Here is a 57,671-nt window from a genome sequence, read left to right on the forward strand (position 1 = left end):
GCCATCCGCCCCCTGCACGTCGTTGGTGATGACGTTGCCATTGAGGACCAGGTTGTTCTCGCTCGCCACCGTCGGGTTGACGTCGTTCACCGCCGTCGGCACGTCATCCAGCACCACGACATCCAGCCCTGCACTGGTCGTGTCGCCATCGAAGTCCGTCAACACAACGTTGAAGCTCTCCGTCAGAGCCCCATCATTTGCAGGTTTGTTATGTGTTTCGTTATCGTTCAGGGTGTAGCTGTAGGTCACGCTGCCAACCCCTGTCACCGGGTTGTAGCTGACGCCGGTCACCAGCAGTTGATTTCCCAAAGGACTGGGGATCCCCTGGGGGAAGGTGGTCAAGACCTGGCCATTGCTGATCAGCGTCACACCTCCCAGCGTCAGGCTTTGTACTCCATCTGCCGCATTGAATGTAAAGGTACTGCTCTTGGTCAAGGCGGCGCCATCGGGGGCTGAGCCATCCGGCAATGCGGCTTCATCAAGGACAAGCTCACCACCCTCGACCTGCAATCCATTCAGCGAGACAGGCTCATCTACAGGGGTGATGGTGATGGTCAGAGTGGAGTCGTTGGTATCATCCCCATCCGTTACGGTGTAATTGACCGCAGGTACAGGGCCTGTGTAGTTCAGCGCGGGGGTAAAGGTATAGGAGCCGTCGGCATTGATGATCAGCGTACCAATCCCATCCAGCGTGCTCTCAACGCCGGCAGCAATTCCCTGATTGCTGCCCCAGCTATAGGAAATGACAGACGTATCAAGGGGACCATCCGGATTGTTGCTGTTGTCGAGCACATTGCCACTGATGGCCTGATCTTCCTGGGTAACAGCAGACTCATCCTGATCATCGAGCTGATTCTCGGACAGAAGATCGTCTTCCTGCAGCACATTCTGATCGATCAACGTGTCATAGCCGGTATCGAATCCGGCCTCGGCTATGGTCGCATCTCCGATGCGGTCTATGACAACAAAACCACCATTGCCACTGGCCCCAGCGACCCCGCCGATACCGCCACCACCACCGGCGGCAGGTGCCCCACCGGCAGCAGAGGCTTCGAAGTTCTTGGTCGGGTCAATCCCTTGCAGGATGGATTGTTGCAACGCCGCAATTTCTGGCGACACTTCAGGCGAGCCTTGCTGATGATTGGCAACCGATGAGGAAGATTGCCCCTCTGGAGGCATCTCTGTCCCTGCCGGGACACCATTGCCCTCTGCAGGTTTGTCATCGTAGGGCGCCAGCATCAATTTGGCATCATCAGCGATATTGAGTCTGGCGCCAGGCTGCAGTATCTCGCCAGGCTGGAGAGGGCGACTGCTGCCATCGGCAAGCAGGATCTGAACGTTGCCTTCTACGGAAGAGACGACCACGGTTTTGTCGATGATTTGGGTGCGCATATCCATTGCTCCAGGGTGACAGATCTTGATGCCTACACTCTAGATACGCCCCCGTCCTGCTTCCGTTGCAAAAATGTACAGGGTTGAGTCTCTTTGACTTCATCCGATGCAGCGAATCGAACGAATATTTTTTACATATAAAAATCAATTAAGTAACAGCGCGAGTTTTAGTGATATTACCTATATGTCGCGTAAAAATGATGTACATATTCTAAACAGATATAAAAAAGGGCCCTTAATGGGCCCCTTTCTATCGAGTTGTACCGCTTATGCCAGTGGAAATGCTGGGTGAACGAACCCCTGATAACCATCGATATGCAAACTGGACAACAATTCAACCTGCCGTTTATCTTCCACCCGGGTGGCGATGGTCGTGACACCCGCGTTGTGGGCAGCCCGACAGACAGCCGCCAGGAAGGAGGTATCGGCGCCTGGTTCCATGACCTGGCTGGTATACCCGTGGTCCACCTTGACATAAGCGGGGGCCAGCTCTTCCAGATAGCCGAGGGACTGGAAGTGCCGGCCATAGTGATCGACCCCCCACAAGAAGCCGTGCTCTCGCAACAGCTCAACCAGATGAGTCACATACTCTTTGTGTTTCATGATGGCCGCTTCCGGGATCTCGAACAGCAGTCGCTCCTTCAGCTCCACGTTCAGCGACAGATAGCCTCTGAGCCATGTCAGGAACTCATCCGAACAGAGAGAACCCGCCGTGATATTGACTGCCAACACCAATTCCGGTTGCTGCTTGAACAAGGTGACGCAGGCTTCTAGCACCGCCTTGTCAAACTCGGCCCCCATCTTGAACTGCTCGATCGCAGGCAAGAACTGCCCTGCGAAGTAATCCGTTCCATCTCGCGAGATGGCCGCGAACAACTCGGCATGCAGGCGGGTACCATCATCGAAGCGGCACGCAGGCTGTGCCTTGAAGCGCCAGAGATGTCTGGCAATGGCATCCTGCACCAGGTCTCGCCAGGCAAGGCGTCCCATCAGTCCCTGCTCATTGCCGCCTTCCATCACGACGGCACCGCGCCGCTCATTGCGCGCTTTGCCAAGGGCGTTATCCGCCTTCGTCAGCAGGGCCGAGAGATCGTCATTGCCATCACGGCCGGCGATGCCGACGACGGACAGCGCACCGCTTTCCCCCATGGGATTGACAACCAGATCGGCGACACGGCTGTTGATGAGCTCCGCCAGCTCCTTGAGCTGAGAGAGATCATCGGTGGGGCAGAGCAAGGCATACTCCGTCGCCGAGATCCGGGCCAGTGCCGCGCCATCCCAGCCATCCAGCAGTTCCCTGAGCACCTGTGCAATGGACTTGACCATGTTGTCCCTTGCAGCAAAGCCCTCTTCCCGATAGAGATCGTCCAGCATGTCGACGGCCACCAGCATGACCCCGCCCTGCCCGGCCTCCGCAATCCAGGCATTGACCTGCCCGACGAAGTAAGAGCGGTTGCCAAGCCCGGAGACGGCATCCACATAGACGCGGGCTCGCAGGTTCTCGGCCTCGTCGGCCTGCTCTTTGAACTGCACGGCAAGCTTGCTGGAAAGGGTATTGATGGCCTGTACCACTTGCCGCAGCTCGCGGGTCTTGGGCTCGGGAATGGCGTGGCCGAAATGGTGCAGCTCGATTTCAACCGCCTGATCGCAAATCAGCTTGAGCGGTTTGAGCAGATAATTGAGCGCCCGCATCAGCAAGAGAGTGGTGACGAGAAAGCCGACCAGGAACCAGGTGGCCAGTTCGCTCATTCCTTTCCAAAGCTCGTAGTAGGCTTGTCCAGGGTGGCCGACGACCTTCAGCTTGCCCAGTTGCAGCCAACCCGACGTCAAAATCGATTCATTGGCCACTTCAGGGAACAGATCCAGCCCAATGAACCACTGTGGGACCCCTTCGATATGGCTGCTGTTCTCCAGCTCGATGACATCCTTGGAGGCCAGCAGATCGAGACGGACCAGCTTGTAGTAACCCCCGTCGAACACCGCCTTGATCACGGATTCGGCACTGACCTTGTCGCCGTTCTCCAGATAGGGGGTCAGCGCCAGACCCAGTGCGGTGGACGTATTGATGACGGTGGTCTCCTGCTGCTGCGCCAGGTAGTTGCGGGTCGAATTGAATTGCACCCAATAGGTGGCGGCAAACAGCAATCCGAACAGCAGCAGCATGGTTGCCAATAGTTGTCTGTAGAGCGTCATAGGTTAATCATCCAAATTGACCGCAGGCCGAGCCAATCGCCCCGATGTCATGCGATTGCGTAAGTCTGTCCATAATCCCAAGCGGGATGATTGCCCGGCCAGTTCCCCTTGACCACGCGCCTTCATCAGCCACAAGTGACTACCGTTAAAACTGTAAATTGGCAACAAATCCGCCCGTTGGGTCGCCGGGCGAATTGAGCCGACAAGATTGTCCAGAATCAGGGGTACTGCCGCAGGCGTCTCATAGTAGGCAACGACCATATGAAACTGGTTATAATCCAATGCCTTGACATATACCATTCGCATTTTTTCATCAGGGATGCCAAGTTCCAGCAAGGTAAAATACTTGGAAATGCTGAAGTCTTCACAATCTCCCCCCGCTGCGCCCAGAAATTCCAGCGGTGTCGCCCAATAATCCTTCTTGTGCCACAACTTGATGTCATCGATGAAACGCATCTGGTTGAAGAACTGGTTCACCTTCTCCAGCTTCTGCCGATCCGTCAGCCCCGCCGCCTTGTTCTGCATTGCCAAAGTGCGCCAGCTGGTGACCCGTTTGCCGGCCCTGGGGCCATAGGTCTCCTCCGCGCGCTTGACCAGTTTCATATCCTCCGGTGAGAGAGGCTGGCTGGCGCTGAGCAGCAGGGGGATCGCCAGCAGGGCCAGCCACAGCAGGCGAACCCGCCAGGGCGCACGTGCACCTGCGACAGCTCGATACCCATCACGTCGGCTGCAGCCTGTCGATGCCACCTCTTTCTGTGTCATGACGCCGCCATCATCCCCTGACCACCGGACGCATAAAAGAATGACTGCAGCACGCTGCAGCCATTCCCCTTGCCTGATATGACATCAGTGGCAGGGCCATCAGTTGTTGTTGGCCTGCCATTCAGCCGGTTGCTGCACATTCAGGGCATTGAGCAGACCACCGGTGGCATTGAGGATACGATAATCTGCCAACAGGGAGTCGTACTCGGCCGTGATGTAGCTGCGGCGAGCCTCGAACAGTTCGTTCTCCGTGTTCAGCACGTCCAGCAAGGTCCGTTGGCCCAGGCCGAATTGCTTCTTGTAGGCCTGTACGGTGTCATAGCTGGCGTCCACGTGCTCTTTGAGGAAGACTTTTTGCTTGGCCAGCGACTCTTTGGCGTTCCAGGCGAGGCGGGTCCCCTCTTCCACCTGACGGAAGGCATTCATGTGAATGTCTTTGGCCTGGGAATAGAGGGCTGAGGTTGCCTTGCTTTCTGCCAGATCGGACCCACCGCGGAACAGGTTGTAACGCATCCGGACCATGGCGGTGAGATCGTCGTTACGGCCTTTGACCGCATCGATGTCCTCGTTCCAGTTCTGATCCACTTCAAAGGCTACGTTCGGGTAGAACCCGGACTTGGAGCCTTCATGCTGATACTTCGCCTCTTCGATGTCCTGCAGGGATGACAGCAGGGTCGGGTGAACCTCTGTTGCCGTCTTCAGCGCATCTTCCAGCGTTGCGGGCAGGAGTTGGGTGTTCGGTACTGGCTGAACGAGATCCTTGGGCACTTCATTGACGACACGGATGAACTCGCTCTCGGCATCCCGATAGTTGTTCTCCGCCGCCGCCTGGTTGGAGTACGCCCGAGCCACACGACCGTCGATCTGGGTCTGGTCAGCGGTCGACCCCAGACCGGAGTCGGTCCGTTTCTGGATGTCACTGCGGATCTGTTCGTGGGTTTCAAGGTTCTGCTTGGACAGCTCCAGGATCTCCTGCTGACGCAGCATGTTGAGGTAGACCTCGGCCACGCGCAGGGCCGTGTTCTCCGCCTCGGAGATCATCGCCAGGCGCTGGGCCTGGGCGGCGGCATCGGTCCGTGCCACGTTGCTGCTGACATCAAAGCCGTCAAACAGCATCTGGCGAAGGCTGATCCCGGCCTCCTTGCGCGTCATGGAGTCATCGATCGTCTGTGAATTGGGACCTGCGGCACGAGTCGAGGGACTGTCAGTCTTCTCGTAACCGACGCCACCACGCAGATCAATGGTGGGGTAATAGCCGCCCTTGGCTCCATCATGCTGATACAGTCGTGCCTGATAGAGATCAAAAGCTTCCTTGATTTTCGGATGGGTAGCCAGTGACTGCGCCACTGACTGTTCCAGCGTCTGTGCCTGGCTCAGGCCCGGGAACAGTATGGTGCCACTAACCAGCATGGCAACAATCGTCTTCTTCATGGTATCTCCAGTCATGTTGTTTTTAGATTGTTGGCTTATCGTTCTCTCAGTGCCGACTGCTTAGCCCTCAAGATGGGTTTCAGCAAGTAGTCTAGGACACTTTTTTTACCAGTAATAATATCTGCACTGGCTAACATACCGGGGATGATGGGAAGTGCGTTAAGCTCATCGCCCAGATAACTCTTCTCAGTTCGTACTCGCACCAGATAGAAGGAATTACCCTCCTCATCCTGGATTGAGTCGGCACTTATCTGTTCAACCTTGCCATGTAAACCTCCATAAATAGTGAAATCATAGGCAGTTATCTTGACCACGGCCTCCAGTCCGGGTCTGAGGAACGCGATGTCCTTTGGCGACACCTTGGCTTCAACCAGCAGGGTATCTTCCAGCGGCACTATCTCCATCAGGTCCATGCCCGGCTGAACGACCCCACCCAGCGTATTAATCTTGAGCTTCTTGATGGTCCCCTTGAGAGGCGCGATCACACTGGTACGATCGACTCTGTCCCTCAGGCCGACCTGGCCCTCTGACAACTGGCTCAACTTGCCTTGACGTTCGTTCAGCTCGGTCTGGGAGTCCGCCCGGAATTTCAGGGCGATATCATTTCGCTTCGAGATGGTCTCCCGCAGTACCGAGTTGAGCTTGGGCACCAGCAGGCGGTTCGCCTCCAGCTCCCCTTGCATTTCGTTGACCTGCCGCTCCAGTTTAATTAGCTCCACTTGAGGAACTATACCCTCTTTTGCGAGAGGACGGCTGATGTTCAGTTCCTGACGAGCCAGATCAACGCTGCGACCGACGGTCCGGATCTTGGCATTGAGCTCTATGGTCTCCTGCTCTTTCTGCTCGATCTGCTGTCCCAGAATGTAAAGCTGGTTCTTGAGGTTGTTTAACCGCGCCTCCTGCACCGACCTTTCACGGGCGGCATATTCGGCAAACACATTCTCGTACCCTTCGGGGAACTCGATGGCCTGTTTGTCGATGGCTACCTGTTCACGCCACCCCAGATTGGGCTCGTTCTTGACCACCACGCTGCGAATTTCGGCGCGCAGGCGGGCGATATCCCCCTTGAGGGTGACCAGCTCCTGTTCCCGTTCGCGAAAATCCGACTTGAAGCGGGTATCGTCGATGCGCAGCAGTGGCTGTCCCTTCTCGACGATGTCCCCCTCCTTGACGAAAATCTCCTTGACGATCCCCCCTTCCAGGTTCTGGATCACCTGCAACTGGCGCGACGGTATCACCTTGCCCTGGCCGACGGTCACTTCATCCAGCTCGGCCCAGGCCGCCCAGACGATGGCGCTGACAAAAAACAGGAAACAGGCCCAGAGCAGGACTCTGGCACGGGTGGGTGTCGTCAGCAGCACGGCGGCGGCGCCGTCATCCACGTACTCGAGATGTTCGGGAGCCGGCAAGACCGTATCTGAGGGCGTTTTCTTGAACCAGTGGTCAGCCATTCGCCGTCTCCTGCACCCGCACCTTGCCTTCCTTCAATTGCTGCAACACCACCTCTTTGGGACCATCCGCCACTATCTTCCCCTGCTCCACGACGATGACCCGGGAAGCGACATCCAGCATGGAGGTCTTGTGGGTGATGAGGATAAGGGTGGTTTCGGGGCCGAGCCGCGCCAGCTCCTGCTTCACGTGCATCTCTGACTGGTTGTCCATGTTGGAGGTCGGCTCGTCCATCACCAGAATGGGGGGATCGTTGAGCAGGGCGCGAGCCAGCAGGATGGACTGGCGCTGGCCACCGGAGAGCTGACGTCCCCCTTCGCCTATCTGTCTGTCGAGACCGTTGGGATCCCGGTTGGTAAAGTTGGTGACCCCGGCCCGCTTGGCGGCGCGCAAGACACGGGCATCGTCCACCAGGGGATTGCCCAGCATGATGTTGTCCCGCACTGAACCAAAGAAGAGGGTCACATCTTGCGGCACACAGCCGATGTTGCGGCGAATGATGGTCGGCGGCAGTTGGTCCAGCTCAAAGCCATCCAGACGCACCAGGCCGTCAGTCGGGCGATAGAGGCCCATCAGCAATTTCTCCAGCGTGGTTTTACCCGCACCGATCCGCCCGATGATGGCCACCTTCTCACCCGGCTCGATGCGCAGGTTGATGTTGTGCAGGGTACTGCTCTCCATGCCCGGATACTTGAAGGAGACATTTTCAAACTCGATGCGCCCCTGGATGACCGGATGGTGGATGTACTGCCTGCCCTCCTCCTGCTCACCCGGCGTCATCATGATCTTCTCCAGGATCTCGAGCGCCGACTTGGCCTGGTTGTAGCGGGTGGAGAGTACCGAGAGCTGCACCATGGGGGCGATGGCCCGGCTCGACAGCATCACGGCCGCTATCATGCCCCCCATGGTCACCAACCCTTCCGAGATCTGGTAAACACCGACGATCACCAGTCCCACTGTCACCACCTGCTGGATGTAGCTCGCCAGAGAAGACATGGAGTTGGTGATGCGCCGGGTCTGCACGCCCCAGGTCGAGATGTGGGACACCGCCTGCTCCCAGCGGTGCTGGAACATGCTCTCGGCCCCGAAAATCTTCACGGTCTCAAGGCCCGAGATGCTTTCGATCAGATTGGCGTTCTTCTGGGAGGCGAGCCGGGAGCCCTCCTCGATGGATTGCTTCAGCGGTGCCTGAATGTAGAAGCTGTAGGCCACCAGGATCAGGATGGCGATGATGGGCACCACCACCATGACACCGGCGAAAATCCAGATGATGAAGAGGAAGAAGATGGCAAACGGCAGATCGATCAGGGTGGAGACGGTGGCCGACGTGAAAAACTCGCGCACCGATTCAAACTCCTGCAAGTGCTTGGCAAAGGCACCGGTCGACGCAGGCCTGGACTCCATCTTCATGCCCATCACCTTGGCAAAGATTTTGGCCGACAACAGCACGTCGGATTTCTTGCCTGCAATATCGATGAAGTAGCTGCGCAGCTGGCGCATCACGAAGTCGAAGGTGAACACCACCATGGCTCCAACCGCCAGCACCCAGAGGGAGTCGAATGCCAGGTTGGGCACAATCTTGTCATAGACGTTCATGGTGAACAGGGGGCTGGCGATAGCAAACAGGTTGATGAGGATCGAGGCCACCAGCACATCCCGATAGATACCGCGGGACTCGAACAAGGTGCTCCAGAACCAGTGACCATCACGGGTCTCCAGCACTTTGGGCGAGCGCTCATCAAACTTGAACTGCCGCTTGACGTAGAACAGACGACCATTGTACTCGTCACCCAGCTGGGCAAGACTGACCCATTGGGCCGCGTCTCCGGCCTGGGGAAAGATGACCCTCGCCTGGGTCCGTTCTTCATTCCATTCAAGCAAGATGCAGGCGCCGCCATTGCGCGTCTGCAAGACGCAGGGCAGCAGCAGGGAGGAGATCTGTTCAAGGGGCTGGATCACTTCGCGGGCAGAGAGACCGCCCCGCTCGGCGGCACGACTGAAGAGCGCCGTGCTGAGACGCCCGGAGACCAGTGGCAAGCCGGTGGTGAGAGCATCCTGACTGTTGGGCACCCCGTAAAAGCGGGTCAAAAAGACCAGGCACTCCAACAGTTCATCTATATGGCTGGTTTCTGCTTGCATAGCATCCCATCAAACATGATTCAGAAGGTTGTCTCGGGGCCGAATATCCAAAAGCCCGGCGGCGATCCGGAAAAACAGAACAGACCTCGCCACCCAGACCCACAACCCGATTAGCGCACAGAGCCGGGACACTGCATGTCTCGCCTCCCTTACAGATTTTCATGCCGGAAACGGAGGGGACATACCAAGCACCTGATGTTGCCAAGAAATATGCCACCCGGTTCGAAGAGACACCGCCCGGTATACAAACTGCAAAGAGTTATTGATAACTATATCTTTTTTCAAGCCGACCATCTTATCAAGGTGACTTGAACGAAACTATACTCCAAAGACTGAATTTCATCTAATAACCCACTGTTTTTTTGACGAAATTAGAGTTAGTACTCGCCCGTGGAAGGGAGAGAAAAAGGGCGTCCCAGGCAGTGCCCCTGAGGGCCTGAGCGTGCCAGCTCCGCGGCAATGGCGGTCATGGCGCTCCAGCGATTCTCGCACCAGGCGGGGGCCAGCAGTGTCGGGCGGCGCGCCGACGCCGAGACCCTGTGATAGACCACCTCGGGAGGCGTGTACTGGATCATGGCGACCGCCGCCGCCACATACTGCTCCATCGTCAACACATCCAGCCGTCCCGCCTGCCACGCCTTGCCAAGAGTGCTCCCCTCCACCACATGCAGTGGGTGAAGCTTTATCCCCTCGACGCCGGTCTCCACGACACGGTGGAGGGTTTCCAGGCTGTCCATCGGCACCTCGCCGGGCAGGCCCACGATGAGGTGGGCACACACCTTGATGCCCCGCAGATGGGCTCTGGTTACAGCGTCAACATAGGCGGCATAGCCGTGGCCCCGATTGATGCGTTGCAACGTCTTGTCGTTGGCGCTCTGCAGCCCGAGCTCCAGCCACACCTCGTAGCCGCGGGCCTGATAACCTGCCAGCAGATCCAGCACCGCATCGGGTACACAATCAGGGCGAGTTCCGACGCAGAGCCCCACCATGTCGCTCACCGACAAGGCTTCTTCATACATGCGCTGAAGGTACTCCACTTCGGCATAGGTGCTGGTATAGGCCTGAAAGTAGGCCAGATAGCGCCTGGCTCGGGTCACCTCGTCCCGGCGTGCCAGCAGTTGCTGCACCACGGAGAGTTGCTGGGCCGACTCGTCGGCAAAGGAGGAGACATTGCAGAAAGTGCAGCCACCCCGCCCCAGGGTGCCGTCCCGGTTGGGGCAGGTAAAGGCCCCGTGGATGGAGAGCTTGTGGATCTTCTGGCCGTGGCGCTGCTTGAGATCCTGGCCAAATGTATTGATGAGTTCGTGTAACTGCATGACACCTCCGAAATGAGGTGTCATTCTAGCGACGCAGCCCGGCGGGCAGGCTGCGCTGGATCAATCCCGCTCTCTACCCAAAAATCATATAAATATTCACGTTAGATGCGATAAATACCCAACAGTCAGCATTCACGGTCACTTTTGACAACCTTTCACTCCTGCCACCTGGAGAAAAGTGTCATAACCTCTCGCCCATAACCAGCTGTAACTACTGAAAAAATCCTGTTTAGTCTGCTTATGGACAAATGCAAGACGCAGGATCCTGAAATGTGATCCCCGCCAAGCACACCAGAGATGACTTTGTAAAATTACTACAGTTTCCCGCCACCATGCAGTCAACCACTAAATCGTCCATAACCAGAATATAAATCCAACAAATAAATAAAAATCAGTCATATATACACAAAAATGCTGATTGAGTCTCAAAAACCCACATTTTGTTATGGTGATGTAACATTGCAAACAAGCGGGATGTCCAATTGACCTTGCCCGAAAATCCCATTAGTTTGGAGATTCGCCACCTCAGGCGGACGGAACCACAAGAGCCAATCGCAATTTATGCAGTCTGTTGATGACAGTGCGATGGAAGGCCGAGCAAGGGAGAAATGCAATGTCACTATATGATCCAAAGCTGGAGAGGGATAACTGTGGCTTCGGCCTGTTGGCCCACATGGAAGGGGAAGCCAGCCACAAGCTTGTCCGTCTCGCGATGTCAGCCTTGGCTCGCATGCAGCACCGCGGCGGTATCTCCGCTGATGGCAAGACCGGCGACGGCTGCGGCCTGTTGCTGCAAAAACCCGACAGCTTCTTTAGAGCTGTCGCCGAAGAGAAGGGATGGCACCTGGGCCGCAACTACGCGGTCGGCATGCTGTTCCTCAACCCCGATCCCGTCTTGGCGCAAGCCACTCGCGACATCATCGACGAAGAGCTGGAAAAGGAGACCCTGAGTCTGGTCGGTTGGCGCAAGGTGCCTATCGATACCAACGTACTCGGCTCCATCGCCAAGGCCTCCCTGCCCAGCATTGAACAGGTCTTTGTCAACGCGCCCCCGGGCTGGGTCGACAAGGATCTCGAGCGCCGCCTCTATATCGTGCGCCGCCGCATCGAGAAGCGCATCAGCGACGACTACTTCTATGTGGTCAGCCTTTCCAACCTGGTCACCGTCTATAAAGGACTGTGCATGCCGGTGGATTTACCGCGCTTCTATCTGGATCTGGCCGACATCCGCATGCAGGCCGCCATCTGCGTGTTCCACCAGCGTTTCTCCACCAACACCAGCCCGCGCTGGCCGCTGGCGCAGCCGTTCCGCTACCTCGCCCACAACGGCGAGATCAACACCATTGCCGGCAACCGCCAGTGGGCCAAGGCGCGCAGCTACAAGTTCGCCACCCCGCTGATCCCGGATCTGCAAGAGGCCGCCCCCTTCGTCAACACCACGGGGTCGGACTCCTCCAGCCTCGACAACATGCTGGATCTCTTCCTGGCCGGCGGCATGGACCTGTTCCGTGCCATGCGTCTCTTGATCCCGCCTGCGTGGCAGAAGCACCCGAACATGGATGACGACCTGCGCGCCTTCTACGACTTCAACTCCATGCACATGGAGCCCTGGGACGGCCCGGCCGGCATCGTCATGACCGACGGTCGCTACGCCACCTGCGCGCTCGATAGAAACGGCCTGCGTCCGGCACGTTACGTCATCACCAAGGACAAGTTCATCACGCTGGCCTCCGAAGTGGGCACCTGGGACTACACCCCGGACGAAGTGCTGGAGAAGGGCCGTGTCGGCCCGGGGGAGCTGTTCGTGGTCGATACCAGCAACGGCAAGATCTGGACCAGCTTCGAAATTGATGACGATCTCAAGAGCCGTCACACCTACAAGCAGTGGATGGACAAGCACTGCAAGCGCCTGGTGCCCTTCGAGCAGATGGACGATGCCAGCACGGGGTCGCGCGAATTCCCGGATGACCGGCTCAAGACTTACCAGAAGCTGTTCGGCTACTCCTTTGAAGAGCTGGATCAGGTGATCCGCGTGCTCGGCGAGAATGGCCAGGAGGCAGTGGGCTCCATGGGGGATGACACCCCGATGGCGGTGCTCTCCTCCAGCCAGCGTACCCTGTACGACTACTTCCGCCAGATGTTCGCCCAGGTGACCAACCCGCCCATCGATCCCCTGCGGGAAAATCACGTCATGTCCCTGGCCACCTGTATCGGCCGCGAACAGAACGTGTTCAACGAGACCTTCGGTCACGCCCACCGGGTGCTGTTCCAGTCGCCGATCCTGCTCTACTCCGACTTCCATCAGTTGCTGGTCCTGGAAGGGGAGCACTACCGCCATGCGGTGCTGAGCCTCAACTACCTGCCCGAAGAGGGGCTGCAAGCCGCCCTCGAGCGCCTCTGCCACGAGGCAGCTGAAGCGGCCCGCAGCGGCGCGGTGCTGCTGGTATTGTCAGACCGGGACATCAGCCCGGATACCCTGCCCATCCCGGCCGCCATGGCGGTGGGTGCGGTGCAGCGTACCCTGGTGGACAACAACCTGCGCTGCGACGCCAATATCCTGGTGGAGACCGCGAGCGTGCGCGACCCGCACCACTTCGCCGTGCTACTGGGCTTTGGCGCCACCGCCATCTACCCCTATCTCGCCTACGAGACCCTCGCCAAGCAGGTAGAAGAGGGCGTGCTCAAGATGAGCCTGCGCCAGGCCATGCTCAACTACCGCAACGGCATCAACAAGGGCCTCTACAAGGTGATGTCCAAGATGGGCATCAGCACGGTGGCAAGCTACCGCTGCTCCCAGCTGTTTGAGGCGGTGGGCCTCTCCAAGGCTGTTGTCGAACTCTGCTTCCGCGGCGTATCGAGCCGCATCCAGGGTGCCGACTTTGCCGACATCCAGCAGGATCAGATCAATCTGTCCCGTCTGGCCTGGCTCGGCCGCAAGCCGCTGACCCAGGGCGGCCTCTTGAAATTCGTCCACGGTGGCGAGTACCACACCTACAACCCGGACGTGGTGCAGACCCTGCAAGTGGCGGTGCGCTCCGGCAACTACGCCGATTACAAGGAGTATGCCCGTCTGGTGAACGAGCGCCCGGTCGCCACCCTGCGCGATCTGCTGTCGCTCAAACAGGGCACCACCCCGGTTGCGCTGGATCAGGTGGAGCCAGCCGCCAGGCTGTTCCCCCGCTTCGACTCCGCGGCCATGTCCATCGGCGCCCTCGGCCCGGAAGCCCACGAGGCCCTGGCCATCGCCATGAACCGCCTCGGCGGTCAGAGCAACTCCGGCGAAGGCGGCGAGGATCCCAAGCGTTTTGGTACCGAGAAGAACTCTCGCATCAAGCAGGTGGCTTCCGGTCGCTTTGGCGTCACCCCGCACTACCTGATGAACGCGGACGTGGTGCAGATAAAAGTCGCCCAGGGTGCCAAGCCCGGTGAAGGTGGCCAGCTGCCCGGAGACAAGGTCACCGCGCAAATCGCCCAGCTGCGCTACTCCGTGCCCGGCGTGACCCTGATCTCCCCGCCGCCCCACCACGACATCTACTCCATCGAGGATCTGGCCCAGCTCATCTTCGACATCAAGCAGATCAACCCGAACTGCCTGGTGTCGGTGAAACTGGTGTCCGAACCTGGCGTCGGCACCATCGCCTGTGGCGTGGCCAAGGCCTATGCGGACTTCATTACCGTCTCCGGCTACGACGGCGGCACCGGCGCGAGCCCGCTCACCTCGGTCAAATACGCCGGCTCCCCCTGGGAGCTGGGCCTGGCCGAAACCCAACAGGCGCTGGTGGCCAACGGCCTGCGCCACAAGGTGCGCCTGCAGGTGGATGGCGGTCTCAAGACCGGTCTCGACATCATCAAGGCGGCCATCCTCGGCGCCGAGAGCTTTGGCTTCGGTACCGGCCCCATGGTGGCACTCGGTTGCAAATACCTGCGTATCTGCCACCTGAACAACTGCGCCACCGGCGTCGCCACCCAGGATGAGAAGCTGCGCCGCGAACACTTCACTGGCCTGCCGGAAATGGTGATGAACTACTTCAAGTTCATCGCCGAGGAGACGCGCGAGCTGATGGCCGAGCTGGGCGTCACCCAGCTCACCGACCTCATCGGTCGTACCGACCTGCTGGAAGCCCTGCCCGGCCTCACCGCCCGTCAGGCCAAGCTGGACTTGTCCGGCATCCTGGCGGCCCCGGTTGCACCGGCAGGCTCCAGTCTGTTCAGCCAGCAGCACAACCCCACCTTCGACAAGGGGCCCTTGAACCTCAAGATGGTGGAAGACCTGCTGGACGCGGTGGAAAACATGAGTGGCGGCGAGTTCCGCTACGACATCCGCAACACCGACCGCTCCGTGGGTGCGCGTCTGTCCGGCGAAATCGTCAAGCGCCACGGCAACCAGGGCATGGCGGCCGATCCGGTCAAGGTGCACTTCAACGGCACCGCCGGCCAGAGCTTCGGCGTCTGGAACGCCGGTGGCCTTGAGATGATCCTCACCGGGGATGCCAACGACTACGTGGGCAAGGGGATGACCGGCGGCAAGCTGGTGATCAAACCCCACGTCGGCGTGGCGTTCAAATCCCACGAGGCGGCCATCATCGGCAACACCTGCCTCTATGGCGCCACCGGCGGCAAGCTCTATGCCGCAGGGACCGCCGGCGAGCGGTTCGCGGTGCGCAACTCAGGGGCCTTGGCGGTGGTCGAGGGGATTGGCGACAACGGCTGTGAATACATGACAGGCGGCATCGTCACCGTGCTCGGCAAGACCGGTGTCAACTTCGCGGCGGGCATGACAGGCGGTTTCGCCTACGTGCTCGACGAGTGCGGCAACTTTGCCAAGCGCACCAACCCCGAGCTGGTCGAACTGCTGGAGGTGGCGGATCTGGCCATCCACCAGGAGCACCTGCGCGGTATCATCACGGCGCACCTCAACGAGACAGGCAGCTCGCGTGCCGAGGAGATCCTGGCCAACTTCGACTCCTATGTGCCCAAGTTCAGGCTGATCAAACCCAAGTCCAGTGACGTCAAATCGCTGCTTGGCCACACCAGCCGTTCCAGTGCAGAACTCAGAATCCAGGCGCAATAAGGAGGGAACCCTATGAGCCAGAACGTATTCCAGTTTATCGATGTCCAGCGGGTCGACCCGCCCAAGAAGCCGCTCAAGATCCGCAAGATCCAGTTCGTGGAGATCTACGAGCCCTTCAACCAGGCCCAGGTCGGCATGCAGGCGGATCGCTGCCTCGACTGCGGCAACCCCTATTGCGAGTGGAAGTGCCCGGTACACAACTACATCCCCAACTGGCTGAAGCTGGCCAACGAGGGACGCATTCTGGAGGCGGTGGAACTCTCCCACCAGACCAACAGCCTGCCGGAGGTATGTGGCCGCGTTTGCCCGCAAGACAGACTGTGTGAGGGTGCTTGCACCCTCAACGACAGATTCGGCGCCGTGACCATCGGCAACATCGAAAAATACATCACCGACAAGGCGTTCGAGATGGGCTGGCGCCCGGACCTCTCCAAGGTGGTCAAGACAGGCAAGCGGGTCGCCGTCATTGGCGCGGGCCCCGCGGGCCTTGCCTGTGCCGACGTGCTGGCACGCAATGGCGTCACCCCTGTGGTGTTCGACAAGTACCCGGAGATCGGCGGCCTGCTCACTTTCGGTATCCCCTCCTTCAAGCTGGAGAAAGAGGTGATGCAACGCCGCCGCGAGATCTTCGAGGGGATGGGGGTGGAGTTTCGCCTCGAGACCGAAGTGGGCCGTGACGTCACCTTCGCCGACCTGCTCGGCGAGTTCGATGCGGTCTTCCTCGGGGTCGGCACCTACAAGTACATGAAGGGCGGCTTTGCCAACGAAGAGGCGCCGGGGGTCTATGACGCCCTGCCCTACCTCATCTCCAACGCCAATCGCTTGCTGGGCTTTGAGAAGGCGCAAGCCGACTACATCGACTTCGCCGGCAAGCAGGTTGTGGTGCTGGGGGGCGGCGACACCGCCATGGACTGCGTGCGCACCGCCATCCGCCAGGGGGCCGATCGGGTGATCTGCGCCTACCGCCGGGATGCCGAGAACATGCCAGGCTCCAAGCGGGAGGTGAAAAACGCCCAGGAGGAAGGGGTGGAATTTATGTTCAACCTCCAGCCCATCGGCGTGGAGCTGGACGCCCACGGCCGCACCTGCGGCATCAAGGTGGTGAGCACCGAGCTCGGCGCCCCCGATGCCAATGGCCGCCGCAATCCTGTGGTCATTGAAGGCTCCGAGCAGGTGCTGCCCGCCGATGCGGTGGTGATGGCGTTCGGCTTCCAGCCCAACCCCCAGCCCTGGATGGCAGAGCACGGCGTCGAGCTCGACGGCCGGGATCGCATCAAGGCGCCCGAGAAGGCCGAGTACGCCTTCCAGACCAGCAACCCCAAGGTGTTCGCCGGTGGTGACGCGGTGCGCGGCTCTGATCTGGTGGTGACCGCCATCTATGAGGGTCGCAAGGCGGCCGAAGGGATCATGGACTACCTGGCCGTGTGATCTGCCGTCGCAACCACGCTGTCATGCAAACAGCCCCGCTCGTGCGGGGCTGTTTTTTTATGCCTGGCTTTGGTGCTGCGCTCTAGCACCGCACCACCAGAAACTCCCCCTTGCCCACCGGCACCAGGGAAGTCAGGAAATCGGGGTCACGCCGCACCTGTGCCATCCACTCCCTCATCTCGTCTTCATGGGAGATGGCATTGTCCACCACCAGCAGGCCACGAGGGGCAAGCAGGCGCTGGATCTCGGGCCACCAGGCCTGGTAGTGGCGGCGCTCGGAGTCGAGGAAGATGAGCTGATAGCCCGCCGTCGGCAGGCAGGGCAACAGGCTGCCGGCCTCCCCCGCCAACTGCTCAATCCAGGGAGTAAGCCCGGCCCGCTCAAAGTTGGTCGCCGCCATGGTCCGTTTGCCCTCGTCCAGCTCGATGGTGGTGACCCGGCCCCCCAGCCGTTTCACTGCCTCAGCCAGCCAGAGGGTGGAGTAACCGTTGGAGGTACCGATCTCCAGCACAGCCTGCGCCCCCCTCGTCTGCACCAGCACCGCCAGCAGTTCGCCGGTGTCGCGGGTAATGTTGAGCATCTTGCTGCCACGGGAGTGTTGCGCGCCGTCATTCTGCTCGCCAAAGTGCTCCAGCTCCCGTTTCAGTTGTTCCAGTGCCATGTCTCCTCCTTGACGGTGTAAACGAGTCGGCCCGGTGCATGGCATGGCTGGACCGCCCCTCATGTTCATCATTTTGCTATCGACCCACTCGGTGGCCCATCCCCTGTGCCACCCGGATAAAGACGATACCCTGGATGACCATGTGATCACGCTGGTGCAATGCTGCTGGCGGGAAAGCCAATCGTCACGCGGTCTGGCGGGGGCCCCCCGCGCCGTCGGGCTGCTGGATACCAAGGGCAAGCCGCAGATCGCCTAGGGGGCCACCCGGGTAAAGTCGACGGCGGGGCAGCTGGGCGCCACGCCCTTGGTCAGCGTCAGGGGCTGGGCACGATAGCTGAGCCGGTAGCGGCCCGGTTGGGACAGATCGTAGGCCTGCGCCAGGTCCGCATCGGCCTGGCTCTGCTCCCCCGCCCCCAGGTGCAGGAAGTCGCCGTCCCCGGGGGTACCTCGCTTGGCAAGCGGCCCTCGATAGTCCAGCGGCTGCCCATCGCGGGTCAGGTCGATGGCATCGGCAAACCACCCCTCGAAGGGGGTGAACCAGGTCAATACCTCGAGGGGCGTCTCCCCCCGGTTGGTCAGGGTCATCACCAGGGGCAGGGGTTCGTTCACCCCGCTCTCAGCGCTGACCGACAGCTCGCACTGCAAGGGCGCCAGTGCCAGGGTGGTGAGCAAGAGTGTCATCATGGTGCCTCCGTCAAAAAAGGGGCCATCCGGCCCCTGTTTGCAACTCAATTTTCGCTCGGAGTATTCTCGGCGAAATATTCGTGGTTGTCGGCATTGTTCAGGGCCTTCTGGGGATCCGTGCTCGCCAGATTGCGCGCATTGGCCTGACCGTATCCCAGATCGTCGGTGCCCGCCACCACGTTGAAGTGGCTCAGCTCGTGGACAATGGTGCCGGCGCGGGAATCGGTCCCGGTGACCGGCGCAGTCCAGAAGCTCTTGCACAGATAGACCTTGTAGGGCTGGTCCGGATAGACATAGGCAAAGTAACTCTGCTTGCAACCGCAGTCGAAGGTGAGCGGCTTGTTGTCGATGGCATCCTTGATCTTGCTGAAGTTGGTCTCGGCCTGGTTCCAGCGGGTGGCGTCATAGGCGCCAAACCAGCTGCGGTAGCGCTGCCCATTCGGCTTGTCCACCGCGAGGTAGCTGCTGGAGTTGTTGGCGATGCCACTCGCGGCATCGAGCGCCGCCAGGATGTCGCTCTTCTGGGTGTTGGTGCAACGGCCGCTGAAGCTGACCGAGGCGCTCACCGCCTGGGGCTCGGCCACCGCCGCCTTGGCCAGCACCCGATCGTCGCTCACCCCGTCCACCCAGAGGGTCACGGCATTGGACTCGCTCGCCTGGGCCTGTTTGGCCTTGGCCGCTTTCCCGGTCGGCAGCAGGTAACGGATGCTGTACTGGCCCTGGGCACTCATGTCGTAGAGACCGGAGACCTCCGCCTGCACTGTCAGGCTCTGGCCTGCCTTGAGCAGTTGGTAGTCCTTGTCACTCGGTGCGGCCCGCTTGATCAGGGCCCCTTCGTAATCCACCGGCTGGCCGTCACGCTCCACCTGGAACAGGGGAGCATCCTCGCTGCCAGGCAGTTGCCATTTGAGCAGACGAACCGGCTTCTCCCCGGTGTTGGTCAGGGTCAGGTTGACGCGCACATCGTCTGTGCTGCCCTCCGCCAGGGTGAGCCGGGCATCGAGTCCGGCGGCGCAGAGCGGGGACGCCAGCACGCCGGCCAGCAACAGAGCAATTGGAGTCGCTTTCATCATGTTTCCTCATTCATTGAGTGTCGCCTTGTCAGGCGGTCTGCTTCCTTTAAGGCCCTCTTTGGGGCCCATCCACCCTAGAGCAGAAGCACCACCCCACCATCCCTCCATATGGGGGACGCCCCCCATCAGAGGGGGAGCCCCTTGGCTGCGACAAAGATTGCCCGCCCGGCCCCGGGCGTGCAGGCAACCCCGTGGGGCGTATTTGCCATAAAAAAACCCGGCGCAGGGCCGGGTGACGGGATGAGAAGGCGGGATCAGGAGGCCAGCAGCGCCAGGGCCGGCTGCACGTTGCCCGGCATCAGCCGATAGGCCTTGTGGTGCTTGACCAGGGTGGTTTTCTTGTTGCCCTGGCTCAGCAGCAGGCCCCGGGCAAATGCCGCCTCGGCCAGTACCTGCTCGTCCCCGCGCACATAGAGGGTGAGGGGCTTGACCAGCTCACCTCCCTCGATATGGCCCTGATACTCGCTGGCCGAGATGATCAGGCTGGATTGCCCCTGGCTCAGCAGCCGCTGCCGGGTGTTCAGTTCGCTGTCGGTGAACACCAGCCAGCCCGCCCCCTCCAGCGCCAAAAGCAGATCGGCCAGGCGCGCCCCCAGCTGTACTGGCTCATGCATGGCACGCTCATACTGGCGCTGCACCCGCTCAAGCAGCCCCTTGAGATCGGCCCCCGCCCCCAGCGTCCGCCCCAGTTGCACCCAGGCCTTGAGATCCTCCATCACCAGCCGGGAGAAGCGTTTCTCCTTGAGAGAATCCGCCATCCAGGTACAGAGAAAGTGGCTCTCCTGGGCGGGGGTGCGTTTGCCCGTCTTCTGGGCGGCGGTGCGCTCCAGCTCCGCCAGGCTCTGGCGGGCCATCTCGAGCAGGGCCTGATTGTAAGCAGGAAGGGTCATCTCGGATCCTCTGAAACGGGGCGGCCAAGGGGCCGCGTCATCGACAGCACAAAGGCGCCAGTGGCGCCTTTGGAGAGTAAACGCCCCTCCCCGACCAGGAGGGTGCGACGTTGCCTTATTTCGGCTGACGGGGCTTCTTGGCCGCCGCCAGACGCTTGAGACGCTGGCCTTGCAGTTTCGCCTCGGCCATGGCCTGGGCGGCGGCATTGTCTTCACGCTGCGGGCGCTTGCCGAAGCGGCGGCGCTCCTGCAACTGCTTGATGAGGTCGTCACGGCTGCTCACCTCGTAACCCGGCACCATGATGCGGCGGATCTTCTGGCCGATGAGGGCCTCGATCTCCAGCAGGGTGCGCTCCTCCTCGCGACTGACGAAGGAGATGGCCATGCCGCTCTTGCCAGCGCGACCGGTTCGGCCGATACGGTGCACGTAATCTTCCGCGAGGAACGGCAGATCATAGTTGACCACGTATTCCAGGCTCGGAATGTCCAGGCCGCGGGCGGCCACCTCGGTGGCCACCAGCACCCGCAGCTTGCCTTCGGTGAATTCACGCAAGGCGCGGCGACGGCTCCCCTGGGCCTTGTCACCGTGCACCACGGCAGACTTGATGCCGTCGAGGTTGAGCTCCTCCACCAGTTCATCGCAGCTCTCGCGGGTGCTGGCAAACACCAGCACCTGCTGCCAGTTCTGCTTGCCGATAAGCTCGGAGAGCAGCTCGCGCTTGCGCTTCTGTTCCACCGGATAGACGGTGTGGCTCACGGTGTCGGCAGTAGAGTTCTGCTTGTCGACGGCCACCACCTGGGGTTTATCCAGCATGAGGTTGGCCAGCTTTTTCACCGCCTCGGAGAAGGTGGCGGAGAAGAGCAGGTTCTGGCGGGTCTTGTTGACCGCCTGCAGGATCTGCTGCACATCGGCGCTAAAGCCCATGTCGAGGATGCGATCCGCCTCGTCCAGCACCAGAGTCTCGACCCCGGAGAGGCTCAGGTTGCAGGCGGTGAGGTGCTCGAGCAGACGGCCAGGGGTGGCCACTATGATGTGTGCGCCCGCTTTGAGCTTCTTGGCCTGCACATCCTGTTTGCCGCCACCCACGATGGTGAGGGTAGTGATATCAAGATACTTGGCGAAATCGTTGATATTGCTCGCCACCTGGGCTGCCAGCTCGCGGGTCGGGGTCAGGATCAGCACGCGGGCATTGGAAGGCTGCACCGGCGCCGGGTTGTCTACCAGGCGTTGCAGGATGGGCAACGCAAAGGCGGCTGTCTTGCCGGTGCCGGTCTGGGCACTGGCCAGCACATCGCGACCACGGCGAATGGCCGGGATGGCCTGGCTCTGCACAGGGGTCATCTCCTGATAACCGCAATCTGAGATGGCGCGCAAAATCTCGGGGGCAAAATCGAACGATTCAAATCTCATGTTGGGTTCCTGTGTTCCAGCGGAGCTGTAGTTGGCGTGGGTGGCCTGGGCCGGCGTGTGGCCTGGCATCGGCGAGGCGTGGAGCCAAGGACGGCTGGGTCTGACATCAGATCAGAAGATGAGCCGGAAAATGGCGGGCGCGAAGTGTAACAGATAGGCGACAGGAATGCCGCCTCAAATGGCCTGTATTTTTCCGGGGGCTGCGCCCGCCAGACGCGGCAGCAGGCGCAGCCCGGGCAGTGAGATCAGCGCACCCGCTTGCTCGGACGCTTGAGCAGCCGCATGCCGATGGCCGCCACCGCGATGACGAACAGCCCGAAAGAGGTGACAAGCAGGCACTTGGTCAGCAGCTCCTGATGATGGGCAAAGACCGGGGTCGCCATCACCATCTTGCCGGCCATGCTCAGCACCAGGGACCAGAGGAAGGCGCTGGCAAAACTCGCCACGGCCACCCGCAGCAGGTGCAGGCGGGAGACTCCCATCAACATGGGAGTCAACACTCTCACGAAGGGGATGAAACGGGAGACGAACATGGCCCAGAAGCCGTAACGATCCAGCAGTCGGGAGGCCCTGGGCAGGCTCCCTTCCGGGATCATTCGCTCCACATGGCCCATGAAACGGGTGCCATGCAGTGCCTGCCCCTGCCAGTAGGCGAGCACGCTCCCTATCCCGGCTGCGAGCGGCAGATAGAGCAAGGTCACCTCGGGCCCCAGCACCCCCATGCCCACCAGACCGCCCGCCAGCAGCACCAGGCTGTCACCGGGCAGGGGCAGAAAGACGAAGCTCGATTCAAGGAAGAGGATCACCACCAGACAGGTGACGAGCAGACCGATTGCCTGCATTTGTATAAGCTGATCAAAATCCTGATGCCATATGGCAAGCAGCATGTCCTGCATCTGGTGTGACTCCCATCAACGTAATGCGCATTCGTCAAGATGACCCGAAGGCCCCGTCTGGTAATCCATCCCTGCTACCACCCCAATGTTCGTATTGGAGGCCTCTTATACACCCGGGGAACTGAACAATAAATTAATGTCTGTGATTTCTGCCCAGCGGTTCACCCTTCTCGCGGCCCAATGCGCACGCCCAAAACAGGACGGGCCAGCCCTTGCCAGGCTGCCAAGCCAGATGAAACCCGTTACAGTGTGAACATGCCCCGATGGACGGGGTACTCATGGAGCCAGGTATGGCAAGACAGCTCTCTTCTCACACACTTTCCTTGCTGGCGGTTATTGCCGGCGTCTCTGCCGGTCTTGTGACAAAGGCCCGTGCCAGCGACGAGAGCCTGGTGCAACAGCGCGCCAACGCCGTCGTCTCCCTCATGAGCTACGCCGTGGTGCCGGATATCACCGCCAGCAACCTGAATATCGGCAGCGGCACCAACGACACCTCTGCCCTCACCATCACCCAGCTCGGGGGTGGCGCTACCCTGAGCGAGGATGTTCCCCTCTATCTGGAGGGCACCCTGGGCTACAGCCGCTACGATCCCCAGTTCGTGTTCACCGATGGCAACGAGACCCGCACCATTCCCACCAAATGGAACAGCCTGAGCGCCACCGGCGGCATCGGCTGGGATGTCGGCGTCCACCGGGATCGCTTTGGTGGCAATCTGGTGCTGCGGCCCATCGCCAATGTCACCCTGGGCACGGTGGCCAGCGACCTTCGCATCGGGGCCGCCCTGCTCGAGCACAGGAGCGGCAAGAGTCTGGACTTCCTCGACGGCGGCACCCTCAATGTCTATGGCCTCGGCGGCTCATTGATGCTGGACTATGAGCTCTTCTCCGCCGCCCAGGACATCGATGCCGAGCTGCGCTACTCCTACCAGCATCTGCAAAGCTTCACCGGCACCGCCGAGAGCGTCAGCGGTCAGGCCGATGCGGAAAACCTCGGGCTTTACCTGCGCCGTCGTGCTCCCCTCTGGGACTGGACCCTGCTGGACAGGCCCCTTCGCTACGTGCTGGAAGGGGCCAGAACCGAATACCTGGGGCAGCAACGGGGGCTGCTCGGTTTCAACAGCCTCAACTCCCTGGGACTTGGCCTCGAACTCGACAGCAGCAAGTACGACATCTTCATCACCCGCACCCGGCTGGTGGCCCGCTATATGTTCAGCAACAGTACCAGCGGCTACTCCATCGGACTGGCGATGAGTTTTTAGCGCAGCAAGGCGACATGAACCGTCCCCATCACCAAATCTCTGACTGAACGCACATTTGACTCCATTGCCGCTATGAGGTCCCACCTGTATCTCCTAGCATGGGGATACGGACGGTGGGTGAAGACGTAAAGCAGAACCACGCCGGGGATTGTGGTCAGGCTGACTGCCTACTGTTGAGCAGAGAACACATGACATTTCCAGGGACAGGGAGCTTGTTATGGCCAAATTTCTGAATACCAGCGCAACCAACTATTTCCTCGAAGAGCTGATAAAAGATGCCAAGGAGCGGTTAATCCTGATCAGCCCCTTTCTCAAACTCAATGACAGGATCAAGGAGCTGCTGACCGACAAGAACCGGCTCAAGATCGATGTGCGGATCGTCTATGGCAAGAGCGAACTCCAACCGGAAGAGATCAGCTGGCTCAAGGAGCTCACCTATATCCGCACCAGCTTTTGCAAAAATCTCCATGCCAAGTGCTACCTCAATGAGGAGATGTGCATTGTCACCAGCCTGAACCTCTACGAATTCAGCCAGGTGAACAACAACGAGATGGGGGTGTTGATCCGACGGGCGGATGACAGTGAGCTGTACCGCGATGCCTACGATGAAGCCCAGCGCATTATTCGGGTGAGCGAGGAGGTGCGCATCACGTTGGAGCGCGTCGCAAGCGACAGTGACCCGCAGGACAACGTGGCCGCCCATGCAGGTACAGCACCGGTTTGTCCAAAATGCGGCACAACCATGGTACTGAGGACCAGCAAACGGGGAGATACCAAGGGCAACAGCTTCTGGGGCTGCCCCGAATACCCCAAGTGTCGCAGCATCATCCCCATCGAGACCCATCCCTGACCGGGATCTGTGAAGGCTAAATCACATGGATATCACTGCTGCCATAGCGCCGCTGCTGACTCAGCTCTGGTTTTTCCTGCCACTGCTGTTGATTGCCACCCTGCTCAAAACGGCCTGGTTCAAAGGGATGGTCGGGGAGTGGTTTATCAATCTCTGTATTCGGCTATTTCTCGACAAGCGGGAATATCGCCTGCTCAAGGACGTGACCCTGCCCACCCCCCAGGGCAGCACCCAGATCGATCACGTGATCGTCTCCCGCTTCGGGCTATTCGTGATTGAGACCAAGAACATGAAGGGTTGGATATTCGGCAACCCGACCCAGAAAAGCTGGACCCAGCAGATCTATCGCCGCAAGCACAGCTTCCAGAACCCGCTGCATCAGAACCACCTGCACATGATGACCCTCAAATCCCTGCTGGGGCTCTCAGACAACCAGCTTCACTCCGTCATCTTCTTTATCGGCGACTGCACCTTCAAGACCCCTATGCCGGACAACGTGATGAACCGCGGGCTCATTCGCTACGTCAAGGGTATAACCACGCCGGTATTGGCCGAGAACGAGGTCGCTCGCGTTGTCGACACCATTCAACAAGGGCGACTTGCCGCCAACTGGCAGACTCACAGACAGCATGTGGCACAGCTCAAGGCCCGCCACGGGAAAGCCCCCACCAAGCCTGTGCCAGCCAGCGTGCCGAGCGCTCACCACCCAGCACCGCCAACGGCCATTTATCCGGCGAACCTCCAGAGCCCCATGTGCCCAAGGTGTGGCAACCCCATGGTGCTGCGCACTGCCGGTCGAGGTGACAACAAGGGAAAACCGTTCTGGGGATGCCGTGAATTCCCCACATGCAGAGGGACCAGAGCGCTGATGAAGTAGATGGGAAGGCTGAACGACGGAGGCATAAAACAAAGGCGGCCAATTGGCCGCCTTTATTATTTCTGCAAATCAGCGGATCGTTGCCATCTTCTGCACACAGCGCTGCTCGCGCTCATCCACCCGCTTGGCAAACCAGGCTGTGGTGAGGTTGCGGGTGATCTTGGGGCTCTTTAGCTGGATACCGGGCAAGATGGCGCGGGGTTGCCGTGTCCCGGCCTGTTTGTCGGCCAAGGCGAAGACCCTGTGGTAGAGATCGCTTTTGGCAAAGTCGCTGCTGTCCCCCAGCTTCAGGCTCTGGTGAATAGCCTGTTTGCTCATGTTGACGCGGCTGGCGATGCTGTGCACTGCGAGCTCGGTCTTGCCGGGCAAATCCGAGTCGTAACGGATGAGATCCCCGTCCAGGGCCAGGGGCTTGCCACTCACCCGGCTTACCGCCGCCTGGAAGGCCGCATTGCGGCTCGCGTACCAGCCCGCATTGAAGTCGGCGAAGCGATAGAGGGTATCCGGGTAGTCGGCGGGATAGCCGAAGATGTGTTTGGTGCCAAACCAGATGCCGCCGCGACGAGTGAACACCTCGTGGCGAATGGACTCCTTCACGGGATAGGGGTACCCACGGGCGTTGGCCTCAGCAAAGGCGACGCTCACCTGCATGGGGCCGCCGGTGCGTACCGGGTTGAGATTGCCAAAGAGCTGCTTGCCCATGGGGACGCTGCCTATCATGTCTTCGAAGATCTCGCTCATCTCCCGCTCGGTGCGAAGTTTGTCGATGCGCTCGGCATAGCTCTTGCCGGTGGGGGATTGGATGGAGAGGGCCGTGCGCACCATGAACTCGGGGATGAGCAGCTTGCCGGCCCGGGCATTGATCTCCTTCCAGGCAATCTTGTTGAGGTTGGGCACCACGGGGTCCGCCTGATAGGTCGCCTCCTGCTCCGCCACCGCCAGCACGCTGCAGACGTTGTGATCGCTCACCGTCAGCCCCTGGGTGGTGAGCGCCGTCACCACGTCATTGGCCCAGCCCGGCTTGTCCACCACGTTGCGCGGCAGGAAGCGCACGATGCGGCTCTTCATGTCGGCCGGTTTTTGCGGCTGCATCGCCTTGGGAATGGGGCGCCCCGCCGGCGTCGCCGGGCTGGTCGGGGCGGGAGGCTCGCTGGCACAACCCGACAGCAGGGCAAGGGAAAGCAGTGACAGCCAGCGCCAATGGGCATCAAACAAGGAGTGAGAGGGGATCATGAAGGCTTCCTGAAGAGCGGGACCTGCCCCTCATCGCGAATGAGAGGGCTCGAATGCATGGAGGCGGACATTGTAGGGAACAAGTCTGACAAGATGAAGGCGGATGAACCTGCTGGCCCGCTGGCTGCGGCATTCCCTGGCGTCATCACGCCAGCTCCACCCGGTTGCGTCCCAGGTGCTTGGCCTGATAGAGGGCGAGATCGGTGCGCTGGAGCAGAGCATCCACCCCCTCCCCGCTCTGGCTGATACCCAGGGCAAGGCTCACGGTGAATCTTACCCCGTCACCTGAGACCAGCTCTTCGGTCGCGCACCTTATCTGCTCCGCCAGCGCACGGGCCTTGTCGCCCGTCATGCCGGGCAGCCAGATGGCAAACTCCTCTCCCCCAAGGCGTGCCACCACCCCATCCAATGGGCAGAGCTGGCGCAGCAGGGTGCTGAATTCACGCAGTACATTGTCGCCGATGGCGTGGCCATAGCGATCGTTGATCAGCTTGAAGTGATCGAGATCCAGCAGCAGGAGCGGCGTCCCCTCCTCTCCGTGCGCCTCCAGCACGGCGCGAAACGCCCGGCGATTGGAGAGCCCGGTCAGCTCGTCTGACATGGCGAGGGAGGAGAGCCGTATCTGGGTGCCATACATCTGCTGCACCATCAGCAGCACACCCCAGGCCGAGGCCAGCATGCCGATCGTGCGCAGGCTATCTTCCACCGTGGAGAGCCACCAGGGCTGGAAATAGGCCTCATCCATCAGATCGATGACGCCGGAGACGAGCCAGAGGGTCAGCCCGCCGGTGAGGGAGAGATAGGTTTTCAAGGTGATCTGGGCACACTGCACCACCCAGAACATGAACAGCAGGGTCAACACGTTGAGCGCTTCGGCCAGAGCCCCGACGGTATAGAGGTTGTGCTCCGCCAGGGGATCAAAACTGGCCCCGGCCAGGATCCCCGTCAGCAGCAGCAGACAGGGCAGGCTCACCAGCGCGAGACGACGGCAGGGAGGAAGCGAGAAGAACCGGGCGGGGTGAACGGATAACCTGAGGGGAGTCTTCATCATGTTTTGGGCTCCAAGCGCGCATGTCTTCTATCCCGAATGACAGCCATTGGCTGCCATCGCCAGCGAACCCCGACGGCATTCCTGGTGGCAAATCACTGATATTGTGGGCCGATTTTTCCATAAAAAACAATCCCCTCACCATATGGGTCAGGGGATTGTTGCAACAGGGACGGCGCGATCTGCCGTGACATCGGAGTGGGCGGCCCTTCCCTGCTCGCCCTCACGGCAGGCGGGCAGTGCCGCCTCAGGCGCTCTGGCGCAGGGCCTGATGCTGAGCGGCGCCGTTGATCACCGCCTGCAGGGAGGCGTTGACCACGTCGCGACCGACGGCGACGCCACACATCCGGGTGCCCTCGACGCTCAGCAGCACATAGGCGGCGGCGCGGGATTCGGTGCCGGCGGTGAGCGCATGCTCGGAGTAATCCAGCACATCGATGTGCATGCCGGTCTGACGCTGCCAGCCGTTGACCAGGGCTGTGATGGCTCCCTCCCCTTCACCGCACAGTTGCAGGGTGCCGTGGGGGGTCTGCAACTCCAGGCGCAGGCTCTCCTGACTGTCATGACCGAGCTGGAAGCGCCCGATGTGATAGCCGTGGGCAGGCTCGAGATAGTGCTGCTCGAACAGGGTGCGGATCTGCTCCGGGCTGATTTCGCTGCTGCTCGCCTCAGCCTCGGCCTGCACCCGGCGGCTGAAGTCGATTTGCAGCCAGCGCGGCAGTTGCAGACCGAGGTCACGCTCCAGCAGATAGGTCACCCCTCCCTTGCCGGACTGGCTGTTGATGCGGATCACCGCCTCGTAGCTGCGACCGAGATCGGCAGGATCGATGGGCAGGTAAGCCACATCCCAGTAGTGATCCGGTTTTTCTGCCGCGAGAGACTTGCGGATGGCGTCCTGGTGGCTGCCGGAAAACGCCGTGTAGACCAGCTCGCCGGCATAGGGGTGGCGAGGGTGCAGGGCAATCTGGGTGCAGGCCCCCACGGTGGCGACGATGGCATCCATGTCGGACAGGTCCAGCTCGGGGTCAATCCCCTGGCTGTAGAGGTTCATGGCCATGGTGACGATGTCCATGTTGCCGGTGCGCTCCCCGTTGCCGAGCAGGGTGCCCTCGATGCGATCCGCCCCCGCCAGCACTGCCAGCTCGGCGGCGGCCACCCCGCAGCCTCTGTCGTTGTGGGTGTGGATGGAGATGCTCACCTCGGGTCGCGCCTTGAGGTGTCGGCAGAACCACTCCACCTGATCCGCAAACACATTGGGGGTGCTCACCTCCACCGTGGCGGGGAGGTTCAGGATCATCGGGCGGGCAGCGGCGCGCCACTCGTCGATGACGGCGTCACACACCTCGACGGCGAACTCCACCTCGGTGCTGCTGAAACTCTCCGGGGAATACTGGAAACTCCACTCGGTGCCCGGATTGCGGGCCGCATACTCCCGCACCCAGCGCGCCCCCTGCACGGCGATGGCCTTGACCCCGTCCTTGCCTGAGTTGAACACATAGTTGCGCTGGGTCGGGTTGACCGAGTTGTAGACGTGAACGATGGCCCGCTTCGCCCCCTTGAGGGCCTCGAAGGTGCGGGCAATGAGATCTTCCCGGGCCTGCACCAGCACCTGGATGGTGACGTCATCGGGGATGAGGTTGCGCTCGATGAGTTCGCGCACAAAATCGAAGTCGGGCTGGGAGGCCGCCGGGAAACCCACCTCGATGTGCTTGAAGCCGATGTGGGTCATCAGCGCCCACATTTGCAGCTTCTGGGCCACCGTCATGGGCTCGACCAGCGCCTGGTTGCCATCGCGCAGGTCCACGGCGCACCAGAGCGGTGCCCGCTCCAGTACCCGGTTGGGCCACTGGCGATCCGCCAGGTTGATCACGGGGGCACGGCGGTATTTGCGATGATCGAAGCTCATATTCAGATTCCCTTGACGGATGGGCGAGGCACCGGACGACCGGGCCGACAGGCGGGTGGGGCAAGGAGAGGAAGCGGGTTGGTGCGGTAACACCGTCCCTGACGAGTCGCGCGGCGGTAACCCCGCGACCGGTTTTCCTGCGGCCCCCGTCGGTCACCGGGGCCGGCCACGGCAGCCGGATCGGGCTGCGGGCGCTGATCTCTCGCACGCCACCTTTCGGTGTGTCGGCGCAGACGACCTTGTTTGTATGAGCACCCAGTATAGGGAGGTCGTGGGGGCGAGAGATTGCGAAGATTGCACCCCATCATGCCAATTCAGCAATATTGATGCAGTGAAAGTCCATTCATGGGGTGAGTATCACCACCCATGATGATTTATTCGCCATTTCACCCATCTTCCTTGAAGGCGTTTCCCCGGAAGTGGCAGGGCGCAGGCAATAAAAAACCCCGCCATCGCTGGCGGGGTTTGCGTGCATCGAGCGGGCAGCGTGCTGCCGGAGCTCTTAGCGGTTGTTCACCTTCTCATGCAGCTCCTGCACTGAGTTCACATTGGCGGTGGCATCCACGCTGATGGCCATGCAGGTGGCGAAGGCCGCGTGCAGCGTGGTGGTGTAGGCCACCTTGTGCTGCAGGGCGCCACGGCGCAGCTGCTTGGAGTCCTCGATGGCCTGACGACCCTCGGCGGTGTTGACGATATAGGTGTACTCGCCATTCTTGATGCGATCCAGAATGTGCGGGCGACCCTCGTGCACCTTGTTGACCAGACGCGGGTTGATGCTCGCCTCGCCCAAGGTCACGGCGGTGCCGTGGGTGGCGTCGAGGTCATAACCCAGCTCCAGCAGCTTGGCGGCCAGGTTGACCACCCGTTCCTTGTCGCCGTGGCGAACGGACAAGAGGGCGCGACCTTCGCTCGGTACCTGGTGACCGGCACCCAGCTGCGCCTTGGCATAGGCCTCGGCGAAGCTGCTGCCCACTCCCATGACTTCACCGGTGGAGCGCATTTCCGGCCCCAGCAGCGGGTCCACACCCGGGAACTTGGCGAACGGCAGTACCACTTCCTTCACCGAGTAGTAGGGCGGGATGATCTCGGTGGTAAAGCCCTGTTCTTTCAGGCTCTGACCGGCCATGACGCGGGCGGCAATCTTGGCCAGCGGGGCACCGGTGGCCTTGGAGACAAACGGCACGGTACGGGCGGCACGGGGGTTCACCTCGATGAGGTAGATCTCGTTGTCTTTCACCGCGAACTGCACGTTCATCAGACCGACCACGCCGAGTTCCAGCGCCAGCTTGCGTACCTGCTCGCGCATCTCGTCCTGGATGGACTTGGACAGGGTGTAGGGCGGCAGGGAGCAGGCGGAGTCACCGGAGTGGATACCGGCCTGTTCGATGTGCTCCATGATGCCGCCGATAACCACGTCAACGCCGTCGCAGATGGCGTCCACGTCCACCTCGGTGGCGTCGTCCAGGAAGCGGTCCAGCAGCACAGGCGACTCGTTGGAGACGCTCACTGCCTCGGCGAAGTAGCGGCGCAGGTCCTGCTCGTCATAGACGATTTCCATGGCGCGGCCACCCAGCACGTAGGAGGGGCGAACCACCAGCGGGTAGGTGATGCGCGTGGCCAGTTGCACGGCCTGCTCCAGGGCGGTGACGGTGCCGTTTTCCGGCTGCTTGAGCCCCAGGCGCTCGACGGCGGACTGGAAGCGCTCGCGGTCTTCCGCGCGGTCGATGGCATCCGGGCTGGTCCCGATGACCGGCACGCCGTTCGCTTCCAATGCCCGCGCCAGTTTCAGCGGAGTCTGGCCGCCGTACTGGACGATGACGCCCTTGGGCTGCTCGACCCGCACGATTTCCAGCACGTCTTCCAGGGTCACCGGCTCGAAGTAGAGACGGTCGGAAGTGTCGTAGTCGGTGGAGACGGTTTCCGGGTTGCAGTTGACCATGATGGTCTCGTAACCGTCTTCGCGCAGGGCCAGGGCCGCGTGTACGCAGCAATAGTCGAACTCGATGCCCTGACCGATACGGTTCGGGCCGCCACCGATGACCATGATCTTGTCGCGGTTGGTGGGGTTGGCCTCGCACTCTTCGTCGTAGCTGGAGTACATGTAGGCGGTGTTGGTGGCGAACTCGGCCGCGCAGGTATCGACCCGCTTGTAGACCGGGAAGATGTTGTGGCGGGCACGCAATTTACGCACTTCACCTTCGGCCACGCCTAGGATCTTGGCCAGACGGGCGTCGGCAAAGCCTTTGCGCTTGAGGGCGCGCAGGAAGTCGGCGTCAAGACCGGCCATGCCGCGCTCTTTCACCTGCTCTTCCAGTTTCACCAGCTCTTCAATCTGCACCAGGAACCAGGGGTCAATCTTGGTCAGCTTGAACACGCCATCCATGGAGAGGCCGGCGCGGAAGGCGTCGGCGATGTAGAAGATGCGCTCGGCACCGGCATCCTGCAGCTCGTGACGGATGCGGGTCAGGGAGTCGGGGGCGTTCAGGTCAACCATGGGGTCGAAGCCGGTCTTGCCGGTCTCGAGACCACGCAGGGCCTTGTGCAGGGACTCCTGGAAGTTGCGGCCGATGGCCATCACTTCACCCACGGACTTCATCTGAGTGGTCAGACGGTCGTTGGCGCCGGCGAACTTCTCGAAGTTGAAGCGCGGCACCTTGGTCACCACGTAGTCGATGGCCGGCTCGAAGGAGGCCGGGGTGCGACCGCCGGTGATGTCGTTCATCAGCTCGTCCAGGGTGTAACCGATGGCGAGCTTGGCGGCGATCTTGGCGATGGGGAAGCCGGTCGCCTTGGAGGCCAGCGCAGAGGAGCGCGACACCCGCGGGTTCATCTCGATGATGACCATGCGGCCGTCTTTGGGGTTGATGCCGAACTGGACGTTGGAGCCGCCGGTCTCGACACCGATCTCGCGCAGCACCGCCATGGAGGCGTTGCGCATGATCTGGTACTCCTTGTCGGTCAGCGTCTGGGCTGGCGCGACCGTGATGGAGTCACCGGTGTGGATGCCCATGGGGTCGAAGTTTTCGATGGCGCAGACGATGATGCAGTTGTCGTTGCGATCCCGCACCACTTCCATCTCGTACTCTTTCCAGCCGATGAGCGACTCGTCGATGAGCAGCTCCTTGGTCGGGGAGAGATCCAGACCGCGTTCGCAGATCTCCACGAACTCTTCGGTGTTGTAGGCGATGCCGCCGCCCGAGCCACCCATGGTAAAGGAAGGACGGATGATGCAGGGGAAGCCTACCATCTGCTGCACGCCCCAGGCCTCTTCCATGTTGTGGGCGATGCCGGCACGGGGGCACTCGAGACCGATGCTGCGCATGGCCTTGTCAAAGCGGGAGCGATCCTCGGCCTTGTCGATGGCGTCGGCGGTGGCGCCGATCATCTCGACACCGAACTCCTTGAGCACGCCATGCTGCTCCAGCGCTAGGGCGCAGTTCAGCGCAGTCTGACCACCCATGGTGGGCAGGATGGCGTCCGGGCGCTCTTTCTTGATGATCTCGCGCACCACTTCCCAGGTGATGGGCTCGATGTAGGTGGCGTCGGCCATCTCCGGGTCGGTCATGATGGTGGCCGGGTTGGAGTTCACCAGGATGACGCGGTAGCCCTCTTCTTTCAGGGCCTTGCACGCCTGGGCGCCGGAGTAGTCGAATTCGCAGGCCTGACCGATGACGATGGGGCCGGCGCCGAGGATCAGGATGCTCTGTAGGTCGTTACGTTTTGGCATGGCTCTCTTTATCCTCTTAGGCGCGATACTGCTTGATCAATTCAATAAAGTGGTCGAACAGACCGGCACAATCGTGCGGGCCCGGGCTCGCTTCGGGGTGACCCTGGAAGCTGAAGGCCGGACGGTCGGTGCGATGGATGCCCTGGAGCGACCCATCGAACAGGGAGACGTGGGTGGCACGCAGGCACTCGGGCAGGGTCTGCTCGTCCACCGCAAAGCCGTGGTTCTGGGCGGTGATCATCACGGTGTTGTCGTCCAGACTCTTCACCGGGTGGTTGGCACCGTGGTGGCCGAACTTCATCTTGATGGTCTTGGCGCCGGAGGCCAGGCCCAGCAACTGGTGGCCCAGGCAGATACCGAACACCGGGGTGCTGGTATCAAGGAAAGCCTTGATAGCTTCGATGGCGTAGTCGCACGGCTCGGGGTCGCCGGGGCCGTTGGAGAGGAAGATGCCATCCGGGTTCATCGCCAGTACCTCGGCGGCCGGGGTCTTGGCCGGCACCACGGTCAGGCGGCAGCCACGGTCCACCAGCATGCGCAGGATGTTGCGCTTCACGCCGAAGTCGTAGGCCACCACGTGGTATTTCAGCTCATCGGCCGCCGGGATGACGTGACCCTTGCCGAGCTGCCAGCTGCCTTCAGTCCAGCTGTAGGATTCGCTCACGGTCACTTCCTTGGCCAGGTCCATCCCCTTCAAACCGGGGAAGGCGCGGGCCTGTTCGAGGGCATGGGCTTCATCGAGCTGCTTGCCGGCCAGGATGCAACCAGCCTGGGCGCCTTTTTCACGCAGGATGCGGGTCAGCTTGCGGGTGTCGATGTCGGCGATGCCAACGATGTTGTGGGACTTGAGGTAATCGGAGAGGGATTGCTGATTGCGGAAGTTGGAGGCCAGTATCGGAAGGTCCCGGATGATGAGGCCCTGAGCATGGACCTGACTGGACTCTTCATCTTCGCTGTTGGTGCCGGTGTTGCCTATATGGGGGTAAGTGAGGGTAACGATCTGACGGGAATAGGAGGGATCTGTGAGGATTTCCTGATAACCCGTCATCGACGTGTTGAAAACCACTTCACCAACGGAACATCCCTCGGCGCCTATCGACACGCCTTTGAACACAGTTCCATCTTCCAGCACTAGCAATGCAGTGTGATTCAAGACAACCTCCAGTTATTTAGCTTTAAATTCAGCAATTTACCTGGGTGTTGCGGGCTCGGTTCCGGTCTTTGACAGGACTCGAACCCGGCAGATTTCTGGCAAATTGGGCGCATTCTACTTAAAAACGATCTCATTTCAACGTCTTTTCTCGTTTGAAATGCATCTAAATTCAATAAAAAAGCAACATTACCCATTATCTATGCACTCACTCGCTTTGCAACCCCCTCTTCAAAAAGAAAAGCCAAACACAGACAACAAAGCGGCTCCCGATGCCATGCAACGTACAAAAAACCAAATTTACCACTTAATAAACAGCAAGATAGAAAATTAAAAAATAAACAACACAACAGCAAAAATACCATTTGAAGCCAGAAAAGTGAACGCCAAGAATAGAAAACGTTTTTCTTGGATTGCATTTTTAGTCTATTTCACATCAAGGCGAAATGCCCCCCGCAGGGGAATATTGAGACCCAAACCCGTTACCCCTTGATGACATTTTTGTCGCAAGAGGGTGGCAGGCTTGTAAGAATGGCAGGATTTAGCGAGGTTCACTCAAAAAGTGATGATTAAGGCTCATTTCTACAAAAAAGTGACAAAAAACCCCGGCGGACCGGGGTTTGGCAACCAGTACGGGAGTCTGCACTCCCCCTGAAGACGGTTTATTTCAGACCGAGCACATCCTGCATGTCATAGAGACCGGCCCCTTGCTGGCCGAGCCACTTGCCCGCCCGCACTGCACCGTTGGCGAAGGTCAGACGGCTGGAAGCCTTGTGGCTGATCTCGACCCGCTCGCCGATGTCGGCGAACATGACGGTGTGCTCCCCCACCAGATCGCCGGCGCGGATGGTGGCAAAGCCGATGGTGTTCCGATCCCGCTCACCGGTGATCCCCTCACGACCATAGACGGCGCACTCTTTGAGATCCCGGCCCAGGGTTTTCGCCACCACTTCTCCCATGGAGAGCGCGGTGCCGGACGGAGCATCCACCTTGTGTCTGTGGTGCCCCTCGATGATCTCGATGTCGGTGTACTCCCCCATCACCCTGGCCGCCTGCTCCAACAACTTGAACACCAGGTTGACCCCGACCGAGTAGTTGGAGGCGAAGACGATGCCGATCTGCTTGCCGGCCTCGTGCAGGGCCGCCTTGCCCGCCTCGTCAAAGCCGGTGGTGCCGATCACCATCTGCTTGCCATGAGCCAGTGCAAAGGCGAGGTTCGCCAGGGTCACCTCGGGGCGGGTGAAGTCGATGATGAGATCGAACTCGTCCTTCACCTTCTCCAGACTGTCGCTGATGATGACGCCAAGGCGCCCCAGGCCGTTGAGTTCACCCGCATCCAGACCGATCACGGCAGAGCCCGGTCGTTCCAGCGCCGCTCCCACCACCACGCCCTCGGCGTTGGCGATAGCCTCCAGCAGCACCTTGCCCATACGACCATTACAGCCCATCACGGCCACACGGATCGGATTGTCCATCTCCACCCTCTCATCTCTTTATTATGGAAAGAGACCGTTTTACCAGCCCGCGCCCCCTTTGAAAAGCCCGATCTGGCCCGCCAAACCACCCCGACATTTAAACGATAAATTCATTAAAAACAGAATAAATAACGGAATAACCAGACAAGTCAGAATCACGAAGCAAAAAGCCCCATCCATCTGGACGGCTATCTTGACCCGGGCGGGCCGACTCACTACTGTTGGCCCCCCATGGTGGCAGGATGCCCGCCCTGTGCCCACCCCGGAGGCGCCACAGGCAACGACAGGAGGTCATTGTTCAAGTTTCGAGGAACACATGATCCAGACCCAACCCCGTGCCAGAGCCCTGCTGCCCCTTCTGGTCTTTCTTGCCCTCTTCATCGGAACCGGTACCTGGCTGACCCTGCAGGGGGTCGAGTTTGCCTTCTACCAGCTCCCCGCCCCCGTTGCCTCCCTGCCTGCCGTCATGCTGGCCCTGCTGATGGGACGCGAGGGGTTCAACAAGAACCTCGAGACCTTCTTCAAGGGGGTGGGCGAGAGCAACATCATGGCTATGTGCCTCATCTATTTGCTGGCGGGCGCCTTCGCCACCGTGGCCAAGGCCACCGGTGGGGTGGATGCCACGGTCGCCCTCGGCCTCTCCCTCATTCCGGGCTGGTGCCTGCTGCCGGGGCTCTTCCTCATCTCTGCCTTCATTGCCACCGCCATGGGTACCTCCATGGGCACCATCGGCGCCGTGGCACCGGTGGCGCTGGGCGTCGCCCAGGCCGCCGGCATCGATCCGATGCTGATGGCGGGGACCATCCTCTCCGGCGCCATGTTCGGGGACAACCTCTCCATCATCTCCGACACCACCATCGCCGCCACCCGCAGCCAGGGCTGCGAGATGAAGGACAAGTTTCGCGAGAACATCAAGATTGCCGCCCCCGCCGCCGTGCTGGTGATCCTGCTCTATCTGGTGCTGGGCTCCACCGGTGAAGCGCCGGCCCCCACCGCCGGGGCGGACTTGCTCAAGGTCGCCCCCTATCTGCTGATCCTGGTGCTGGCCCTCTCTGGCATGAACGTCTTCATGGTACTGGGGCTCGGCATCCTGGCGGCCGGTGGCGTGGGGCTGCTTGGCAGCTACTCCCTCGGCCAGTTCAGCAAGGACATCTATCAGGGCTTTACCAGCATGCAGGAGATCTTCCTGCTCTCCATGCTCATCGGCGGTCTGGGTGCCCTGATGGAACGCCAGGGGGGGCTCGCATGGATAAGTGAGCGCATCGCCGCCCTGATTGCCCGCTTCACCCGCCACCACGATGGCGAGCAGAACGAAAAGGCGGCCGAGCTCGGCATCGCCGGCGTGGTGAGCCTCACCAACCTGTGCACCGCCAACAACACCGTGGCCATCATAGTCGCGAGCAAGGTGGCCAGGGATCTGGCGGACCATCACGGGGTCACCCCGCGCCGCGCCGCCTCCATGCTGGACATCTTCTCCTGCGTGGTACAGGGGCTGATTCCCTGGGGCGCCCAGGCGCTGCTGCTGGGTTCCATCTTCGCCCTCTCGCCGATCCTGGTCGTGAGCATGAGCTTCTACCCCATGGCGCTGGCCCTGGCCGCCATCGTGGCCGTTTTCCTCAAGCACCAGATGGGCGCAGTGGCTCCCGCCCCCCACCGTTCCTGACGCCCGACCTCAGGGGCCGCCCGGCTGGCGGCCCCGCCATCGGCTTTTCATCCCGTCGGCCCCTTGCTAAGGTAGCGCCAGCCCACCTTTGCCCAGGAGTCCCCATGCCGGATACCCAACCCGAACGCCAGAACCTGCGCCAGCTCATTCGCCAGCGCAGAAAAAGCCTTAGCCAGGCCGAGCAGCAGGCGGCGGCCCAGCAGCTGGTCGAGCGCTTCCAGGAACACCCCGGCATCCTCGCGGCCAGGCGCATCGCCCTCTATCTGGCCAACGATGGGGAGCTCGATCCCCTGCCCGCCATCCACTGGCTGTGGGCCCGGCAAAAGGAGGTCTACCTGCCGGTGCTACACCCCTTCACCCCGGGTCACCTGCTCTTCTTGCGCTACACCGCCACCACCCCCATGACCCGCAACCGCTACGGCATCGCCGAGCCCGAGCTCGACGTGCAGCAGGTGCTGCCCCACAGCATGCTGGACATCATCTGCACCCCGCTGGTGGCCTTCGATGAGGCTGGCAACCGCCTCGGCATGGGGGGCGGCTACTACGATCGCACCCTCGCCTGCTGGCACGAGCACCAGCTCGGCCCAAGACCTCTGGGGCTCGCCCACGACTGCCAGCAGGTGGATGCCGTCCCCCGGGAGCAGTGGGACGTGCCGCTCCCCCAGATCATCACCCCCAGCCGCAGCTGGCACTTTGCCTGATGAGGCGGGGGCGCCCCCTTCGGTTCAATAAACAGGCAAACGATTTACATCTTGAGGATTTTTGCGCCGGAACGTGAGCACCATGGTCGCTCTGGGGGGGATGCTTGGATATAATGCGCCCGCTTTTTCCATAAGGATCCATCATGACTCAAGATGAAATGAAGAAGGCGGCCGGTTGGGCTGCGCTCAAATACGTGGTACCCGGCACCATCATCGGGGTGGGCACCGGCTCTACCGTCAATCACTTCATCGACGCACTGGCGACCATGAAAGACCAGATCAAGGGCGCGGTGTCGAGCTCCATCGCCTCCACCGAGCGCCTCAAGGGTCTCGGCATCCCGGTGTTTGACCTCAACGACATCGATGCCCTCTCCGTCTACGTGGATGGTGCCGACGAGATCAACGCCAGTCGCGACATGATCAAGGGGGGCGGTGCCGCCCTGACCCGCGAGAAGATCGTCGCCGCCGTGGCCGACCAGTTCATCTGCATCATCGACAACACCAAGACCGTCGACGTGCTGGGCACCTTCCCCCTGCCGGTGGAAGTGATCCCCATGGCCCGCGAATACGTGGCCCGCGAGATCCGCGCCCTTGGCGGCAACCCGGTGTGGCGTGAAGGGGTGGTGACCGACAACGGCAACATCATCCTGGACGTCAAGGGCATGGCCATCACCGATGCCAAGGCTCTGGAAACCCGCCTCAACAGCATCGTGGGCGTGGTCACCAACGGCCTGTTCGCCCACCGTGGCGCCGACGTTGTGCTGATCGGCACCCCCGAGGGTGTGATCACCAACTAAGGCCCGCTCCCCGGACCTCTCCCTCCGGGCAAGCCCCCGCCCGGGTCAGTCAATCTGACTGCCCCAAATGGACAACGGCGCCTCATGGCGCCGTTTCTGGTTATCCCTCAATGGCTTGTAGCAGCACATCTGCAACAATCGTTGATAACTTCAAAGAATTTGACTTTCGTCACAAATATTCCCTCTCCCAAACGTTTTTGCTACTTTACGGTTTTCTTCACACTGCAAGCCTGAACGCATTTTTCAAAACAATAGAGGGAACGTCATGACAGCCAAGTTTTCGCTGGACAAGGATAAGATCAAGGTACTGCTGCTGGAGGGAGTCCATCCCAATACGGTGGAGACCTTTCGGGCAGCCGGCTACACCAATGTGGAATATCTGAAGACGTCCCTGTCGGAAGAGGAGTTGATCGAGCGCATTCGTGACGTGCATTTCGTGGGCCTGCGTTCACGCACCCAGATCACCGAGAAGGTGCTGGATGCCGCCACCAAGCTGGTGGCCATCGGCTGCTTCTGCATCGGCACCAACCAGGTCTCCCTCAACGCCGCCCACGTGCGCGGCATCCCCGTCTTCAACGCCCCCTTTTCCAACACCCGCTCCGTGGCCGAACTGGTACTGGGGGAGATCCTGCTGCTGCTGCGCGGCATTCCCGAGAAGAACGCCAAGTGCCATCGCGGCGTCTGGGAGAAGCTGGCCAACCGCAGCGTCGAAGCCCGCGGCAAGAAGCTCGGCATCATCGGCTACGGCCACATCGGCACCCAGCTTGGCATCATCGCCGAGATGATCGGCATGAAGGTCTACTACTACGACATCGAGAACAAGCTTTCCCTTGGCAACGCCATCCAGGTGCCAAACTTGGTGGAGCTGCTCAACATGTCTGACGTCATCAGCCTGCACGTACCGGAAACCGCCTCCACCAAGGATCTCATCGGTGCAGAGCAACTGCGCATGATGAAACCGGGCGCCATCTTCATCAACGCCTCCCGCGGCACCGTGGTGGACATCGACGCCCTGGCCGACGTCATCAAGAGCGGCCACCTCTCCGGCGCCGCCATCGACGTCTTCCCGGTGGAGCCCAAGTCCAACGACGAGGAGTTCCTCACCCCGCTGCGCGGCCTGGACAACGTGATCCTGACCCCCCACATCGGCGGCTCCACCCAGGAAGCCCAGGAGAACATCGGTCTGGAAGTGGCCAACAAGCTGGTCAAATACTCCGACAACGGCTCCACCCTCTCCGCGGTCAACTTCCCGGAAGTCTCCCTGCCCGGCCACAAGGGCTCCAGCCGCCTGTTGCACATTCACCGCAACCAGCCCGGCGTGATGAACCAGATCAACCAGATCTTCGCCGACGAGGGGATCAACATCGCCGGTCAGTACCTGCAGACCAGCAGCGAGATCGGTTACGTGGTCATCGACGTCGAAACCGAGCACAGCGAGAAGGCCCTGGCCCGTCTCAAAGAGATCAATGGCACCATCCGTGCCCGGATCCTGCACTGATAAGCCCTTATCTGCGCAGCAAAAAGCCCGTCGTGATGACGGGCTTTTTTATGTCAGGAGAAAGGTTGCTCTCGCAACCTACCACCAGCCCAGCAGGTTGCGGCCCACCAGGGCGCCCCACACCAGGGCATTGAGGGCCAGGGCGATGAAGACGGCGGCGGAGCCCAGATCCTTGGCGCGGCCCGAGAGTTCGTGATGCTCGGAGCCGATGCGATCCACCACCGCCTCCACGGCGGAATTGAGCACCTCGACGATCACCACCAACCAGCTGATGCAGACGAGCAGCAGGATCTCGTTGAGGGAGTCACCTATCCAGAATGCCAGCGGCATCAGCAGCAGGATGAGCAGCAGCTCCTGACGGAAGGCGGCCTCGTTGACCCAGGCCGATTTGAGACCTTTCATGCTGTAACCGGTTGCGTTGATGATGCGGGTGATCCCGGTCGCGCCTGGCTTTGCCACGATAACTACCTCATTTGAAATGGCTTTTGGGTTCACATCCTATCAGAGCCGCCCAAGGTTTCCATCGGGTGACTTTTGCTTTATTTTATTCCCTTGCATTTTGGCATCCCGCCCACCTTATCCACTCGAGAATTGAGTCGTATGTCCATTCACACCGATGAATTGCGCACCCGTCGCCTGGAGGCCCTGATCACCCCCAGCGAGCTGGCGCACGCCTTCCCGTTAACCGACACCATCGCCCAGAACCTGCTGGATGCCCGCCGCCAAGTGGAAGCCATTCTGTCCGGTGAAGATCAGCGCCTGCTGGTCATCGTCGGCCCCTGCTCCATCCACGATCCTGCCGCCGCCCACGAATACGCTCTGCGTCTGAACACCCTGCGTGAAGAGTACAAAGAGAGCCTGTGCATCGTGATGCGCACCTACTTCGAAAAGCCGCGCACCATCGTCGGCTGGAAGGGGCTCATCAATGATCCGCGCCTGGACGGCAGTTTCGACGTCAATGAAGGGCTCAAACTGGCCCGCAAGCTGCTGGTGGACATCAACGAGACCGGCATGCCCACCGCCACCGAGTTCCTCGACATGGTGACCGGCCAGTACATCAGCGATCTCATCACCTGGGGCGCCATCGGCGCGCGCACCACCGAGTCCCAGGTTCACCGGGAGATGGCCTCCGCCCTCTCCTGCCCGGTGGGGTTCAAGAACGGCACCGACGGCAACACCCGCATCGCCATCGATGCGGTGCGCGCCGCCCGTCACAGCCACATCTTCTACTCCCCGGACAAGGACGGCAAGATGACCATCTACCGCACCGCCGGCAACCCCTACGGCCACGTGATCCTGCGCGGCGGCCACAGGCCCAACTACGACACCGCCAGCATCGACGAGGCGTGCGAGGCTCTGGCCCAGGTGGGCCTGCCGGAGCGCCTGGTGGTGGACTTCAGCCACGGCAACAGCATGAAGGATCACCGCCGCCAACTGCTGGTGGCCCAGGATATCTGCGATCAGCTGCGCCGCGGCCGCACCGGCATCGCCGGCATCATGGCCGAGAGCTTCCTGGTGGAAGGGCGTCAGGACGTGGAGAACGGCTGTGCCGCCACCTTCGGCCAGAGCATCACCGATGCCTGTCTGTCGTGGAGTGACACCGAAACCCTGCTGGCCATGCTGGCAGAAGCCGCCCAGGTGCGGCTGAACAAGCAGAAAGCCTGAGCAACCGCTCAACGCTCTCTCTACCAAAAGAGCCAGGCATCACGGATGCCTGGCTCTTTTCATGTCCACAGTGATTCACTCGCCCCCTTGGCTTCACTCAGCCTCTGCCGGTTTTCAATGCTGTATCCGTAGTCGACGGAACGGCTCCCTTCTCCCACTTGTTTTAAAAGAATGGGAGAAGGGCTGGGGATGAGGGGGAAGACCGCCTCAAAGACTCGGCATAAACCAGATGCGGCCGGCCGCCTCGATACGATCGGTGCGGATCTGGAACACCCGCTCCAGCAGCGCCTCGTCGATGATCCCGACGTCCCCTTCCCCCACCACGCGGCCCTGTTGCAGGCAGAGCACGCGATCCGCCCAATCGATGGCCAGATTGATGTCGTGGATGGCCACCACCACCAGCAATCCCTGCGCGGCCAGTTGCTTGAGCAGCCGCAGCAGCGCCATCTGGTGATGCAGATCCAGCCCCGCCAGGGGTTCGTCCAGCAGCAGCACCCGCCCGATCGGATTGAGGCTTGGCCACAGTTGCAGCAGGGTGCGGGCGATCAGCACCCGCTGCTGCTCCCCCCCGGACAATCGGCTGAAGTCCCGTGCCAGCAGAGGCGCCAGTTCCAGGGCGTCGCACACATCCGCCACCGCCTGCGCCTGGGCATCGGGGCCCCCCTCCTCCAGCCCCAGGCTCAGCACCTGGAACACCGGGATGTGGAACAGCTGGGGCTGGCGCTGGGGCAGCATGGCGCGCCGCGTTGCAAGCTCGGGCCAGCTCAGGGTCGTGATGGCCTCTCCCCCCAGCAAGACGGCGCCATCGGCGGGCAGCAGGCCCGCCAGTGCCCCGAGCAGGGAGGACTTGCCGCTGCCGTTGGGGCCGAGCAGGGCCACCAGCTGACCGCCGGACCAGGTGAGATCCAGGGGAGCGAGGCGATGGGGGATGGCCAGGGCGCGGGCCTCCAGCCGCCAGGGGGCGGGATCAGCGGGACACATCGGCATCTTGCCTCAGCAGCAGATAGATAAAGAGCGGGGCGCCCACCGAGGCGGTGATGACCCCGATGGGCAACTCACCGGCGTGCAGCGCCGAGCGGGCCACCAGATCGGCCCCGAGCAGCAGGGCGCCACCCCCAAGCGCCGAGGCGGGCAGCAGGAAGCGCTGATCGCTGCCACCGCACAGGCGCAGCAGGTGAGGCACTACCAGGCCGACGAAACCGATGACGCCGCACAGGGAGACCGCCACCCCGGTGAGCAGGCAGACCGCCAGCACCAGGCGTACCCGCATGCTGTCCACGTTCAACCCCATAAGGCGGGCCTGGGTCTCCCCCAGCAGCAGTTGTTGCAGTGCCCGCCCCTGCCAGCAGAGCCAGCCGAGGGTGAGGGGCAGCACCAGCCACCACCAGGCAAGCTGCTGGCTGCCGTAGGCGAGGCTGCCCATCATCCAGAACATGAATTCCCGCAAGGCGCCGTCGTCGGCGAAATACATCAGCCAGGTCATGGCCGCATTGGTAAGGATGCCGATGGCGACCCCGAACAGCAGCAGCCGCCCATGGCCGAGCCGTGCCCGGCGTGCGAGACGGATGAGCAGCATGGTCACCACCAGGGCGCCGCCAAAGGCCGCCAGCGACAACCCCCAACCTGGCAGATAGAGCCCGAGCCCCTTGGCCACCGCCATCGCCACCATGGCGGCGAGGCCAGCGCCGCTCGAGACGCCAAGCAGGCCGGGTTCCGCCACCGGGTTGTGCAGCATCACCTGGAGCACGGCACCACCGCAGGCAAGGGAGGCCCCCGCCAGCAGAGCCAGCAGGGCGCGGGGCAGGCGCAGTTCCAGCAGGATGCGCAGCTCCAGATCCCCCAGCGGCTGCCAGGGGAGCAGCACGAACTCCCCGAGGGCGAGGGAGAGCAGGAACAGGGCCAGGGTCAGCAGCGACAGCAGGAGCAGCCAGCGGCGCTGCCAGCGCTGCTGGCGACGGATGAGGGCGAGATACACGGGATCCCCAAGAAGTGAGGCCCGCCGGGGGGCAGGCAGGAAAGCTGCATGATAACAGCGCGTTACCACCCAAGGTCAAGGCTGGTAGGGCTTGGCCAGCGCCGCTATCTCGCCGCTCTCCACCATGGCTTGCAACGCCTGCGCCAGCTTGGGGCCCAGCTCGTGGTGGGGTGAGTGCTTGCTCATCCCGAGGTAGAGCACCACCGGGTTGGGGGGCTGGAAGGGTGCCTTGACGAGGCCGGCGTCGTTGCGCTGGCTCAGGGCGTAATCCACCTGGCAGTCGGTCCCTATCATCAGGGGCAGGTGGCCCCGCTCCACCATGCGCTGCAACTGGTCTTCGGTGGGGACCCCGTGCTTGTCTAGCTGGGTGTCGCCATCGAAGGGGGGGAAGTAGGCGGAGTTGAGCACATAGCCTATCTCGCGGCCTCGCAGATCCTCGTAGCCCCTGAGACCTGCCACGGCGGCGGGCTTGCCATAGAAGGCAGGCCGGCACTGGTAATAGGACGGCTGCAGGTAGTCGATGAAGGCGGCCCGCTCCTCGGTGTGAGCCAGCCCTATCATCAGATCCACCTGACCGGTCTGCATCTGTTTGAGTGCCCGTCCCCAGGGCACCCGTTTGAGGGTGAGCACAATGCCGCTGCGTGCCTGCAACTGGCGCAGAATGTCGATATCCAGCCCCTGGAAGTCGTCGTTCTCTGCCAGCATGCGAAACGGCGGCCAGACATCGGTGGCCACCGTCAGGGTCGGCGCACCTTGCGCCCAGCAGGCAAACAACAGACAAAGCGCACCCCAGCTTGTCTTGCCCATCCAGCTTTCGCCTTCTTTTGTTACATCCTTGTGAGCTAAAAATACCCTCAAGCACCACTTATGAAAACCCATGGAGTCGAGATAAAATGCATTGATTTAAAAGGAGAACCTAATGAACCCCATCATGACCAGTATCGGCCTGCTCATCTGCAGCAACGTCTTCATGACGTTTGCATGGTACGCCCATCTCAAGAGCATGAATCACAAACCCTGGATCATCGCCGCCCTGGTGAGCTGGGGGATAGCCCTGTTCGAATACCTGTTGCAGGTGCCCGCCAACCGCATCGGCCACACCGTGCTCTCCGTCGGCCAGCTCAAGATCCTGCAGGAGGTGATCACCCTCACCGTGTTCGTTCCCTTCTCCATCTTCTATCTGAAAGAAGATCTGAAGTGGGACTACCTCTGGGCGGGTCTGTGCATCCTGGGCGCGGTCTTTTTTGTGTTCCGCGAAAAACTGACCGGCGCCTGAGGCTGTACACTCAAGCCATTCATCATCCCCCAGCCCTTTGAGCGACGAGGCCCCTCATGGAATTGAGAGACATGCTGCAGATCCTGGCCAAACAGGACGGTTCCGATCTCTATCTCTCCACCGGCGCCCCCCCCTGCGCCAAGTTCAACGGCGCCCTGCGCCCCCTCACCCAGAAGCCCCTGGGGCCGGGCGAGGTGGCCCGCATCGCCTACGACATCATGGATCTCGAGCAGAAACAGCAGTTCGAGAAAGAGCTGGAGATGAACCTCGCCATCTCCCTGCCCCAGATAGGCCGTTTTCGGGTCAACATCTTCAAGCAGCGCAATGAAGTCTCCCTGGTGGCGCGCAACATCAAGACCGAGATCCCCCGCTTTGAGGATCTCAAACTCCCTCCGGTGCTCCTCGACACCATCATGGAGAAGCGGGGTCTGGTGCTCTTCGTCGGCGGCACGGGGTCCGGCAAATCCACATCGCTCGCGGCCCTCATCGATCATCGCAACCGCAACAGCGGCGGCCACATCATCACCATCGAGGATCCGGTGGAGTTCGTCCATCGCCACCAGAAGAGCATCATCAACCAGCGGGAGGTGGGGGTGGATACCCGCAGCTTCCACGCGGCCCTGAAGAACACCCTGCGCCAGGCGCCGGACGTCATCCTCATCGGTGAAATCCGCGATCGGGAGACCATGGAGCATGCCCTCGCCTTCTCGGAGACCGGGCATCTGGCCATCTCCACCCTGCACGCCAACAACGCCAACCAGGCGCTGGATCGCATCATCAACTTCTTCCCGGAAGAGCGCAGACCCCAGCTGCTCAACGACCTTGGCAACAACCTCAAGGCCTTTGTCTCCCAGCGGCTGGTGAAGACCACGGACGGCGGGCGCCGGGCGGCGGTGGAGGTAATGCTAGGAACCCACACGGTGCGCGATCTCATCAAGCGCGGCGAGTTTGGCGGCCTCAAGGAGATCATGGAAAAATCCAGGGCCCTTGGCATGGTGACCTTCGACAGCACTCTGTTCGATCTGGTGGTCGAGGGGGTGATCGACGAGGAGGAGGCGGTGAAGAACGCGGACTCCCAGAACAACCTGCGCCTCAAGATCAAACTCTGGCGGGAGAAGGGTCAGATAGGCAACAGCGCGGCGGCGAGCGGCTGGAGCCTGGAGCCCACCAAGGACGAGGGCGGCCTCTTCTAAGACCGGACCCGGCGGCCACGAAAAAGGGAACCCTCGGGTTCCCTTTTGCATATGGGCAGGCGTCAGCCCTTCTGGACCAGCCCTATCTGGCCGGGCTCGCACCACTCGAACGTCACCTCTTCGTGCTTGCCGCAGCAGGAGCCGCCACACAGGCGGCTCTCCCGCTTGGCGACGCGCCCCTTGCGCATCCAGACCCCGAGCATGGCCTCTACCGCATCCTCGGAGGTGTGGAAGTGGCGGGCCAGCGCCCGCCGGCTCACCTTCCTGTGCAGGGCCAGATAGTCCCCCAGTTCACGCAGGATCACAGAATACCCTCCCTCTCGGCGCACTCGCCCCTGACCATGAGCCCCTTCACAGGGTCACCACCTTGCGGGCGACGATGTCGCCGTGACGACGCCCCAGCCACCAGAGCAGCACCAGGGAGAGCAGATAGCTCAGGCTCCAGGCAAGGCTCTGCGCCGGGTGGGCGGCGAAGGTCGCCAGTTGATAGAAGAGGGTGGCGCACAGGAAGGCGACGTAGTTGCACCAGGCGGCGGTGAACAGGGCCCACTGGCGACCGGTCTCTCGCACCAGAGCCCCCATGGCGGCGGCGCAGGGCATGTAGAGCAACACGAACAGCAGGTAGGCAAAGGCCCCGGCCACGCCGTCGAAGTGGGTCTGCATGTTGCCGTAGGTGGAGGTGTCCACCTCCTGGGCCTCGGCGGCCGCCTGCTTGTCCTCCAGATCCCCCACCTTGAGCCCCATGGGATCGGCGGGGTCGATGTCCGCCAGGTTGGCGGGAATGGTGGCCAGCGCCGCTTTCAGGCTGCCCAGCAGGGAATATTCACTCTCCTCCTCATCACCGGCGCCGCCGGCGTAGAGGCTGTTGAGGGTAGCGACCACCGCCTCCTTGGCAAAGATGCCGGTGAGGATGCCCACCGTGGCCTGCCAGTTGTCGTCCCGCACGCCTATGGGATGCAGCACCGGGGTCACGGACTGGCTCAGCTTGCTCAGCACCGAGTTCTCCTGATCCTGGTTGCCGAAGCTGCCGTCGGTGCCGAGGGAGTTGAGCACGCTCAGCACCGCCACCATCAGGACGATGGTCTTGCCCGCGCCGAAGATGAAGCCCTTGAGTTTCTGCCAAGTGCGCAGCCCCACGTCCACCGGACGGGGCCACTCGTAATCGGGCATCTCCATCACCATGGAGTCGCTCTTGCCCGGCAGCAGGGTGCTGCGCAGGAAGAGGCCGGTGAGCACCGCCACCAGGATGCCGAACAGATAGAGACCGAACACCAGGTTCTGCCCCGACTCGGGGAAGAAGGCCACCGCGAACAGGGCGTAGACCGGCAGACGGGCACCGCAGGACATGAAGGGCGCCATGGCCGAGGTCATCAGCCGCTCGCGCTCCGACCCCAGGGTCCGGGTTGCCATCACCGCGGGCACGGTGCAGCCAAAGCCCATCAGCATGGGGACGAAGGCCTTGCCGGGCAGGCCGAGGCGACGCATCAGGGCGTCCACCACGAAGGCGGCGCGGGCCAGATAGCCGGAGCTCTCCAGCACTGCGAGGAAGAGAAAGAGGCAGCCCACCACGGGGATGAAGGTCGCCACCGTCTGCAAACCGGCACCCACGCCGTCCGCGAGCACGGCCCCCAGCCAGTCGGGGGCACTCATCAGCCCCAGCAGATGGTGCACCCCATCCACGAAGAGAGCCCCCCCGAGGATGTCGAAGAAGTCGATGAAGGCGCTACCCACCTTGATGGCGAACATGAACATCAGGTACATCACCAGCAGGAAGAAAGGGATGCCCACCCAGCGGTTGAGCAGCACCCTGTCCAGCCGTTCGCTCTGGGCGACGGTGAGCTTGTCCTGATGACGGCACGCCTGCTGGCACCAGTGGTGGATATGGCCGTAGCGCAAATCAGCGAGTTGCAGGTCGATGTCCTGGGCGTGGTGGGCGCGGCTCACCACGTTGTCGGCCGCCGCCTGCTGCCCCGCCGCCAGGGTCTCCTGCATGGCGATGTCTTCCTCCAGCAGGCGCAGGGCGCGACCACGGCGATGCAGATGATGGGGGGCGAGCAGAGTCTCCAGCTCGGCGATGTCTCCCTCGAGGGGCTGACCGTAGTCGAGCACCAGGGCGGGCTGGGACTGGCCGATATACTGGTGGATCCCCTCTTTGAAGGCCGCCACCTGCTGGCGATTGTGGGCCGAGAGTGACACCACGGGGCACCCCAGCGCCTTGGCGAGCAAGGCCTCGTCGATGGTGATGCGCCGCTTTTGCAGCAGATCCATCTTGTTGAGCACCACCACCATGGGCAGCCCCAGCTCCCGCAGTTGCAGGGTAAGGTAGAGGGAGCGCTCCAGGTTGGCGGCATCGATGACGTTGAGCAGCAGATCCGGCTGCTGGCGCTGGACGAAGCGGCTGGCGATCTGCTCGTCCAGGCTCGCCTCCTGGTTGGCCAGGGCATAGATGCCGGGCAGGTCCACCAGGGTGTATTCCTGCCCGCGGGCAGCAAAGGCCCCCATCTTCTTGTCGACGGTGACCCCGCTCCAGTTCCCCACCTGCTGGCGGGAGCCGGTCAGGGCGTTGAACAGGGAGGTCTTGCCGCTGTTGGGATTGCCCACTGTGACCAGGTTGTAGCTCATACCGGCTCCACCTCGATTTGCTGGGCCAGACTCCGCTGCATGGAGAGGCAGATGCCCTGGCACTGGATCTGGAGCGGGTCCCCCAGGGGGGCGGCCCGCAGATAGAGGATCTCGGTCTGGGGCAGCAGCCCCATCACCATCAGCTTGCGCCGCAAGGCGCGGCCAAGGTGGTTCATGTGCGTGATGCGAGCGCTCTGTCCCGGCGACAGCTCTGTGAGTACCATGACGGGCTCCTGAAGTTAAACAAGAATAATTCGCTTTTAATGGGGGGATTATAAGCTGTGCCCTCAACATTTATTTGCGTAAAATCAAACTCCGCTTAGCTAACCGACAAAGTAATGCCATGAGTCACGACAACAACAGCCGCCTGGTCTATAGCACGGACGGCGGCATGATCAAGGAATCCGCCCCCGCCCAGCACGCCTCCCCCTTCCCCGCCGACGGGGTCGTGCGCATCCGCCGCGAGACCAAGGGACGCAAGGGGGCCGGGGTCATCAGCATCCACGGCGTTCCCGCCGACCAGCAGAAGGCCCTCGCCACCCTGCTCAAGAAGAAGTGCGGTACCGGCGGCGGTCTCAAGGAGGGGGTCATCGAGATCCAGGGGGACAAACGGGACCTCATCAAGGCCGAACTGGAGAAGGCCGGCTTTCAGGTCAAGCTGGTGGGGGGATAATTCCCCATCCCGCGCCTTGCCTCACCGGGGGTTTTTCCCTAGAATGCCCGCTCCCATCGAGGGGGAGTAGTCTCGCCACGGACCCGTTCCGTGCGCGATCCTGATCAACATACTTGGTGCCAACTCACCATGGTCAGGGTGATCCGGGCAATGCCGGATTTGACAAGACCTTTGACGGGCCAGTGCCAAAACCGGGGACGGATGGCGCAGGCTTGTCTTTGGTTTATAACAATTCCGTCCCCCGGTCATTTTTATGGAAGCCTTGTTAACCTCCACCATCAGCGTTGCCATCGCCGAGATCGGCGACAAGACACAGCTGCTGGCCCTGTTGCTCATCTGTCGTTTTCGCAAACCCTGGCCCATCATCGCCGGCATGCTGGCTGCCACCCTGCTCAACCACGCAGGGGCCGCCTGGATAGGGGAATTCATCAGTCGCTGGATGGATCCCAAGGTGATGACCTGGCTGGTCGCTGGCGCCTTCATCGCCATGGCCGCCTGGATCCTGGTGCCGGACAAGATGGACGATGAAGAGAGTTCCCTGGACAAGTACGGCCCCTTCATGGCCACCTTCGTGCTCTTCTTCATCGCCGAGATCGGTGACAAGACCCAGATAGCCACCGTGCTGCTGGCAGCCAAGTACGACTCCCTGATCCAGGTGATCACCGGTACCACCCTCGGCATGATGCTGGCCAACGTGCCCGTGGTGCTGCTCGGCAAGCTCGGGGCCGACAAGCTCCCCCTCAAGGGGATCCGCATTGCCTGCGCCATCCTCTTTGCGGGGCTTGGCATCTCCACCCTGATCTTCGCCTGACCTCCATAGAAGCCGGCGGGGGATCAGCGTGAGCACTGATCGCCACCGCCGCCCCGGATGTCCTTCAGGCCCCCTCCTCACGGCGGGGGCCTTTTTAGTGCAAAGACATGGCCCCGTGCCGCGACCTGTGTCGCAGCGCCGACGGCGCCCCTGCCCCAAGACGCGTCGCCGTGCCATAATGCCTTATCTTTCAGGCATCACGGCTTCAGGAGCCCCCATGCACCTCACCTCAAGACAGACCCTGCTCGACTGGGTCAGGCGCGGCCGCCTGCCACGGGCCTCGCTGCCTGCCGCCCTGGCCCTGTGCGATCTGCCCCCCGGCCCTGCCCGCTGGCAGTGGCTGTTCGACAGGCTGCTGCTCTGGCTCGGCTGCCTCTGCCTTGGCGCCGGCCTCGTCTTCTTCGTCGCCTTCAACTGGCAGGCCCTTGGGCGCCTCTCACGTCTCGCCCTGCTGGAGCTGCCGTTGCTCGCCATGCTCCTGGTGCTCTGGCGCAAACCCATGAGTGATACCCCGCGCCAGGCCCTGCTGCTGGCCCTGGCCCTCAACCTCGGCGCCCTGCTCGCCCTGGTGGGCCAGACCTACCAGACCGGCGCCGACTCCTGGCAGCTCTTCGCCACCTGGGCCCTGATGCTGCTGCCGCTGGCGGCCCTTGGCAGAAGCCCGCTGCTCTGGACCCTGGCCTGGCTGCTCGGTCAGCTCGCCCTGGTGCTCTACTGGCGGCTCGGCCTTCTCGATCTCTTCTTCTCCTTCAACGAGGAGGCCCTCGGCTGGTGCCTGACCCTGCTCAACGCCGCCCTCTGGGGTCTGCTCATCCTGGTGCCCGCCCGCTACGCCCTGATGCCCTCCTGGCTCGCGGGGCTGGCCGCGGGGCTCGGCATCACCCTGCTTACCCTGCTGGCCCTGTTCGATGCCGCCTCTCCCTGGGTCTGGCCTGCCTGGCTCGCCTGGCTCGGCGCCGCCTACCTGCGCTGGCACCACAGGTTCATCGCCGGGCTCGCCATGGGGTGCCTGAGCCTCATCGCCGTGATCCTCGCGGCCCTTGGCAAGTGGATGGAGCCGGACATGAACGGCTTTTTGCTGCTGGCCCTCATCGCCATCGGCCTGTCGGTGATGGCCAGCCGCTGGCTGCAACAACAACGGAGGCAGCATGTCTGATCTCACCCCCTGGGAGCGCCTGCGTGCTGCCCAACTTGTGGAAGGGGATGCCCCCCGGGATGAACAGCCCCACTGGTCGGGCCGTTTTCTGCTCGGCATGGTGGGCTGGATAGCCGCCCTCTTCCTGCTCTTCTTCCTCTTCATGGCCTTCGAGCAGCTGACCCGCGACCCCAACAACGCCCTCACCATGGGGATGGTGCTGATGGCCGCCGCCCTCGGTCTCAACCGCATGGCGACCCGCAGCGATCTCTGGGATCAGTTCGTGCTGGCGCTGGCGCTGGCGGCAGATGCCTGGCTGCTCTACGGCCTGCTGGACAGGCTGGATCTGAACGTCGCGTGGCTCTGGTTCGGTCTGACCGCCTTCTCCCTCGGGGTGGCCGTCCTGTTCGAGCACTGGCTGATCAGGCTGTTCCACAGCTTCGCCGCCGCCATCCTGCTCACCCTCGCCCTCGCCTGCCTCGGCCTGCACCTGCTGGCCCTGCCGCTGGTGATGGGCGCCGTCGCCCTGTGCTGGCTGCAGGCGGAGCGCGATCCCGCCCGCCATCTGCTCTATGAATCCCTCACCCTGGGGCTGGCACTCTCCCTGCTGGTGCTGGGACGGCTGCACCACCCCCTGTGGGAGGGAGGCACCAGCGTGCTCAATGAGCTCGGCAGCTCCCGCCTGCCCCTCTGGCTCAATCCCCTGCTCTGCGCCGCCCTGCTGCTCGCGGTCATGGTTCGCCTCAGGCTGCCGCTGCGCTACGGGCTGCCGCTGGTGGTGATCAGCGCCATCATTCCCGGCATGGGGGCTGGCGCCCTGGTGCTGGTGCTCGGCTTCTACGCCGGCAGCCTGGCCCTGATGACCCTGGCAGGCCTCCTGCTGCTCGGCTTTGGCTCCCTCTATTACTACGATCTGGGGCTGACCCTGATGACCAAGTCCTGGCTGCTGCTCGCCTCGGGGGCCCTGCTGCTCGGTACCCGTCAGTGGCTCAAGCACCTTCACCACAGGAGCCCCTCATGAGACGCCTCGCCTTTTTGCTGACCGGTCTTGCCCTGCTCGCCGGCATCAACGCCACCGTCTGGCGCTTCGAGCACGCCATGAGCCAGGGGGAGGTGGTGCTGATCGAGCTGGCACCGGTCGACCCCCGCTCCCTGATGCAGGGGGACTACATGCGCCTGAACTACGCCCTCGCCCGCCAGCTGGCGGGCCGCCAGGCCGCCGTCGGCCCCCACACCCTGGTCGTTCGCCTGGATGAACATCAGGTTGTGCACTGGGTGGAAGGGGGCAAGCCCGAAGCCCCTGGCCCGGGGGAGCGTCTGCTCAAGGTGCGCCAGCGCGACGGCCAGTGGTTTATCGGGCCTGACGCCTTCTTCTTCGAAGAGGGCACGGGAGATCAGTATGAGTCGGCCCGCTACGGCGAGTTTCGCCTGCAAGAGGATGGCAACACCCTGCTGGTGGGGCTGAGGGATGAGGCGTTCACCCCCCTGGGTCACACCCGCCCGGCCTGGTAAAAAGGGGGCGCCGACCCGGTTGTGAGTGGCAAGATGATGACGGCCCCCGGCGGATAACGCCTGCGCCGGGTGGCGAAACGCCGTGACTTGGCAACACTTGAAACTGGGCACTCGGCAGCAGGACAGTCAGGATGAACATAGACATTGCAGTCCCCCTTCGCAGACTGGTCGCCTGCGCCGCCCTCGCGGCCATGGTCTGGGGCACTCCCGCGACCCAGGCCAGCCCGGCGCTCGCCAGCCTGCACTACCTCACCGAAGAGTACAAACCCTACAACTTCACCGGGGAGGATGGCGCCCCGACCGGCTTTGCCATCGACCTGCTGCACCTGGTGTGGCAAAAGACCGGCACCCCTGTCCAGCCCGTCAGCATCCTCCCCTGGGCCAGGGGTTACTACCTGCTGACCCAGAAACCCAATGTGGTGCTCTTCTCCACCGCCCGCACCGAGGCACGCAATCCCCTGTTCAAGTGGGCCTGCCCCATCGGCTATGCCGAGATAGTGCTGATGGGGCTCGCCAGTCGCCCCTGACCCTGACCAGGCTGGAAGATGCCCAGCGCTACACCATAGGCGCCGTGAGATCCGATGTGGGGGAGCAACTGCTGCTCAACGCAGGCTTCGACGAGCAGAAGATCATGACCGCCAACCGCCTCTCCCAGGCCCTGCGCATGCTCACCTCAGGCCGGGTCGAGCTGATTTCCAGCAACAAATCCACCCTGCTGGATCTCATCAAGACCCAGCAGCTGGATCCCGCCCAGTTCGAGGTGCGCTGGATGTTGAGCTCCGAGCAGTACTGCTTCGCCTTCAGCCACCCGGTTGACGATGCCCTGGTCAGGGAGTTCCAGATCGGCCTGACCCAGGTGCTGGCCAGCAGCTCCAACACAAATACTTCCCCTCCCCCTGACCCCTTCCCCCTCCGGGGCCGCCAAGGCCCCGGCCCGCCTTTGAGCCAGCGCACGAAACCCGTTTAATGTTCACCACTTGCAACGACAAGGGGTGACGCAGACCGTCCCGGGTCCGTAATATAGGGTGTAGGATCCTGTTGGCCCCTTTTTCACGGCAAGGGGCAGGGCGCACGGTGGCAGCGACAGTCAGGGGCGGCAGCGTGCCCACCGACCGCCTTCATCGGGCAGCGCCGCGCTCACGCCCTTCCCCGCCATCTCTCCGATCTCTTGGGAACACACATGCACAACACAGCGAAATGGTTGATGAGTCTCTCGGTCTGCGCCCTTCTGATGGCCTGCGGCGGTGACAAGACCACCGGCAAGGCCTGTCTCGGGTCAAACAACGACACCCTGGTGGAGGGGATGCAGGACAAATGCAAGGCGGGGGACATTGTCGCCACCAAGCACCCGGCCTATTTCTGCGATTTCAACTACGCGGTCACCTTCAACAGCTACAACTCCGCGATTTGCGTCTACTCCGGCGGTCTGAAACCGGAGAGAACCACGGAAAAATCATAACTGGCGACCCATTTACCCAGTCTGACACGAAGAAGGCGGCAGTATATGTGGTCGATGCCCGAGCGGCGGTGCCGCGCAGGCCATCCGGGGGCGGCTTCGCCCCTATTTCACCCGCATCAGACGGTGATGCTGCCCGGCGCACTCGAGCTGGAGCACCTGGGATCGGGCCATGGCTTCCACCCTGGCCAGCATCTCGGCGCTGTAGCCCTTGCGGCGCATCCATTGCAAGGGCTCCTCGAAGCCCCCTTCGTTGACCACGAAGGTATCTGTGTAGGACTCCTTGACGATGCTGACCACCCAGATGCGCTGCTGAAACTCGCAGAGTCCGGCCACCAGGGTGGCCGCCCGCCCGGCAAGGGCGCGCACACGGCGGGCAAGAAGATGAACCATGGTATGGGCTCCGAACTGATAAAAGGGAAAACAGACTGGCACCCGGGTGGACGCGCCACCCTGTGCCCTCTCAACCCGCCCCGCTGCTATCGCGGGGCAGACACCTGACTGGAAGGAGGCGGGTTCCCGCCCTCCCCTGCGGCCCGGCGCTGGCGCTTGACCGCATACATGCTCGCATCGGCCCGGTTCAGCGCCTCCTCGACGCTGACCTCGGCCGGCATCACGGCCACCGCCCCCACGCTGGCACCGGGATAATGGATCACCTTGTCCCCCACCGGCAGTGACAGCACGCTGTGCTCGAACAGGCGCTGGCGAAACGCCGCCACCGCCCCGTCCAGCGTGTCGGCGTCCGGGAAAGGCCCCATGCCCACGGCCACGAACTCGTCCCCCCCAAAGCGGGCCAGCAGATCGCCGCCACGCAGGGTCTCGCTCAGTTGCCGCGCCATGGCGGTGAGCAGCCTGTCCCCCGCCTCGTGGCCATACTCGTCGTTGATGGCCTTGAAGCCATCGAGATCCACAAAGGCGATGAGCACCGGATGCCCCGCCCGCTCCGACAACGAGAAGAGGCGGGTGAGCTCCAGCATCAGGGCGCGGCGGTTGGGGAGCCCGGTGAGGGGATCGGAGAGGGCCAGGCGCGAGAGCTCGTCGTTGGCCTGCTGCAATTGCCGCAGCAGTTGCTCCCGCTCCACCTGTTCGGCAATCAGGTGCGCGAAGAAGGCGATGAGCTGCTGCGCCCCCGCCACCGCGGGTTTTTGTTCGGTACTGGCGCCGCACAGGGTGCCATAGAGGGAGCCGGTCGAGGTGCGCACCGGGCTGCTCAGATAGGAGCGAATGCCGAGCTCGCTGGCCGCCTGGGAGTCCCCCCACAGAGCGGCGACGTCATCGGTGTAACCAATCTCTTCGTCGATGGCACGGCGACACAGGGTATCGCTCCACTCCACCGTCATCCCCTCGGGGATCTGCAGCCCGGCCACATTGCGGGCAAACAGAACATGCTGGCTGCTTTGCCCGAGGTCAATCTCGGTGAGATAGGTCGACTCCAGCCCGGTCACCGACGCCAGCATTTCCAGCAAAGGGCGGGTCAGACTCTCCAGATCCCGCGCCTTGATCACTTGCTCCGAGAGCGCCAGCAATAACTTGTCCATGCCTACCTCCACAACTGCGTGCATCTGATGGGCGACCACCTTAGCCAACTCGGGGCGGGCCCGACAAGCGGGAGACCACGATTGACCGGGGGAAAGATCGATTTGTTCACATTTTGGCATAACCGGACCCCAAGCGGCGTCGCCATGCGAAACGGCGTCGCCATGCGAAACGGCGTCGCCATGCGAAACACAGGGACACAACCCTGCCCTCGCCCCTGGGTGCCGGGTCGATTCCCGCCGCGTATTCGCCCACGGTCACCATCCCCTCTCCCCTTGGGGGAGAAGGTCAAGGTGTGGGGTCACTCGCCGTCATTTGGCATTGCTACGCCTCTAGGGTCGGTAGGGTCGGTAGGGTCGGTAGGGTCGATTAGCGAAGCGTAATCGTCCGCGGTAACCATCCCCTCCCCCCTTGCGGGAGAGGGTTAGGGTGAGGGGTCGGTAACGTCATTGCCTGGCGAATGCCGCCCCACGTGTGAATGGCATGGCTTCGCCATGCAGGACACGAGGACTCCGTCCTCGACGGGGTTTCGCCCGCCAGCCTCGGAGACTTCGGTTTGCTCCCCTCTCACCTTGGGGGAGAGGGCTAGGGTGAGGGGTGGGTAACGGCATTGCTTGGCGAAATATCGCCGTCTAATTGGCATGGCTTCGCCATGCAGGACACGAGGACTCCGTCCTCGATGGGGTTTCGCCGCCGCTGCGCGGCTTGGCGAGTGACTTTTCTTTGCGTGGCCAAAGAAAAGTCACCAAAAGAAAGGCCACCCCTACTTGTTCGCCCTCCTGCGTCGGGTTCCCTCGGCTCGGGCAAAAGGTCTGGCAGAACGACGCAGACGGTACA

General features: G+C 61.9%; 47 protein-coding genes and 1 pseudogene. 20 read left to right on the forward strand and 28 right to left on the reverse strand.

The genetic code is table 11. From position 1 onward, the window contains the following. From PG879_RS07325 to PG879_RS07355, 7 genes are all read right to left on the reverse strand, one after another. Positions 1-1,392, reverse strand: a 1,392-nt coding sequence (locus tag PG879_RS07325) for a retention module-containing protein (RefSeq protein WP_270829971.1), incomplete at its 3' end; no start/stop codon positions are given. A gap of 267 nt (positions 1,393-1,659) precedes the next feature. Then, positions 1,660-3,585: an EAL domain-containing protein gene (locus tag PG879_RS07330; protein WP_270829972.1), complete on the reverse strand. Its 1,926-nt coding sequence runs from the start codon at positions 3,583-3,585 to the stop codon at positions 1,660-1,662. Between the two features lie 3 nt (positions 3,586-3,588). Next, on the reverse strand, positions 3,589-4,347 hold the full coding sequence (locus tag PG879_RS07335; RefSeq protein ID WP_223952717.1) for a transglutaminase-like cysteine peptidase: 759 nt from the start codon (positions 4,345-4,347) through the stop codon (positions 3,589-3,591). Positions 4,348-4,446: 99 nt separating this feature from the next. Then, complete coding sequence (locus tag PG879_RS07340; protein ID WP_010675164.1) at positions 4,447-5,778, reverse strand: TolC family outer membrane protein; 1,332 nt, start codon at positions 5,776-5,778, stop codon at positions 4,447-4,449. Between the two features lie 35 nt (positions 5,779-5,813). After that, positions 5,814-7,229 carry an HlyD family type I secretion periplasmic adaptor subunit gene (locus PG879_RS07345; RefSeq protein ID WP_102948558.1) on the reverse strand — a complete coding sequence of 472 codons (1,416 nt, stop codon included), beginning with the start codon at positions 7,227-7,229 and terminating at the stop codon, positions 5,814-5,816. Continuing rightward, complete coding sequence (locus PG879_RS07350) at positions 7,222-9,366, reverse strand: type I secretion system permease/ATPase (RefSeq protein ID WP_039040368.1); 2,145 nt, start codon at positions 9,364-9,366, stop codon at positions 7,222-7,224. The genes PG879_RS07345 and PG879_RS07350 overlap by 8 nt, the downstream gene beginning before the upstream one ends. A gap of 377 nt (positions 9,367-9,743) precedes the next feature. After that, positions 9,744-10,682: a TIGR01212 family radical SAM protein gene (locus tag PG879_RS07355; RefSeq protein ID WP_270829973.1), complete on the reverse strand. Its 939-nt coding sequence runs from the start codon at positions 10,680-10,682 to the stop codon at positions 9,744-9,746. A gap of 613 nt (positions 10,683-11,295) precedes the next feature. Here PG879_RS07355 and gltB point away from each other — a divergent pair. Both gltB and PG879_RS07365 read left to right on the forward strand, forming a co-directional pair. Then, positions 11,296-15,753 carry a glutamate synthase large subunit gene (gene gltB, locus PG879_RS07360; protein WP_270829974.1) on the forward strand — a complete coding sequence of 1,486 codons (4,458 nt, stop codon included), beginning with the start codon at positions 11,296-11,298 and terminating at the stop codon, positions 15,751-15,753. Positions 15,754-15,765: 12 nt separating this feature from the next. Further along, complete coding sequence (locus PG879_RS07365) at positions 15,766-17,181, forward strand: FAD-dependent oxidoreductase (RefSeq protein ID WP_042014661.1); 1,416 nt, start codon at positions 15,766-15,768, stop codon at positions 17,179-17,181. Positions 17,182-17,263: 82 nt separating this feature from the next. On the opposite strand, the gene PG879_RS07370 is transcribed toward PG879_RS07365, so the two are convergent. Further along, positions 17,264-17,842, reverse strand: a complete 579-nt coding sequence (locus PG879_RS07370; protein ID WP_210557279.1) for an O-methyltransferase — start codon at positions 17,840-17,842, stop codon at positions 17,264-17,266. A gap of 61 nt (positions 17,843-17,903) precedes the next feature. Between PG879_RS07370 and PG879_RS07375 the strand changes: the two genes are divergently transcribed. After that, entirely contained in the window at positions 17,904-18,098 is a 195-nt protein-coding gene (locus PG879_RS07375) for a hypothetical protein (RefSeq protein ID WP_210557325.1), read from the forward strand. On the opposite strand, the gene PG879_RS07380 is transcribed toward PG879_RS07375, so the two are convergent. The 5 genes from PG879_RS07380 to PG879_RS07400 form a co-directional block, all read right to left on the reverse strand. Beyond that, positions 18,095-18,526, reverse strand: a complete 432-nt coding sequence (locus tag PG879_RS07380; protein ID WP_029314737.1) for a hypothetical protein — start codon at positions 18,524-18,526, stop codon at positions 18,095-18,097. The two genes, PG879_RS07375 and PG879_RS07380, sit on opposite strands and share 4 nt — an antisense overlap. A 44-nt stretch (positions 18,527-18,570) precedes the next feature. Continuing rightward, a complete protein-coding gene (locus tag PG879_RS07385) occupies positions 18,571-19,599 on the reverse strand; it encodes a M35 family metallo-endopeptidase (RefSeq protein WP_210557281.1) in 1,029 nt (342 codons plus the stop codon). Positions 19,600-19,853: 254 nt separating this feature from the next. Further along, positions 19,854-20,489 carry a DUF2913 family protein gene (locus PG879_RS07390; RefSeq protein WP_210557283.1) on the reverse strand — a complete coding sequence of 212 codons (636 nt, stop codon included), beginning with the start codon at positions 20,487-20,489 and terminating at the stop codon, positions 19,854-19,856. 115 nt (positions 20,490-20,604) lie between these two features. Further along, complete coding sequence (locus tag PG879_RS07395; RefSeq protein WP_010675179.1) at positions 20,605-21,900, reverse strand: DEAD/DEAH box helicase; 1,296 nt, start codon at positions 21,898-21,900, stop codon at positions 20,605-20,607. Positions 21,901-22,145: 245 nt separating this feature from the next. Continuing rightward, positions 22,146-22,796, reverse strand: a complete 651-nt coding sequence (locus tag PG879_RS07400; RefSeq protein ID WP_039040377.1) for a DedA family protein — start codon at positions 22,794-22,796, stop codon at positions 22,146-22,148. Between the two features lie 290 nt (positions 22,797-23,086). Between PG879_RS07400 and PG879_RS07405 the strand changes: the two genes are divergently transcribed. The 3 genes from PG879_RS07405 (at position 23,087) to PG879_RS07415 (ending at position 25,782) form a co-directional block, all read left to right on the forward strand. After that, entirely contained in the window at positions 23,087-24,055 is a 969-nt protein-coding gene (locus PG879_RS07405) for an autotransporter domain-containing protein (protein WP_119197580.1), read from the forward strand. A 217-nt stretch (positions 24,056-24,272) separates the two neighbouring features. Next, positions 24,273-24,905 (forward strand): topoisomerase DNA-binding C4 zinc finger domain-containing protein, encoded by a 633-nt coding sequence (locus tag PG879_RS07410; protein WP_052816477.1) that lies wholly within the window; start codon positions 24,273-24,275, stop codon positions 24,903-24,905. A gap of 25 nt (positions 24,906-24,930) precedes the next feature. Continuing rightward, complete coding sequence (locus tag PG879_RS07415) at positions 24,931-25,782, forward strand: nuclease-related domain-containing protein (RefSeq protein ID WP_141116517.1); 852 nt, start codon at positions 24,931-24,933, stop codon at positions 25,780-25,782. A 69-nt stretch (positions 25,783-25,851) separates the two neighbouring features. Here PG879_RS07415 and PG879_RS07420 read toward each other — a convergent pair whose 3' ends face one another. From PG879_RS07420 to dapB, 6 genes are all read right to left on the reverse strand, one after another. Beyond that, positions 25,852-27,015: a DUF1615 domain-containing protein gene (locus PG879_RS07420; RefSeq protein WP_164884689.1), complete on the reverse strand. Its 1,164-nt coding sequence runs from the start codon at positions 27,013-27,015 to the stop codon at positions 25,852-25,854. Positions 27,016-27,160: 145 nt separating this feature from the next. After that, positions 27,161-28,066, reverse strand: coding sequence for a GGDEF domain-containing protein (locus tag PG879_RS07425; protein WP_270829975.1), 906 nt, complete (start codon positions 28,064-28,066; stop codon positions 27,161-27,163). A gap of 244 nt (positions 28,067-28,310) precedes the next feature. Next, positions 28,311-29,969 carry a 2-isopropylmalate synthase gene (leuA, locus tag PG879_RS07430; protein ID WP_201890805.1) on the reverse strand — a complete coding sequence of 553 codons (1,659 nt, stop codon included), beginning with the start codon at positions 29,967-29,969 and terminating at the stop codon, positions 28,311-28,313. Positions 29,970-30,471: 502 nt separating this feature from the next. After that, positions 30,472-33,696 (reverse strand): carbamoyl-phosphate synthase large subunit, encoded by a 3,225-nt coding sequence (gene carB, locus PG879_RS07435; protein WP_182936117.1) that lies wholly within the window; start codon positions 33,694-33,696, stop codon positions 30,472-30,474. Positions 33,697-33,712: 16 nt separating this feature from the next. Next, positions 33,713-34,849 carry a glutamine-hydrolyzing carbamoyl-phosphate synthase small subunit gene (gene carA, locus PG879_RS07440; protein ID WP_045524279.1) on the reverse strand — a complete coding sequence of 379 codons (1,137 nt, stop codon included), beginning with the start codon at positions 34,847-34,849 and terminating at the stop codon, positions 33,713-33,715. Between the two features lie 659 nt (positions 34,850-35,508). Further along, positions 35,509-36,321, reverse strand: a complete 813-nt coding sequence (dapB, locus tag PG879_RS07445) for a 4-hydroxy-tetrahydrodipicolinate reductase (protein ID WP_010675190.1) — start codon at positions 36,319-36,321, stop codon at positions 35,509-35,511. A 316-nt stretch (positions 36,322-36,637) separates the two neighbouring features. On the opposite strand from dapB, the gene PG879_RS07450 reads away from it, so the two are divergent. The 4 genes from PG879_RS07450 to serA all read left to right on the forward strand — a co-directional run bounded on the left by PG879_RS07450 (position 36,638) and on the right by serA (position 40,980). Then, positions 36,638-37,984, forward strand: a complete 1,347-nt coding sequence (locus PG879_RS07450) for a Na+/H+ antiporter NhaC family protein (protein ID WP_270829977.1) — start codon at positions 36,638-36,640, stop codon at positions 37,982-37,984. A 104-nt stretch (positions 37,985-38,088) separates the two neighbouring features. Further along, complete coding sequence (locus tag PG879_RS07455; RefSeq protein WP_039040382.1) at positions 38,089-38,685, forward strand: 5-formyltetrahydrofolate cyclo-ligase; 597 nt, start codon at positions 38,089-38,091, stop codon at positions 38,683-38,685. Positions 38,686-38,828: 143 nt separating this feature from the next. Continuing rightward, the gene (gene rpiA, locus PG879_RS07460) at positions 38,829-39,482 is read left to right on the forward strand and encodes a ribose-5-phosphate isomerase RpiA (RefSeq protein ID WP_270829978.1); all 654 of its coding nucleotides are present in this window, start codon (positions 38,829-38,831) and stop codon (positions 39,480-39,482) included. A 265-nt stretch (positions 39,483-39,747) separates the two neighbouring features. Beyond that, positions 39,748-40,980 carry a phosphoglycerate dehydrogenase gene (gene serA, locus PG879_RS07465; protein WP_270829979.1) on the forward strand — a complete coding sequence of 411 codons (1,233 nt, stop codon included), beginning with the start codon at positions 39,748-39,750 and terminating at the stop codon, positions 40,978-40,980. 78 nt (positions 40,981-41,058) lie between these two features. On the opposite strand, the gene PG879_RS07470 is transcribed toward serA, so the two are convergent. Further along, the gene (locus PG879_RS07470; protein ID WP_052816484.1) at positions 41,059-41,439 is read right to left on the reverse strand and encodes a diacylglycerol kinase; all 381 of its coding nucleotides are present in this window, start codon (positions 41,437-41,439) and stop codon (positions 41,059-41,061) included. Positions 41,440-41,580: 141 nt separating this feature from the next. Here PG879_RS07470 and PG879_RS07475 point away from each other — a divergent pair, with 141 nt between their 5' ends. Continuing rightward, entirely contained in the window at positions 41,581-42,645 is a 1,065-nt protein-coding gene (locus tag PG879_RS07475) for a 3-deoxy-7-phosphoheptulonate synthase (protein ID WP_042014687.1), read from the forward strand. A gap of 207 nt (positions 42,646-42,852) precedes the next feature. Here PG879_RS07475 and PG879_RS07480 read toward each other — a convergent pair whose 3' ends face one another. The 3 genes from PG879_RS07480 to PG879_RS07490 form a co-directional block, all read right to left on the reverse strand. Beyond that, a complete protein-coding gene (locus tag PG879_RS07480) occupies positions 42,853-43,626 on the reverse strand; it encodes an ATP-binding cassette domain-containing protein (RefSeq protein ID WP_180911718.1) in 774 nt (257 codons plus the stop codon). Further along, entirely contained in the window at positions 43,613-44,620 is a 1,008-nt protein-coding gene (gene btuC, locus PG879_RS07485; protein ID WP_039041213.1) for a vitamin B12 ABC transporter permease BtuC, read from the reverse strand. Before btuC ends, PG879_RS07480 begins: the two co-directional genes overlap by 14 nt. Before the next feature lie 75 nt (positions 44,621-44,695). Further along, positions 44,696-45,427 carry a substrate-binding periplasmic protein gene (locus PG879_RS07490; RefSeq protein WP_270829981.1) on the reverse strand — a complete coding sequence of 244 codons (732 nt, stop codon included), beginning with the start codon at positions 45,425-45,427 and terminating at the stop codon, positions 44,696-44,698. 112 nt (positions 45,428-45,539) lie between these two features. Between PG879_RS07490 and PG879_RS07495 the strand changes: the two genes are divergently transcribed. Together PG879_RS07495 and tapW are read left to right on the forward strand one after the other, a co-directional pair. After that, complete coding sequence (locus tag PG879_RS07495) at positions 45,540-45,896, forward strand: DMT family protein (RefSeq protein WP_010675200.1); 357 nt, start codon at positions 45,540-45,542, stop codon at positions 45,894-45,896. A gap of 56 nt (positions 45,897-45,952) precedes the next feature. Continuing rightward, complete coding sequence (tapW, locus tag PG879_RS07500; protein WP_223915879.1) at positions 45,953-47,089, forward strand: type IVa pilus ATPase TapW; 1,137 nt, start codon at positions 45,953-45,955, stop codon at positions 47,087-47,089. Positions 47,090-47,151: 62 nt separating this feature from the next. Here tapW and PG879_RS07505 read toward each other — a convergent pair whose 3' ends face one another. The 3 genes from PG879_RS07505 to PG879_RS07515 are packed head-to-tail and all read right to left on the reverse strand — an operon-like array spanning position 47,152 to position 49,935. Then, positions 47,152-47,394, reverse strand: coding sequence for a FeoC-like transcriptional regulator (locus tag PG879_RS07505; RefSeq protein ID WP_223915881.1), 243 nt, complete (start codon positions 47,392-47,394; stop codon positions 47,152-47,154). A gap of 46 nt (positions 47,395-47,440) precedes the next feature. After that, complete coding sequence (gene feoB / locus PG879_RS07510; RefSeq protein WP_223915883.1) at positions 47,441-49,711, reverse strand: Fe(2+) transporter permease subunit FeoB; 2,271 nt, start codon at positions 49,709-49,711, stop codon at positions 47,441-47,443. Beyond that, positions 49,708-49,935: a FeoA family protein gene (locus PG879_RS07515; RefSeq protein WP_010675204.1), complete on the reverse strand. Its 228-nt coding sequence runs from the start codon at positions 49,933-49,935 to the stop codon at positions 49,708-49,710. The genes feoB and PG879_RS07515 overlap by 4 nt, the downstream gene beginning before the upstream one ends. Before the next feature lie 119 nt (positions 49,936-50,054). On the opposite strand from PG879_RS07515, the gene PG879_RS07520 reads away from it, so the two are divergent. From PG879_RS07520 to PG879_RS07550, 7 genes and pseudogenes are all read left to right on the forward strand, one after another. Next, positions 50,055-50,384: a translation initiation factor gene (locus tag PG879_RS07520; RefSeq protein ID WP_042864056.1), complete on the forward strand. Its 330-nt coding sequence runs from the start codon at positions 50,055-50,057 to the stop codon at positions 50,382-50,384. 253 nt (positions 50,385-50,637) lie between these two features. After that, entirely contained in the window at positions 50,638-51,195 is a 558-nt protein-coding gene (locus tag PG879_RS07525; protein WP_010675206.1) for a TMEM165/GDT1 family protein, read from the forward strand. A gap of 217 nt (positions 51,196-51,412) precedes the next feature. Then, positions 51,413-52,351, forward strand: a complete 939-nt coding sequence (locus PG879_RS07530) for a DUF2157 domain-containing protein (protein ID WP_180911026.1) — start codon at positions 51,413-51,415, stop codon at positions 52,349-52,351. Continuing rightward, positions 52,344-53,351: a DUF4401 domain-containing protein gene (locus PG879_RS07535; RefSeq protein ID WP_270662843.1), complete on the forward strand. Its 1,008-nt coding sequence runs from the start codon at positions 52,344-52,346 to the stop codon at positions 53,349-53,351. Before PG879_RS07530 ends, PG879_RS07535 begins: the two co-directional genes overlap by 8 nt. After that, the gene (locus PG879_RS07540) at positions 53,348-53,842 is read left to right on the forward strand and encodes a GDYXXLXY domain-containing protein (protein ID WP_210557291.1); all 495 of its coding nucleotides are present in this window, start codon (positions 53,348-53,350) and stop codon (positions 53,840-53,842) included. The genes PG879_RS07535 and PG879_RS07540 overlap by 4 nt, the downstream gene beginning before the upstream one ends. Before the next feature lie 191 nt (positions 53,843-54,033). Then, positions 54,034-54,742, forward strand: a pseudogene (locus PG879_RS07545) (substrate-binding periplasmic protein). A 280-nt stretch (positions 54,743-55,022) separates the two neighbouring features. After that, the gene (locus PG879_RS07550; RefSeq protein ID WP_029314742.1) at positions 55,023-55,301 is read left to right on the forward strand and encodes a hypothetical protein; all 279 of its coding nucleotides are present in this window, start codon (positions 55,023-55,025) and stop codon (positions 55,299-55,301) included. A gap of 102 nt (positions 55,302-55,403) precedes the next feature. Here the strand turns inward: PG879_RS07550 and PG879_RS07555 are convergent, their stop codons facing one another. Both PG879_RS07555 and PG879_RS07560 read right to left on the reverse strand, forming a co-directional pair. Continuing rightward, positions 55,404-55,691: a hypothetical protein gene (locus tag PG879_RS07555; RefSeq protein ID WP_039041204.1), complete on the reverse strand. Its 288-nt coding sequence runs from the start codon at positions 55,689-55,691 to the stop codon at positions 55,404-55,406. An 86-nt stretch (positions 55,692-55,777) separates the two neighbouring features. Next, positions 55,778-56,836 carry a GGDEF domain-containing protein gene (locus PG879_RS07560; protein ID WP_270829982.1) on the reverse strand — a complete coding sequence of 353 codons (1,059 nt, stop codon included), beginning with the start codon at positions 56,834-56,836 and terminating at the stop codon, positions 55,778-55,780. Between the last annotated feature and the right edge of the window lie 835 nt (positions 56,837-57,671).

It is taken from the genome of Aeromonas sp. QDB63, from assembly GCF_027707425.1.
Lineage (GTDB): Bacteria > Pseudomonadota > Gammaproteobacteria > Enterobacterales > Aeromonadaceae > Aeromonas > Aeromonas caviae.

Bases quoted from the DNA above. Each gene is read 5' to 3' on its own strand.
- PG879_RS07330 (WP_270829972.1), bottom strand. From the start codon at position 3,585: ATGACGCTCTACAGACAACTATTGGCAACCATGCTGCTGCTGTTCGGA.
- PG879_RS07335 (WP_223952717.1), bottom strand. From the start codon at position 4,347: ATGACACAGAAAGAGGTGGCATCGACAGGCTGCAGCCGACGTGATGGG.
- PG879_RS07340 (WP_010675164.1), bottom strand. From the start codon at position 5,778: ATGAAGAAGACGATTGTTGCCATGCTGGTTAGTGGCACCATACTGTTC.
- PG879_RS07345 (WP_102948558.1), bottom strand. From the start codon at position 7,229: ATGGCTGACCACTGGTTCAAGAAAACGCCCTCAGATACGGTCTTGCCG.
- PG879_RS07350 (WP_039040368.1), bottom strand. From the start codon at position 9,366: ATGCAAGCAGAAACCAGCCATATAGATGAACTGTTGGAGTGCCTGGTC.
- PG879_RS07355 (WP_270829973.1), bottom strand. From the start codon at position 10,682: ATGCAGTTACACGAACTCATCAATACATTTGGCCAGGATCTCAAGCAG.
- gltB (WP_270829974.1), top strand. From the start codon at position 11,296: ATGTCACTATATGATCCAAAGCTGGAGAGGGATAACTGTGGCTTCGGC.
- PG879_RS07365 (WP_042014661.1), top strand. From the start codon at position 15,766: ATGAGCCAGAACGTATTCCAGTTTATCGATGTCCAGCGGGTCGACCCG.
- PG879_RS07370 (WP_210557279.1), bottom strand. From the start codon at position 17,842: ATGGCACTGGAACAACTGAAACGGGAGCTGGAGCACTTTGGCGAGCAG.
- PG879_RS07375 (WP_210557325.1), top strand. From the start codon at position 17,904: ATGTTCATCATTTTGCTATCGACCCACTCGGTGGCCCATCCCCTGTGC.
- PG879_RS07380 (WP_029314737.1), bottom strand. From the start codon at position 18,526: ATGATGACACTCTTGCTCACCACCCTGGCACTGGCGCCCTTGCAGTGC.
- PG879_RS07385 (WP_210557281.1), bottom strand. From the start codon at position 19,599: ATGATGAAAGCGACTCCAATTGCTCTGTTGCTGGCCGGCGTGCTGGCG.
- PG879_RS07390 (WP_210557283.1), bottom strand. From the start codon at position 20,489: ATGACCCTTCCTGCTTACAATCAGGCCCTGCTCGAGATGGCCCGCCAG.
- PG879_RS07395 (WP_010675179.1), bottom strand. From the start codon at position 21,900: ATGAGATTTGAATCGTTCGATTTTGCCCCCGAGATTTTGCGCGCCATC.
- PG879_RS07400 (WP_039040377.1), bottom strand. From the start codon at position 22,796: ATGCAGGACATGCTGCTTGCCATATGGCATCAGGATTTTGATCAGCTT.
- PG879_RS07405 (WP_119197580.1), top strand. From the start codon at position 23,087: ATGGCAAGACAGCTCTCTTCTCACACACTTTCCTTGCTGGCGGTTATT.
- PG879_RS07410 (WP_052816477.1), top strand. From the start codon at position 24,273: ATGGCCAAATTTCTGAATACCAGCGCAACCAACTATTTCCTCGAAGAG.
- PG879_RS07415 (WP_141116517.1), top strand. From the start codon at position 24,931: ATGGATATCACTGCTGCCATAGCGCCGCTGCTGACTCAGCTCTGGTTT.
- PG879_RS07420 (WP_164884689.1), bottom strand. From the start codon at position 27,015: ATGATCCCCTCTCACTCCTTGTTTGATGCCCATTGGCGCTGGCTGTCA.
- PG879_RS07425 (WP_270829975.1), bottom strand. From the start codon at position 28,066: ATGATGAAGACTCCCCTCAGGTTATCCGTTCACCCCGCCCGGTTCTTC.
- leuA (WP_201890805.1), bottom strand. From the start codon at position 29,969: ATGAGCTTCGATCATCGCAAATACCGCCGTGCCCCCGTGATCAACCTG.
- carB (WP_182936117.1), bottom strand. From the start codon at position 33,696: ATGCCAAAACGTAACGACCTACAGAGCATCCTGATCCTCGGCGCCGGC.
- dapB (WP_010675190.1), bottom strand. From the start codon at position 36,321: ATGGACAATCCGATCCGTGTGGCCGTGATGGGCTGTAATGGTCGTATG.
- PG879_RS07450 (WP_270829977.1), top strand. From the start codon at position 36,638: ATGATCCAGACCCAACCCCGTGCCAGAGCCCTGCTGCCCCTTCTGGTC.
- PG879_RS07455 (WP_039040382.1), top strand. From the start codon at position 38,089: ATGCCGGATACCCAACCCGAACGCCAGAACCTGCGCCAGCTCATTCGC.
- rpiA (WP_270829978.1), top strand. From the start codon at position 38,829: ATGACTCAAGATGAAATGAAGAAGGCGGCCGGTTGGGCTGCGCTCAAA.
- serA (WP_270829979.1), top strand. From the start codon at position 39,748: ATGACAGCCAAGTTTTCGCTGGACAAGGATAAGATCAAGGTACTGCTG.
- PG879_RS07475 (WP_042014687.1), top strand. From the start codon at position 41,581: ATGTCCATTCACACCGATGAATTGCGCACCCGTCGCCTGGAGGCCCTG.
- PG879_RS07480 (WP_180911718.1), bottom strand. From the start codon at position 43,626: ATGTGTCCCGCTGATCCCGCCCCCTGGCGGCTGGAGGCCCGCGCCCTG.
- PG879_RS07490 (WP_270829981.1), bottom strand. From the start codon at position 45,427: ATGGGCAAGACAAGCTGGGGTGCGCTTTGTCTGTTGTTTGCCTGCTGG.
- PG879_RS07495 (WP_010675200.1), top strand. From the start codon at position 45,540: ATGAACCCCATCATGACCAGTATCGGCCTGCTCATCTGCAGCAACGTC.
- tapW (WP_223915879.1), top strand. From the start codon at position 45,953: ATGGAATTGAGAGACATGCTGCAGATCCTGGCCAAACAGGACGGTTCC.
- feoB (WP_223915883.1), bottom strand. From the start codon at position 49,711: ATGAGCTACAACCTGGTCACAGTGGGCAATCCCAACAGCGGCAAGACC.
- PG879_RS07515 (WP_010675204.1), bottom strand. From the start codon at position 49,935: ATGGTACTCACAGAGCTGTCGCCGGGACAGAGCGCTCGCATCACGCAC.
- PG879_RS07520 (WP_042864056.1), top strand. From the start codon at position 50,055: ATGAGTCACGACAACAACAGCCGCCTGGTCTATAGCACGGACGGCGGC.
- PG879_RS07525 (WP_010675206.1), top strand. From the start codon at position 50,638: ATGGAAGCCTTGTTAACCTCCACCATCAGCGTTGCCATCGCCGAGATC.
- PG879_RS07530 (WP_180911026.1), top strand. From the start codon at position 51,413: ATGCACCTCACCTCAAGACAGACCCTGCTCGACTGGGTCAGGCGCGGC.
- PG879_RS07535 (WP_270662843.1), top strand. From the start codon at position 52,344: ATGTCTGATCTCACCCCCTGGGAGCGCCTGCGTGCTGCCCAACTTGTG.
- PG879_RS07540 (WP_210557291.1), top strand. From the start codon at position 53,348: ATGAGACGCCTCGCCTTTTTGCTGACCGGTCTTGCCCTGCTCGCCGGC.
- PG879_RS07550 (WP_029314742.1), top strand. From the start codon at position 55,023: ATGCACAACACAGCGAAATGGTTGATGAGTCTCTCGGTCTGCGCCCTT.
- PG879_RS07555 (WP_039041204.1), bottom strand. From the start codon at position 55,691: ATGGTTCATCTTCTTGCCCGCCGTGTGCGCGCCCTTGCCGGGCGGGCG.
- PG879_RS07560 (WP_270829982.1), bottom strand. From the start codon at position 56,836: ATGGACAAGTTATTGCTGGCGCTCTCGGAGCAAGTGATCAAGGCGCGG.